This is a genomic window from Amycolatopsis sp. NPDC089917 (assembly GCF_040684635.1).
In the GTDB taxonomy this organism is placed as follows: domain Bacteria; phylum Actinomycetota; class Actinomycetes; order Mycobacteriales; family Pseudonocardiaceae; genus Amycolatopsis.
In genome coordinates, this window is the sequence record NZ_JBFBGL010000027.1 from 1 (window position 1) to 42,387 (window position 42,387).

At 68.6% G+C, this 42,387-nt stretch carries 34 protein-coding genes and 1 pseudogene; 19 read left to right on the forward strand and 16 right to left on the reverse strand.

Going from position 1 to position 42,387, the window contains the following annotated elements:
- Positions 1-209: 209 nt before the first annotated feature.
- Positions 210-836, forward strand: a complete 627-nt coding sequence (locus AB0N89_RS20460; RefSeq protein ID WP_364206633.1) for a hypothetical protein — start codon at positions 210-212, stop codon at positions 834-836.
- A gap of 1 nt (position 837) precedes the next feature.
- On the opposite strand, the gene AB0N89_RS20465 is transcribed toward AB0N89_RS20460, so the two are convergent.
- Positions 838-1,653 (reverse strand): LuxR C-terminal-related transcriptional regulator, encoded by an 816-nt coding sequence (locus tag AB0N89_RS20465; RefSeq protein ID WP_364206635.1) that lies wholly within the window; start codon positions 1,651-1,653, stop codon positions 838-840.
- Between the two features lie 107 nt (positions 1,654-1,760).
- Between AB0N89_RS20465 and AB0N89_RS20470 the strand changes: the two genes are divergently transcribed.
- Positions 1,761-3,374, forward strand: coding sequence for an AMP-binding protein (locus AB0N89_RS20470; protein ID WP_364206637.1), 1,614 nt, complete (start codon positions 1,761-1,763; stop codon positions 3,372-3,374).
- Positions 3,375-3,391: 17 nt separating this feature from the next.
- Here the strand turns inward: AB0N89_RS20470 and AB0N89_RS20475 are convergent, their stop codons facing one another.
- Positions 3,392-5,461 carry an AMP-binding protein gene (locus AB0N89_RS20475; RefSeq protein ID WP_364206639.1) on the reverse strand — a complete coding sequence of 690 codons (2,070 nt, stop codon included), beginning with the start codon at positions 5,459-5,461 and terminating at the stop codon, positions 3,392-3,394.
- Between the two features lie 196 nt (positions 5,462-5,657).
- On the opposite strand from AB0N89_RS20475, the gene AB0N89_RS20480 reads away from it, so the two are divergent.
- Positions 5,658-6,458, forward strand: a complete 801-nt coding sequence (locus tag AB0N89_RS20480) for a flavin reductase family protein (RefSeq protein WP_364206641.1) — start codon at positions 5,658-5,660, stop codon at positions 6,456-6,458.
- On the opposite strand, the gene AB0N89_RS20485 is transcribed toward AB0N89_RS20480, so the two are convergent.
- Positions 6,407-8,866 (reverse strand): P-loop NTPase fold protein, encoded by a 2,460-nt coding sequence (locus AB0N89_RS20485; RefSeq protein WP_364206643.1) that lies wholly within the window; start codon positions 8,864-8,866, stop codon positions 6,407-6,409. The genes AB0N89_RS20480 and AB0N89_RS20485 overlap by 52 nt on opposite strands.
- Before the next feature lie 146 nt (positions 8,867-9,012).
- Here AB0N89_RS20485 and AB0N89_RS20490 point away from each other — a divergent pair, with 146 nt between their 5' ends.
- Complete coding sequence (locus tag AB0N89_RS20490; RefSeq protein ID WP_364206645.1) at positions 9,013-10,263, forward strand: MFS transporter; 1,251 nt, start codon at positions 9,013-9,015, stop codon at positions 10,261-10,263.
- On the opposite strand, the gene folE is transcribed toward AB0N89_RS20490, so the two are convergent.
- The gene (folE, locus tag AB0N89_RS20495) at positions 10,253-10,849 is read right to left on the reverse strand and encodes a GTP cyclohydrolase I FolE (RefSeq protein ID WP_364206647.1); all 597 of its coding nucleotides are present in this window, start codon (positions 10,847-10,849) and stop codon (positions 10,253-10,255) included. The genes AB0N89_RS20490 and folE overlap by 11 nt on opposite strands.
- Positions 10,850-10,984: 135 nt before the next feature.
- On the opposite strand from folE, the gene AB0N89_RS20500 reads away from it, so the two are divergent.
- Entirely contained in the window at positions 10,985-11,716 is a 732-nt protein-coding gene (locus AB0N89_RS20500) for a transcriptional regulator (RefSeq protein WP_364206649.1), read from the forward strand.
- Here the strand turns inward: AB0N89_RS20500 and AB0N89_RS20505 are convergent.
- Together AB0N89_RS20505 and AB0N89_RS20510 are read right to left on the reverse strand one after the other, a co-directional pair.
- Complete coding sequence (locus AB0N89_RS20505) at positions 11,713-12,162, reverse strand: carboxymuconolactone decarboxylase family protein (RefSeq protein WP_364206650.1); 450 nt, start codon at positions 12,160-12,162, stop codon at positions 11,713-11,715. The genes AB0N89_RS20500 and AB0N89_RS20505 overlap by 4 nt on opposite strands.
- Positions 12,163-12,237: 75 nt before the next feature.
- Positions 12,238-12,933, reverse strand: a complete 696-nt coding sequence (locus AB0N89_RS20510; RefSeq protein WP_364206652.1) for an SDR family NAD(P)-dependent oxidoreductase — start codon at positions 12,931-12,933, stop codon at positions 12,238-12,240.
- Between the two features lie 110 nt (positions 12,934-13,043).
- On the opposite strand from AB0N89_RS20510, the gene AB0N89_RS20515 reads away from it, so the two are divergent.
- Positions 13,044-13,640, forward strand: coding sequence for a TetR/AcrR family transcriptional regulator (locus AB0N89_RS20515; RefSeq protein WP_364206654.1), 597 nt, complete (start codon positions 13,044-13,046; stop codon positions 13,638-13,640).
- On the opposite strand, the gene AB0N89_RS20520 is transcribed toward AB0N89_RS20515, so the two are convergent.
- Positions 13,637-15,019, reverse strand: a complete 1,383-nt coding sequence (locus AB0N89_RS20520) for a cytochrome P450 (RefSeq protein WP_364206656.1) — start codon at positions 15,017-15,019, stop codon at positions 13,637-13,639. The two genes, AB0N89_RS20515 and AB0N89_RS20520, sit on opposite strands and share 4 nt — an antisense overlap.
- A 93-nt stretch (positions 15,020-15,112) precedes the next feature.
- Here AB0N89_RS20520 and AB0N89_RS20525 point away from each other — a divergent pair, with 93 nt between their 5' ends.
- Together AB0N89_RS20525 and AB0N89_RS20530 are read left to right on the forward strand one after the other, a co-directional pair.
- Positions 15,113-15,727, forward strand: a complete 615-nt coding sequence (locus AB0N89_RS20525; protein ID WP_364206658.1) for a TetR/AcrR family transcriptional regulator — start codon at positions 15,113-15,115, stop codon at positions 15,725-15,727.
- Between the two features lie 18 nt (positions 15,728-15,745).
- On the forward strand, positions 15,746-16,657 hold the full coding sequence (locus AB0N89_RS20530; protein WP_364206819.1) for an NAD(P)-dependent oxidoreductase: 912 nt from the start codon (positions 15,746-15,748) through the stop codon (positions 16,655-16,657).
- On the opposite strand, the gene AB0N89_RS20535 is transcribed toward AB0N89_RS20530, so the two are convergent.
- Entirely contained in the window at positions 16,606-17,382 is a 777-nt protein-coding gene (locus AB0N89_RS20535; protein ID WP_364206660.1) for a glycosyltransferase, read from the reverse strand. The genes AB0N89_RS20530 and AB0N89_RS20535 overlap by 52 nt on opposite strands.
- A gap of 3 nt (positions 17,383-17,385) precedes the next feature.
- Positions 17,386-18,015: a methyltransferase domain-containing protein gene (locus AB0N89_RS20540; RefSeq protein WP_364206662.1), complete on the reverse strand. Its 630-nt coding sequence runs from the start codon at positions 18,013-18,015 to the stop codon at positions 17,386-17,388.
- 127 nt (positions 18,016-18,142) lie between these two features.
- On the opposite strand from AB0N89_RS20540, the gene AB0N89_RS20545 reads away from it, so the two are divergent.
- Positions 18,143-18,487 (forward strand): MmcQ/YjbR family DNA-binding protein, encoded by a 345-nt coding sequence (locus tag AB0N89_RS20545; protein WP_364206664.1) that lies wholly within the window; start codon positions 18,143-18,145, stop codon positions 18,485-18,487.
- Between the two features lie 881 nt (positions 18,488-19,368).
- Here the strand turns inward: AB0N89_RS20545 and AB0N89_RS20550 are convergent.
- The 3 genes and pseudogenes from AB0N89_RS20550 to AB0N89_RS20560 all read right to left on the reverse strand — a co-directional run bounded on the left by AB0N89_RS20550 (position 19,369) and on the right by AB0N89_RS20560 (position 23,046).
- Positions 19,369-20,615, reverse strand: a pseudogene (locus AB0N89_RS20550) (DUF222 domain-containing protein).
- A 145-nt stretch (positions 20,616-20,760) separates the two neighbouring features.
- Positions 20,761-22,380, reverse strand: a complete 1,620-nt coding sequence (abc-f, locus tag AB0N89_RS20555; protein ID WP_364206666.1) for a ribosomal protection-like ABC-F family protein — start codon at positions 22,378-22,380, stop codon at positions 20,761-20,763.
- Positions 22,381-22,617: 237 nt separating this feature from the next.
- Entirely contained in the window at positions 22,618-23,046 is a 429-nt protein-coding gene (locus AB0N89_RS20560) for a hypothetical protein (protein WP_364206668.1), read from the reverse strand.
- Between the two features lie 217 nt (positions 23,047-23,263).
- Between AB0N89_RS20560 and AB0N89_RS20565 the strand changes: the two genes are divergently transcribed.
- Positions 23,264-23,689, forward strand: a complete 426-nt coding sequence (locus AB0N89_RS20565) for a hypothetical protein (protein WP_364206670.1) — start codon at positions 23,264-23,266, stop codon at positions 23,687-23,689.
- Between the two features lie 3 nt (positions 23,690-23,692).
- On the opposite strand, the gene AB0N89_RS20570 is transcribed toward AB0N89_RS20565, so the two are convergent.
- From AB0N89_RS20570 to AB0N89_RS20585, 4 genes are read right to left on the reverse strand one after another with little or no spacing between them, the layout of a single operon-like run.
- Positions 23,693-25,096, reverse strand: coding sequence for a GH1 family beta-glucosidase (locus tag AB0N89_RS20570; RefSeq protein WP_364206672.1), 1,404 nt, complete (start codon positions 25,094-25,096; stop codon positions 23,693-23,695).
- Positions 25,097-25,098: 2 nt separating this feature from the next.
- Entirely contained in the window at positions 25,099-25,944 is an 846-nt protein-coding gene (locus AB0N89_RS20575) for a carbohydrate ABC transporter permease (RefSeq protein ID WP_364206674.1), read from the reverse strand.
- Positions 25,941-26,921 (reverse strand): sugar ABC transporter permease, encoded by a 981-nt coding sequence (locus AB0N89_RS20580; RefSeq protein ID WP_364206676.1) that lies wholly within the window; start codon positions 26,919-26,921, stop codon positions 25,941-25,943. Before AB0N89_RS20580 ends, AB0N89_RS20575 begins: the two co-directional genes overlap by 4 nt.
- Before the next feature lie 3 nt (positions 26,922-26,924).
- A complete protein-coding gene (locus tag AB0N89_RS20585; protein ID WP_364206678.1) occupies positions 26,925-28,223 on the reverse strand; it encodes an extracellular solute-binding protein in 1,299 nt (432 codons plus the stop codon).
- 197 nt (positions 28,224-28,420) lie between these two features.
- Between AB0N89_RS20585 and AB0N89_RS20590 the strand changes: the two genes are divergently transcribed.
- The 9 genes from AB0N89_RS20590 to AB0N89_RS20630 all read left to right on the forward strand — a co-directional run bounded on the left by AB0N89_RS20590 (position 28,421) and on the right by AB0N89_RS20630 (position 42,310).
- Entirely contained in the window at positions 28,421-29,467 is a 1,047-nt protein-coding gene (locus AB0N89_RS20590; RefSeq protein ID WP_364206680.1) for a LacI family DNA-binding transcriptional regulator, read from the forward strand.
- Between the two features lie 109 nt (positions 29,468-29,576).
- On the forward strand, positions 29,577-30,590 hold the full coding sequence (locus AB0N89_RS20595; protein WP_364206682.1) for a LacI family DNA-binding transcriptional regulator: 1,014 nt from the start codon (positions 29,577-29,579) through the stop codon (positions 30,588-30,590).
- A gap of 65 nt (positions 30,591-30,655) precedes the next feature.
- On the forward strand, positions 30,656-32,329 hold the full coding sequence (gene araB, locus AB0N89_RS20600) for a ribulokinase (RefSeq protein ID WP_364206684.1): 1,674 nt from the start codon (positions 30,656-30,658) through the stop codon (positions 32,327-32,329).
- Positions 32,326-33,009 carry an L-ribulose-5-phosphate 4-epimerase gene (locus AB0N89_RS20605; RefSeq protein WP_364206686.1) on the forward strand — a complete coding sequence of 228 codons (684 nt, stop codon included), beginning with the start codon at positions 32,326-32,328 and terminating at the stop codon, positions 33,007-33,009. The genes araB and AB0N89_RS20605 overlap by 4 nt, the downstream gene beginning before the upstream one ends.
- Positions 33,006-34,511 carry an L-arabinose isomerase gene (araA, locus tag AB0N89_RS20610; RefSeq protein ID WP_364206688.1) on the forward strand — a complete coding sequence of 502 codons (1,506 nt, stop codon included), beginning with the start codon at positions 33,006-33,008 and terminating at the stop codon, positions 34,509-34,511. Before AB0N89_RS20605 ends, araA begins: the two co-directional genes overlap by 4 nt.
- A 27-nt stretch (positions 34,512-34,538) precedes the next feature.
- Positions 34,539-35,657 carry a multiple monosaccharide ABC transporter substrate-binding protein gene (gene chvE / locus AB0N89_RS20615; RefSeq protein WP_364206689.1) on the forward strand — a complete coding sequence of 373 codons (1,119 nt, stop codon included), beginning with the start codon at positions 34,539-34,541 and terminating at the stop codon, positions 35,655-35,657.
- A gap of 5 nt (positions 35,658-35,662) precedes the next feature.
- Complete coding sequence (gene mmsA / locus AB0N89_RS20620) at positions 35,663-37,186, forward strand: multiple monosaccharide ABC transporter ATP-binding protein (protein WP_364206691.1); 1,524 nt, start codon at positions 35,663-35,665, stop codon at positions 37,184-37,186.
- A gap of 3 nt (positions 37,187-37,189) precedes the next feature.
- Positions 37,190-38,437 (forward strand): multiple monosaccharide ABC transporter permease, encoded by a 1,248-nt coding sequence (gene mmsB / locus AB0N89_RS20625; protein WP_364206693.1) that lies wholly within the window; start codon positions 37,190-37,192, stop codon positions 38,435-38,437.
- Positions 38,438-38,560: 123 nt separating this feature from the next.
- On the forward strand, positions 38,561-42,310 hold the full coding sequence (locus AB0N89_RS20630; protein ID WP_364206695.1) for a glycoside hydrolase family 2 TIM barrel-domain containing protein: 3,750 nt from the start codon (positions 38,561-38,563) through the stop codon (positions 42,308-42,310).
- The last annotated feature ends 77 nt before the right edge of the window (positions 42,311-42,387 follow it).

Consider the following 42,387-nt stretch of genomic DNA (forward strand, 5'->3'; position numbering starts at 1 on the left):
GGTGACAAATGGGGGGGGTGAGTCGTGAGTGGCGATTCGGGGTTAGAGGCTGTCCGTGAAGGCCTCCTTGAGGGACCCAGAGTCCCTCAAGGAGGCCTTCACGGACAGCCTCTCTCGACCTATCCGCTGGCACGGCGGAGCTGGTTTTCGACTGTCCGAAGGGGACGGTAGATTTCCGGCGCACGGGTTGCTCGGGGAAGGAAGCGTCGATGTCGTATCCACAGGGACCGCAAGGACCGCAGTGGGGCCAGGGTCATCCGCAGCAGGGCTACCCCCAGCAGCCGCCTCCCCAGCAGTACCCGCAGCAGCAGTATCCCCAGCAGGGCTACCCGCAGCCGGGTTACGGTGGGCCGCAGTTCCCGGGGCAGCAGCCGCCGAAGAAGGGCAACGGCCTCCTGATCGGGCTGATCGGCGGCGGGGTCGCGCTCGTGGTGGTCGTCTTCGTGATCCTCGCGTTCGTGGCGCCCGGTTTCCTGTTGAGCGACAACAAGTCCTCGAAGACGGCGAGTGCGTCGGAGACCCCGCTCAGCCTCGACTGGGGTCCGGTCCTGGCGGGCAAGTTCATGCTCGCGGTGTTCGGCGACGAACCCGACAAGGCCGCCGAGTCGGCCTGCGCGGACGCCAAGGACAAGGTCCGTCAGGCGGCGAAGGAGTACGGCGACCGCAACGCGTCGCTCACCGCGAAAGACCCGCGTGCGATGAGCCCGGACCTGATCCTGGTGACGATGACCGGCACCCTGGACCACAGCGAGAGCTACAACGGGACGATGGAGATCCGGCGGGAGGCGGGCGAAAAGTACTGCATCTCCTCGGTCTCGCCCGTCCCCGCGGGCTGAGTCAGGGGAGCAGGCCGGCTCGCCGCGCGTGTGTCACGGCCTGCAACCGGGAGCTCGCGTCGAGTTTGCGCATCGCGTCCCGCAGGTAGCTCTTGACCGTTTCCGCGGTCAGCCCCAGCCGGTGCGCGATCTCGGCGTTGGTCAGGCCGAGCGCGACGAGGGCGACGGTGTCCAGTTCCCTCGGCGCCAGGCCGACCACCGGGGGAGCGGCGTCGATGAGGCTTTCGCGGACGGCGTCGAGGCGGTCGCGGAGATCGCTGTCGGCGAGCTGGCCGGAAAGCACGCGGAGTTCGCCGTAGACCTCGCGTAGCCGTTCGCGCGGCGCGGACGTCTCACGGTGCTCGGTCAGTGACTTCATTTCGGCCAGCCGCCGCTCGATCTCGTCCTCGACGGCCAGCGTCTGTTCGAGGTCGCGCGCGGCGTGCAGCGCGGCGGTGATCGTCCGATCGGACAGGACGGCCTCGTCGCGCAGGCCGCCGTAGAGCACGGCGCGGACGCGCCGGCGCACCACGACCGGGATCGCGACCACCGAGTGGATGCCTTCGGCGCGGACCGGTTCGTCGTAGTCGTGACTGATCGTCGTCGCGCTGTGGTAGCCGTTGGCGACGACCGGCCGGGTCAGCGCGAGCGCCTTGCCGCCGAGGCCGAGACCCGCGCGGACGGACAGGCCGTGCAGGGAAGTGCCCCGGTTGCCGAGGAACGCGGTCAGCCGCATCCGGGGTGACGTACCGGCGATCCCGGCGAAGCCGACCGGCAGGCCGGTGTCCCGGCGCAGGTCCGAGACCGCGCCGAGGAGCTGGGCGTCGTCGACCGGCATCGGTTCACCTTCCTCGGTGATCCCCCTCGATCGGGGGTGGTGGGCGGATCGGGCCCGCCCGCACGATTCCCGGAACTGTACGCCTTCGCCAACGTCCGGGAGAAACGATGACCGAAGCTCACGTCCGGCGGTTGCTCGAGGTCTACGACGACGAGCACGCGAGTGCGGCGACGCTGTTGTGCGACCGGCATCCGGCGGAGGCGGTCGCGTTCACCGTGGTCGAAGCGGAGCTGACCAGCCACGATCTCACCTACGGCGAGCTGCGCGAGCAGTCGGAACGGTTCGCCGGGGCGCTGCTCGGCCTCGGTGTCGGACCCGGGGACCGGGTGGCGACCCTGATGGGCAAGTCGGCGGAGCTGGTCGTGGCGCTGCTCGCGATCTGGCGGCTGGGCGCGGTGCACGTCCCGCTGTTCACCGCGTTCGCGCCGCCCGCGATCGCGCTGCGCGTCACCGGCAACGGCACGAAGGTCGTCATCGCCGACGCCGGTCAGCGCGCGAAACTGACACGGTCCGAGGATCTGCCCGCCGACCCGGCGCGGCGGATCGTGGTCGTCGGCGACGGGGAGGACGGCGACCTGTCGTTCCAGGAGCTGCTGGCCGGCGCCGCGCCGCTGCCCGGTGCGGCGGTGACCGGTGGCTCCGGAGTCCTGGTCGAGCTGTTCACCTCCGGGACCACGGGAACGCCCAAGGCCGTCCCGATTCCCCTCCGCGCGCTCGCCGGTTTCCAGGCGTACCAGGACTTCGCGCTCGACGTCCAGGCCGACGACGTCTTCTGGAACGCCGCCGACCCGGGCTGGGCCTACGGTCTGTACTACGCGATCATGACGCCGATGGCGACCGGCAGGCGAAGCTTGTTGCTGCACGCGGGTTTCTCCGCCGAACTGACGTGGGCGGTGCTGGAACGGTTCGGCGTCACCAACTTCGCCGCCGCGCCCACGGTGTACCGCGCGCTGCGGAACTCGACGGCCCCGGTGCCGGACGGTCTCCGCCTGCGGCACTGCTCGTCGGCGGGCGAACCGCTGACCCCGGATGTCCTGGACTGGGCGTCGTCGAAGCTCGGCGTAGGCGTTTACGACCACTATGGACAGACGGAGCTCGGCATGGTGGTGGGCAACGCGTGGCATCCGGACCTCCGCTCGGAGGTCAAACCCGGTTCGATGGGACGCGTCCTGCCGGGCTTCGCCGTCGAGGTCCTCCGCGAGGACGCCGACGTGGTGGCCGAGCCGGGGGAACGCGGGCGCGTCGCCCTGGACCTCCCGGCGAGCCCGCTGGTGTGGTTCCGCGGCTACCGTGACGCACCCGAGCGCACCGCCGCGCGTTTCAGTCCGGATGGCCGTTGGTACTACACCGGCGACGTCGCCGCCAAGGACGAGTCCGGTTACCTGACCTTCGCCTCACGAGACGACGACGTCATCCTGATGGCGGGCTACCGGATCGGCCCGTTCGACGTGGAAAGCGTTCTGCAGCAGCATGATGCCGTGGCCGAGTCCGCCGTCATCGGTGTCCCGGACGAGCTGCGGGGCGAGGTGGTGGTGGCGTACGTGGTGGCGCGGAACGGATCCTCCGCCGATGCCGCGCTGGTGACCGAGTTGCAGCAGCTGGTGAAGACCCGGTTCGCCGCGCACGCCTATCCCCGCGAGATCCATTTCGTTCCGGAGCTGCCGAAGACGCCCAGCGGGAAGATCCAGCGTTTTCTCCTGCGGGAGCGGCACGGGTCGTGATCGGTCCACAAAGGACCTCACTGGTCGATCGGCCAGGTCTCGTCCTTGAGCAACCGCTTGAGCACCTTGCCGGTCGCGTTGCGCGGCAGCTCTTCGACGAAGTACACGTCCCGGGGCACGGCGAAGCGGGCCAGCCGCCGGTGGATGTAGGCGCGGACGTCGTCCGCGCTCATCCGGGCGCCGCGTTTCGGGACGATGTACGCCGCGAACCGTTGCCCGAACTCGCGATCCGGCACGCCGATCACGGCGGCTTCGTGAACGCCGGGCAGGGCTGCGATGGCCTCCTCGACCGGGCGAGGGGACACGTTCTCCCCACCGGACACGATCATCTCGTCCGCGCGGCCGGTGACGAAGAGCCGTCCCGAGGCGTCCTGGTAGCCGACGTCGCCGGTCGCCATGAGTTCTTCCGCGCGGGGCACGCTGGCGCCGTCGGTGTAGCCCTCGAACAACATGTCGTTGCCGACGAAGATCTGGCCTTCCCAGCCCGGCGGGACCCGGTTGTGGTCCTCGTCGAGGATGGCGACGCGGGTGCCGGGCGGGCAGCGGCCGGCGGTGGTCGGCGCGGCGCGGAGGTCCTCCGGCGTGGCGATGCTGGCCCACGAAACCTCCGTGGAGCCGTAGAAGTTGTAGAGCACGTCGCCGAAGGTGTCCATGAACTCGGTGACGATCGTCCCCGGCAACGCGGATCCGCTGCTGGCGACGATCCGCAGCGACGACAGGTCGTACCGCGCGCGGATCCGTTCGGGCAGATCGAGGATGCGCTGCAACATGATGGGGACGGCGAACAGCACGCCGCAGCGGTGTTCGGCGATGGTCCTGAGGATCTCTTCGGCGTCGAAGCGGCGGATCAGCGACAGCGACGCGCGGACGGCCATCCCGATCTGCATCCCGGCAAGGCCCCAGCTGTGGAACAGGGGCGCGGCGACCACGAAACGGTCTCCGCTGTGGAGCGGGATGCGGTCCAGCATGGCGGCCGACGTCGCGAGGCCCTTCGGCGTCGGACGGCGTGCGCCCTTGGGGGTTCCGGTGGTACCCGAGGTGAGGACGACGAGCCTGCCGATCCGGTCCACCGGTTTGAGTTTGGTGGCGGGCACCCCGGCGATGAACTGGTCGATCGTCGAGTAGCCGTTCTCGGTCTCCGGCCAGGTGGACAACCGCAGGAAGTCGCCCTGGATCCCGGCGATGACCTGTGAGAACTCGTCGTCGGCGAGTACCGCGACCGGCTTGTGCAGGCCGATGACGTCCGCGACGGCGCCGGCGGAAAGCCCGGTGTTGAGCAGGATCGCGTCCACGCCGAGTTTGCTGCACGCGATCAGCGACTCGACCATCGTGGCGTGGTTGCGGCACAACAAGGCGATCCGGTCACGGGAGCGGACCCCGCGGGCCGCGAGCGCGTTCGCGAGCTGGTTGCTGCGGTCCGCGGTCTGCTTGAACGTCCGGATGGTGCGTTCGTCGTGCAGCGCGACGTCGTCCGGCACACGGGCGGCGTTCGCGCCGTAGCCGCCTGCGACGGTGGCGCCCCATTGCGACAGCGAAGTCAGCTGTCGCGCGATCTTGTCCGGCCGCGCGGCCGCGATCACCCCGGCCTTGATCAGCGTGCTCGCCGTGTGCAGCGTGGTGGCCTTGGTGGGCGACGGTTCCTCTTGAGGTGGCGCCGCCCGCCCGGAGAGGTGCAGATCGATCCGCCGGGTCATCGCGCGGATGCCGCGTTTGAACGACGACGCGGACACCAGCTGCGCGTGCTTCGCCGGAAGCATCAGCTGCGCCACGAGTTCCGTGCCGCCCTCGGGAGCTTGCCGCAGCTCGATCGAGAGCCAGTTGCCGTCGTCCTCGACGCCGCACCAGACGACGTGCTCGCCGGGCCGCCAGACCCGGGCTTCGATCTCACCGACGACCAGCGTGCCCGGCCGCGGTTCCAGCCGGACAAGGCACTTCGGGCCGCGCCCGCGTTCGGCGGGCTGCTGGATCTCGCACCAGCTGACCTCCGCGACGAACCTCGAATAGGACTCGGGATCGCCGATGACTTCCCAAACCTGGCCGGGAGCATGCCCGAGAATCGAGCTCGCCTGGACCACATCGTCTCGCATGCGATTCGCCTCACCACGCGCGTTCGGGTGTTGACCGGGCAGCTGCCGGCGCCTCCTTCGTCGATCGAGTTCGGCGAACTTACCAGCAATCGGCCGAACGCAATACTCCGAACGACCGCGAGTTCGCGCTCGCCCAAGGGAACCGCCTTCGAAAGGGTAAGCGCTCGGACACCGGCTAGCCGTCTGAGGAAAGCGAATGATCGCGACGTCCGATTCACGCCAGCCTTCGGCGCGCGACACGGCGAAGCTGGCGAACGTGACAGTTACTACGTCGGCGGCCGAGACCGCGCACACCCGTATCGAGCCCGGAATTCTCTACTTCGGCACCCCCGTGGTGCTCCTCTCGACGGTCGATCAGGCGGGTACCCCGAACCTGGCGCCGATGTCGTCGGCGTTCTGGCTCGGGTGGCGCGGCATGCTCGGACTGGGCGCGAAATCCAAGACCGCCCAGAATCTCATGCGAAACCGTGAATGTGTTCTGAATCTCCCTTCCGACGCCATGGCGGCCGCCGTCGACAGGCTGGCGCTGACCACCGGCTCGGATCCCGTCCCCGGTCGCAAGCGAGAGCGCGGGTATCGGTACGAACCGGACAAGTTCGGCAAGGCGGGGCTCACCCCGGTCGCGTCGGAAACGGTCGCGCCGCCGCGGGTCGCGGAATGCCCGGTGACGATGGAGGCCGTCGTCGAAGCCTTCCATCCCCTCGCCGAGGACGACCCGGCGCAACGCGGCGGCATCCTGGTGTTCGAGGTCCGCGTGCAACGGGTCCACGTCCACGACGACGTGCGGATGCCGGGCACCGACGACCGGATCGACCCCGACCGGTGGCGGCCGCTGATCATGAGCTTCCAGAAGCTCTACGGCCTCGGCCCGCTGGTCCACCCGTCGACGCTGGCGAAGATCCCGGAGCGGCTCTACCGCGGGCCCGACATCGAGCGGTCGCGGAATCAGTCGTCGCGGGCGAACGAGAACCGGTTCACCAACGGCAGCCAGCGCTGATAGGACGCGGCCTGTTCCGGCCACGATCCGCCGGACAGGCCGCGTTCGAGCTTCGGCCGCAGTTCGTGGTCGTTCAGCCCGGACACGACGCCGAGCGCGCCGTCCTCGGGATCCGTCCCGGCGAGAGCGGCGAACCACGAGACGGTCTCCGGATACCCGACCTGGATCGCGAGCAGGACCAGCACCGCGCGGAACGGTGCTTCGCGGTTGCCGTCGAGGAACTCGGACAGGTCGTCTCCGGCGAAACGCGCCCGCAGCAGGCGATACAGGTTCAGGAGCCGTTTCGCCGCCCGCGGGGAGCGGATGAGCGGGGCCAGCGTCGGCAGGAAGTCCAGTTCCGCCGTCGAGATCACCAGTCGAGGAGGGCGAAGGTCTATTGTGGACTGTTCGGACGACGGTGGCGGTGCTTCCTCGCGACGAGGAGGCTCTTCCGCGACCGGGGCGGGGTCGCCGGTGGCCGGATCCGTTCGGGCGGGCGTGGGCTCCGGCGTGGCGTCCTGGCCCGCACCGGCCGCGAGCCCGCGCACGAGCCCCGCGAACCCTGGATCGTCCATGGGGGACAACGTGAACGGCACCTGGAAGATCTTCTCCAGGTAGTTCTCGGCGAAGGTTTCCGGGTCGTCGCCGAGCATCGCCTCGTAGTGCTGCTCGACGGCCTTCTTGAGCCATCGGGAGTCGACGCCCACCACGACGACGAACACCGGCAGCGCCAGCAGGAGATGGATGGCTTCGAGCACCTGGACGACGACCTTGGGCGGGCAGCGGTCGAGGTCGTCGATGTAGAGCACGGTCCGCTCGATCTTCCCGGAACCGTGCGGCACCTCGGCGAGCATGGTCGCGAACGTTTCGAGATCCTTGCGCAGCAGCGAGACCACGCCCAGATGCTCGACGTAGTCCGAGACCCTGGACTCGGCGAACGACACGAGGTCCAGTCCCGGCGCCAGCTCGGCGACCGCCTTTTCGAGCCTGTCGGACTCGGCGTCGAGTTCCGCCAGGCGCCGCTCGGTCTTTTCGTCCTCTTCGGACGGACCGCCGAGCTTGTCGAGCGCCTGGTGGATCCGGTCCGCGCTGGCGCGCATCCGCAGCACGACGGTCAGCGCGGAACTCACCACGGTGAGCCCGCCGAGCACACCGGACAACTGCGACCGGCCGACGAGCAGCGTGACGACCAGGACCGTCACCAGCCCGCCGATCAGGACCAGCAGGGGAACCGGATCCTGCCGCAGCCGTCGCCAGAATTCGGCGACGTCCGAACGCAGCCCGCCGGTCTCCTGCGCCAGCCGTTCGAGATCCTCGGCGGTCGGCCTGTCGACACCGAGCCTGGACGCGATCCACGCCTTGTCGGTCTCGGTGAGGCTTTCGAAGACCGCGCGGACGTACTCGCGCGGCTTTCGTCGCCTGCGTTTCGCTTGTTTCTGTTGCGCTGTCAGGGTTCTGCGTTCGAGGCGGACCGCGCTGAGCCTGCCGATGAGCGTCTTCTCGGTCTTGCGGCGTTCCGCGAGCGCGTCGGCCTGTCGCTGGAGGTCGTTCTCGGCGCCGCTCGCGGCGAGGTTGTCGAAGATGTGGGTGGCGAGACTGGCGAGCAGGTTCGCTTCGCTGTAGTGCCAGGCGTTGAAGCCGATCTGGCGGACGCTGGAGCAGTAGGACGACACGGATTTCCCGTGCCTGTCGGCCGCGATCTCGGCCTTGTGCGCGGAATCGGCGAGTTCGCGCACGCGCGACTGCATCTGACGCATGAAGAAGCTCTTGCCGGATCCCCAGCTGCCGAACAGGCCGATCGACAGGGGAGGGGTGATCATCCGCGAGATGACCAGGTCGGAAAGCATGCGTACGTCGGTGCCGATGCCGAGCCGGTCGATGCCGTCGTCGGTGTCGGGCCGGTAATCGGCGACGTGGGCGGCGAACGGGTTCGGGGCCCGGATCTCGTCGATCGTGCGGACAGGTTTCAAACCGGGGAACATCGCGTTGGCGAGGCCGCGTTCCCGATCCGAGAGTTCCGGGCCCATGCGGAGGACCGCCGGCCGAAGTTCGTCGATCGCCGCACGCAGGCCCGGATGCTCGTACTGGCTGTCTCCGACGAGGCCCAGAACTCGGCGCCCGGCGTCCCTCCGCAGCCATTCGGCCACCACGGCGGGGTCGCGTCCAAGGGTTTGAGACAGCTTCCTGTCGAGCCAGAGCACCGCCGGGCCGTCGCCCCGGTCCGCCAGGAGGTCGTCGATCCCCGGGTCGATGACCAGTTCAGTTCCGCCAAACGTGACGGTCAAGGCCTCCCAGGCCGATCGCCTGGCGCCCGAGTAGATCTCGTAGACGACGAGGGTGAACTGCGCGGTCTGGAGCGCCTCGACGAGCGGCTGGTCGATGTCCCGGGGCAGGTATGGGCCCGGATTCTCCCCTTGCGTCTTACCCACCAACAGAATCGATGGATCGACGTCGCGCACCAGCACCATTCGTGGTCCCCTCCCAAGGCCGAACGGAGGGGCAGTCTAGGGGGCGCCCACTCAGCTCTGGGTGAAACCCCGCATCCGCTCGGTCACGGATCGCTACGTTGGATCTCATGGCTGGGGAGAAGCTCGACGGTAGATACGCGAAGATCTGGGCGGCGAGTACGACTTCCGCGCTGGGCAGCGGTCTCGCGACGGTGGCGGCGCCGCTGCTGATCGCGTCCCGCACCGACGACCCGCTCGTGGTGTCCGGCGGGTTCGCGGTGGCATGGCTGCCCTGGCTGCTCTTCGCGCTGCCGGGCGGCGTGCTGGTCGACAGGGTCGACCGGCGGAAACTGATGGTCACCCTCGACTGGATCCGCGTGCCCGCCGTCGCGCTGCTGGCCGTCGCGATCACGACGGGCAACGTCAGCGTCGCCTTGCTGTACGCGGTCCTCTTCGTGATCAATTCGGGCGAGGTCGTGTTCCGGACCGCCGGCGGCGCGATGCTGCCGTCGATCGTCCCGAAGGCGTTGCTGGAGCGGGCGAACGGGCGGCTGTACGCGGGGACGACGCTGGCGCAAGGCATGCTTTCCGGGCCGCTGAGCGGATTCCTGTTCGGTGTCGCGGCGAGCATCCCGTTCTTCGTCAACGCCGGCACGTACGCCGTCAGCGCCCTGCTGCTCGGCCTGATCGGGGGCGTCTACCGGGCGCGACCCGGTGACGACTCGGGCGGGCCGGTGAAGCGTCGCTCGATCCGGTCGGAGGCGGCCGAAGGGTTCCGCTGGCTCGCGGGTCAGCGGTTGCTGCGGACCATGGTCGGGCTGATCGGCCTGCTGAACCTGACGCTCGTCGCGGCCACCTCGGTCCTGGTCCTGCTGGCGAAGGAGCGCCTTCAGCTGGGGGCGGTCGGGTACGGCCTGCTCTTCACCGCCATGGCGGTGGGCGGCCTGCTCGGCTCGATCACGGGGGACCGGCTGATCGCCTGGTGCACGCCGACCTGGACGTTGCGGATCGGCCTGGTGATCGAGGCGGGGACCCATCTGGTGCTGGCGACGAGCACGAGCGCGCCGGTGGTCGGCGCGACGTTGTTCCTGTTCGGGGTCCATGGCGCGCTGTGGGGCATCGTCGCCAGTTCCCTGCGCCAGCGGCTCACCCCGCCGGACATGCTCGGCCGCGTCGGCAGCACCAGCCTGTTCGTCGTCGCGGGCGGGAACTGTGTCGGCGCGCTGCTCGGCGGCGCCGTGGCGTCGAAGTTCGGGCTGACGACGCCGTACTGGGCGGGATTCGTGGTGGCGGTGATCGTTTCCGCGGTGACCTGGCGGGTGTTCGACCGCGCGGTGGTCTCCGCGGCCTATGCGCAGGAACCCGCCGTCAGCCGTTGATGCCGGTGAGGGCGAAGAACTCCTGACGCGAACGGGCGTCTTCGCGCAGCGTGCCGAGCAGGGTGGAGGTGACGGTGCTCGAACCGGCGGCCTGGACGCCGCGCAGGGTCATGCACGAGTGCTCCGCCTCGATCACCACGCCGACACCGCGCGGCTGGAGCTGCTCGTCGAGCCAGTCGGCGACCTGCTTCGTGAGGCGCTCCTGGACCTGCGGGCGGCAGGCGAAGTGCTCGACGATCCTGGCCAGCTTGGACAGGCCGAGGATCCGTTCGCCGGGCAGGTACCCGACGTGCGCGACCCCGACGAACGGCAGCAGGTGGTGCTCACAGACGGACCGCACCGGGATGCCCCTGGCGAGGACGAGCTCGTCGTATCCCTCGTCGTTGGGGAAGGTCGTGAGGTCGAACGACCGCGGCGTGAACAGCTCGGCGTACGCGCGCGCCATCCGGCCCGGGGTGCCGCGGAGGCTCTCGGAGTCGAGGGAGATGCCCAGCGCGGTGAGCAGGTTCGCGGCCGCGGCCTCGGCGGCCTCCAGGTCCGGTCCAGGCCCGGTTTCGTGCACGACACGCAAGGCGGGAGTGGACATGAGGCCTCCTAGGCTGACCGCGATCCCCAGAGCTGTTCGACTCAGTGCTATTCGACTAAGATTTATGGGCTTTTTATCGCCCGCCGGTTCAGCCTACATGGTAGATCCGCAGTTCAGAATGTTCCGCCGGTCGAGATGGGCGATATCGTGGTGTACGTGACAGTGTCCGATCCGGACGGCTTCGACGTCCCTTCCATCGCCGCGGTGGCGGCGCTCGACGACGACCTCCGGCGTGGCATGTACGCCTACGCCCGGCAGGCGCGGCGTCCGGTGACGAGGGACGAGGCGGCGGCCGCGGTCGGGATCTCCCGCAAGCTCGCCGCCTTCCATCTCGACAAGCTGGTCGCGGCCGGGCTGCTCAGATTCGGCTTCGCCGCGGGCCCGGTGGTGAAGGTGGGGCGGCGGCCGAAGGTCTACGAACCGGTCGACGACGCCATCCAGGTGCAGATTCCCGCCCGCCGCCACGAGGTCCTGGCCGGCATCCTCGCCGAGGCCGTGCTCGCCGAAGGGACCGGCGAGACCGCGCGGGACGCGGTGCGGCGGGTCGCGGGGGAGCGCGGGTTCGCGGCGGGCGAAGAGGAACGTGCGCGGACCCGGCCGGGCAGGCTCGGCGTGGAACGCGCGCTCACCGTCGCCGAAGGGGTGCTTCGCCGCTACGGTTTCGAGCCGAGCCGGGACACCGCGACCTGTGTCCGGCTGCGGAACTGCCCGTTCCATCCGCTGGCGGCCGAGTCGCCGGAGCTGGTCTGCGGGATCAACCAGGCCTTTCTGTCCGGTTTCCTGGCAGGCGTGCGCGCCGGGAACGTGGAAGCCGCCCTCGTTCCCGGCGCGGCCGAGTGCTGTGTGGAGCTACGGCAGGCCCGTTAGGCGCCGGCGACCTGTCGCGTGGCGACGTTGAGCCGGTTCCAGGTGTTGATGGCGGCGATCGAGAGGACCAGGCTCGAAAGCTGCCTCTCGTCGTAGTGACGAGAGGCCTCGCCCCAGACCTCGTCGTCGACCGGGTCGGGCCGGTCCGCGATCCGGGTGAGCGCCTCGGTCAGCGCGAGCGCCGCCCGTTCGGCGTCGGTGAAGTACGCCGTGTCGCGCCACGCGGCGACGGTGAAGATCCGCTCGTCGGGCTCGCCCGCCTTGCGCATTTCCTTGGTGTGCATGTCCAGGCAGCCGCCGCACCCGTTGATCTGGCTGGCGCGGACGTGCATGAGGTAGTGCGTGGTCTTCGGGACACCGGTGTCGCCGGTCGACTCCGCCAGCGCGATCAGGGCTTTCAGCGTGGCGGGGTTGGCCAGGGCGGGGTTCGGGATCCGGGTTTCCATGGTTCGTTCTCCTCCAGGGTTTTCGTCTTGCTCTCACCGCACTGACGGATCCCGGAGAGGAGATGTGACCGGCTTCTACCAGGGCACCACCTTGCCGTGGAGATCCAGGAACTGGAGACCCGGCGCACCGGCCTGAGCTTCGAGGACGTCGACGACGGCGGGCATGCTCTCCGCCGCGGTGAGCGGAGCGCCGGGACCGCCGAGCGGCGTCTGGTTGTGGCCGGGATGGATGAGGAGCTTGGTCTGGCCGTCCTCGGCGTACCGGGTGGCGTAGCTGCGCATCAACTGGTTGAGCGCGGCCTTGCTGGCCTTGTACAACTCGAAGCCGGGCCTGGTGTTCAGCTCGACGCTGCCCTGCCGGGAGGACATGATCGCGGCGGTGCCGCCGGGCACGATCAGGTCGCGGAGGGCCTCCAGGACGCGCATCGGGCTCAACGCGTTGGTGATCATCACCTCGGCGAACGTCTCGGTCGAGACGTCGGTGAGCGGCAGGTTCCCGCGATCGATCGCGGCGTTGACGAACAGCAGGTCGAGCTCGGTGCCGCCCAGGCGCTCGCGCAGCGCGGCCAGCTGGTCGTCACTGGTCATCTCCAGCGATTCGACCCGCAGGCGTCCGTTCGACGCGTCGGCCTTCGCCTGCAACTCGCCGCCGCTCGTGCGCGTCGTGGCGATGACCTGCCTGCCGCGCCGGACGAGTTCCTCGGCGAGGACAAGTCCCAGGCCGCGGGAGGCACCGATGACGAGCGCTTGACGATCAGGGGTATCGGACACGGAGAACTCCTTGGTGATCGGAAGATTTGTCTAGACGCGACGTTGCGTCTAGACAGTAGCACGACACCTGAGAACCGAGCGCGACCCGGCGGGCCGGTACTGTGGCCCGCATGCCCGCCGTGAATTCGCGGCCCCGCAGGGCGCGCTCCGGCAATCAGCGCGACGAAGCGGCCCGCCTCGCCGTGCTCCACGCCGCCGACGATCTGCTCGTCGAGCACGGTTTCGCCAAGCTGACCATCGAAGCGATCGCGCGCACGGCGGGCGTCGCCAAGCAGACGATCTACCGGTGGTGGCCCTCGAAGGTCGAGATCCTGCTCGACACGCTCATCGAGGACAGCGAAAAGCGGTTCGCCGTCCCGGAGAAGACCGGCGTGGACGTCGTCCTTGGCTATTTCCGCGGCTACGCGCGGTTCGTGACTCGCGACCCGGCGGGCAAGGTCCTGCTCGCGCTCATCGCCGAGGCGCAGCACAACCCCGAGACGGCCAAGAGCCTCCACGACCGCTATCTCGGCCCGCGCCGGGAGCTGGAGCGAGACCTGCTCGCCCGCGGCGTCGAGGCCGGCGAGGTTTCACCCCGGCTCGACCTCGACGCCGCGATCGACGCCGTCGTCGGCCCCATCGTCTATCGGGCGCTGACCGGCGCGAGCGTTTCCCGCGCCCTGGTGGACGCCCTCTTCGACGGGCAGCTCAAGCCTGTCGCAAGCTAGGCGGTCACGGCCATCGTGGCGCGGTCGCGGAGGGAGACGTCGAGCGTGAAGCCCTCCGGCTTCAGTGTCAGCAGCTCCTGCACCTTCAGCCGGTAGGACGGGTCTCCGCGCAGGTCGTACCGGCTCAGCAGCATGCCGAGCACCAGCGTCGCCTCGTGCAGCGCGAACTGCCGTCCGATGCAGGCGCGCTCGCCGGTGCCGAAAGGCTTGTAGACGTGCGCCGGGCGGGCACGGTTGCGATCCGGGGCGAAGCGGTCCGGATCGAACGACTCGGGGTCGTCTCCCCAGACCGGATCGCGGTGCAGCGCCGGGATGAGGACGAGCGCCCACTGTCCCTTCTTCATCGGGTACTCGCCGCCGACGACGGTGTCGACCTGGGCCTGGCGGGCGAACGCGGGAGCCGTCGGCCAGAGCCGCAGCGCCTCGTCGAGCACTCGCCGGACGTAGCGGAGCTTGGCGACCTCTTCGTAGGACGGATCCGGGTTCTCGCCCCACACCTTGTCCACTTCGGACTGCGCGCGGGCCAGGACGTCCGGGTTCCGGGCGAGGTAGTAGAGAGCGAACGACAGCGCGCCCGAGGTGGTTTCGTGCCCCGCCACCAGGAAGGTGATGATCTGGTTCCGGATGTTGACCTCGTCCAGCGCCTCGCCGGTACTCGGCTGCGTGGTGTTCAGCATGAGGCCGAGCAGGTCTTCGGTGCTCGTGTCGTGCCGGCGCGCCTCGATGACCTCCGCGACGACGGAGTGGAGGAAGGCGAGGTCGGCTTCGTTGCGCTGGTTGGCCTTCCGGCTGAGCAGCGGGCCGATGACCGGCGGCTGGATCGCCAGCCGTTGCGCGTGCCGCAGCGTGCGGACCATCGCCGCGACGAACGGATGCGGTTCGTCGCGTTCGAACGACGAGAAGCTGTAGCCGAACCCCGTCCGCCCGATGGTCTCCAGCGTCAGCTTCGTCATGTCGTCCGCGACGTCGACCTGGCCGCCCCTGTCCCAGGTGTCCAGCAGTTCGCGGGTGATCGCCAGCATCGTCGGGTGGTAGCGCTGCATGGCGTTGCGGCTGAACGCGGGCGCGAGGATCTCGTGCGCGCGCCGCCAGTTCGGCTCCTCGTTGCGCGCGGTGAACAGCCCGTCGCCGCCGAGCGGGCGCAGGTTCGAGATCGCGGGCGTGACGTGCTTCGCGAACCGCTTTTCGTCGGAGAGGTCGGCGACCATCTCGGCGCCGTTGACGAACACGATCCGGCGGCCGAACACCTTGCGCTCGAAGACTGGCCCCAGTTCCGCGGCGTGCCGCATCGAGTCCTGGACCGGGGTCTTCGGCGAAACGCCGAGCACGTCGCCGATCAGCGGGATCCGGCGTGGGGGATGGGGGAGTGCGGTGGCCATCGAGCCCCTCCAGGGGGTGAGCGCTGTTGAATCGACATCCAATAGCGAGCGTGGCCTGTTACTGAACCCGTGTCAAGTAAGTACGATGGCCGGATGGCGCCGAGCACTTCCGGGAAGTCCCGCAGCAGGCTGAGCACCGCCGAGCGGCGGGAACAGCTGCTGCGGATCGGCGCCCGCCTGTTCGCGGACCGGCCGTACGACGACGTGTGGATCGAGCAGGTCGCGGACATCGCCGAGGTGTCCCGAGGGCTGCTCTACCACTACTTCCCGACGAAGAAGGACTTCGTCACCGAGGTCATCAAGGCCGAGGGTGAACGTCTGCTCGACATGACCAGGACGGATCCGACGCTGCCGGTCGCCGAGCAGCTGATGGCGGGACTCGACGCGTACCTGCGCTACGTCGAAGCGAACGACGACGGCTACCGGGCGCTCCACGCGGGCACGGCGATCGCGGTCGAGGAGGTCCAGGCGATCCTCGACCGGAACTTCGCCGAGCAGGGCCGCCGGATCCTGGCCGTGCTGTGCCCGGACGGTCACCCGCCGGAGACCCTGCGGGTGACCGTCCGCGGCTGGCTGGCCTTCGTCGTCGCGGTGTGCCTCGACTGGCTCAAGCACCGGCGGCTGACCCGGGACCAGACCCGCGACCTGTGCGCGAAGGCGCTGCTCGACATCGTCGCCGCGTCACCGGACGTCCGTATCGACCTGTAGGGGGTCGCCTTGCGAGCCATGAAGGTCTTCGTCACCGGGGGAACCGGGGCGATCGGCGGGCACGCGGTCCCCGCGCTGGTGGCCGCCGGACACGAGGTCACCGCGCTCGCTCGCACTTCGGAGAAGGCCGGCGTCCTCCGCGAGCGGGGCGCGAAGCCGGTCACCGTCTCGCTCTTCGACCGGGACGCGCTCGCCGAGGTGTTCGCCGGACACGACGCCGTCGTCAACCTGGCTTCGTCCTTGCCGTCGATGTCCCGCTTCCTTTCCACCAAGGCGTGGGAGGCCGCCGAGCGAGTCCGCACCGAGGGGTCGGCGGCCGTGGCCGACGCGGCCCTCGAAGCGGGCGTGACGCGCATGATCCAGGAGTCGGTCTGCATGATCTACCCGGATCGCGGCGGCGAGTGGATCCGCGAGGACGTACCCGTCGAGCGCTACCCGGCGGCGCTGGGGAACCTGGCCGCGGAAGCGAGCACGAACCGGTTCACCGAGGCGGGCGGGACCGGGGTCGTCCTGCGGTTCGGCTGGTTCTACGGACCCGGCGCGGCCCACAGCGAGCAGTTGCTCGGCCAAGCCCGGCTCGGGATCGGCGCGGCGCTGGGCCGGCTCGACGGCTACGTGTCGTCCATCCACATGACCGACGCGGCGAGTGCCGTCGTCTCCGCGTTGAAGGCTCCGGCCGGGGTGTACAACGTCGTCGACGACGAGCCGCTGACCAAACGCGACTACACCGCCGCGCTGGCGGCCGCCGCCGGGAGACGGCAGTGGACCCGCGGCCCCGGCCGGGCGGCGTTGCTGCTGGGCGACAGGCTGACCTCGTTGACCCGGTCGATCCGGGTCAGCAACGCGGCGTACCGGGAGGCGACCGGCTGGTCTCCCCGCTATCCGAGCGCTCGCGAGGGCTGGCTCGCGACGGCGGAAGCGCTCGGCTGATCGGCCAGCATGAGCTCGGCCCGCTCCTCGATCAACTTCATCCGCGCGAGCCGTTCCGTGCCGTCGTTGTGTGCGGCGGAAGCGGTGACCTGGCCGTCCCATTTCCGGTAGAACATGCCGCAGGTGGCGAGAAAGTAGCCGTCCGAGGAGGCGTTCGCGGCGAGCACCAGCCCGGTGTCCTCCGAAGCGGGCAGCGCCATCCAGCCGCCCAGCTTCAGCAGCAGTTCGCGGCGGATGCACAGCGTCCCCGCCACGACCGAGGACACGTAGCCGTTGCGCTGCCAGTGCCGGAGGATCGCGCCGCGTTCGATGGGACCCTCCTCGGGGTCGCTGTCGACGCCAGCCGTGGTCCCGTCCGGCAAGAGGTCGAGGACCCGGCAGGTGGTCCACCCGATGGCCGGATCGGCGAGGGCCGCGATGTCGCGCGCGAGCGCGCCGGGCGCGAGGAGGTCGTCGGCGTCGAGCGCCTTGATCAGTTCCCCGGAAGCACGGGACATCGCCATCATCCGCGCGACCCCGGGACCGCCCCGGCGGCCCGAACCGGGCAGCACCCGCTCGTCGGGGGAGAGGGCGCCGTCGAGCAGCCCGGTCTCGCCGTCCTCCTGCACGACCCACTCCCAAGTCCAGCCGGGCGGGAGTTCCTGCGCCACCAGGGATCCGTACGCCTCGGCCAGATGCGGCAGGCTCGGCGGGTGGATCGGGGTGATCACACTGATGACGGGCACGGGTCAGCCCGGTCGGCGCGCGGTGATCAGCAGGTGTTCCTCCGGCGGCGTGCCGGGCTCGTCCGCGGTGAAGATCTCCGAATCCGTCCCGGTGACCTCCAGCCCGGCCGCTTCGACACGGCGGACGAGGTCGTCCGGGGCGAAGCTGGTTTCGAGGAAGGTGTGGCCGAAGAACTCCGCGGGCACGTCCTCGGCGTCCCGCGGCACAGTCACCAGTGAGAAGTGCCCGCCCGGCGCCAGCCACCGGGCGATGTCGGCGAGCACCTTTTCGGTGTCCGCGCGCGGCATCTGCAAGAACGGGAAGAAGGCGCAGACGGCCTCCCAGGACTCGGGCCGCGAGGTCCACCGGCGTACGTCGGCGTGGACGAAGGTGGCGGCGGGAACCTGCGCGCGTGCGAGGTCGATCATCACCGGCGAGACGTCGAGCCCGGTCACCCGGTGCCCGGCCGACGACAGGTCCTCGGCTACCGGCCTGCCGGTTCCGCTGCCGATGTCGAGCACCCTCGACGACGGCGGCAACGTGTCCAGCAGCTGCCGTACCGCCTTGTCGACCACCGGTGCCCGGCCGAAGACGTCGTCGTAGGCGGAACCGATGGCGTCGAACAGTTCCGCCGCCGTGACCGGTCGGTCCATTTCGCAGCTCCCCCGCGTCGAGTGGATCTCCTCACGCATCGTAGTGCGGCGGAGCCGGGACGGCGGGTTCCGCCGGACATCTAGACTGTGCCCGTTCAGGAAGACGGGGATCCCGGGGGTTTTCACGATGAGTGTGGCGAGTGCCGAGTTCCACCTGATGCTGAAGGCGCTCGCCGACGTCGAACGCTCCGACGCGAAGGAGTGGGAGTCGTACAGCGTCCGGGGGAAGCGGTTCGGCTATTACTGGCCGCGAACCCAGACCGTCGGTCTCAAGCAGACACTGTCCGAACAGGAAGCTCTGGTGGCGGAGCGCCCGGACGTGTTCGAGGTGCAATTCACCGCCGGGGGATTCGGCTGGGTGGTCGTGCACCTGGACGGGATAGAGGCGGACGAGCTGACCGAACTGGTTTACGAGGCGTGGCGGCTTTCCGCGCCGGAGGAACTGATCGAGCTGGTTCCGCCGCCCTGTTGAGCGTCGGCACGTTGATCTGTTGACGTGCGTCACTGTTTCGGCGCGGAACATTTCGCGCGGTGATGCGTTGTAGAGGGTGTCGGTACGGATGGTGCCCCCGGGCCTCAACCTTCGCCTTCATGGAATACCGGTTCGGCCGGAGCCATGGAGCGCCTTTCGCCGAGAGGCGGCCAACCGTATCGACCTTTGCTCCCGCTTCCGCTCGCAGGTAACCCCCAGACCTTCGCTGAGCGGGAGCGGGTCTTTTTTGTTCGGCTTGACACACGTCACTGTTCCGTAAGGGTTTCACCGGGAACATTTATGGGGGTTGGCGCGTTATGCAAAGTGTTGGCTCCCGTTCCCGCTCGCAGGTAACCCCCAGACCTTCGCTGGGCGGGGACGGGTCTTTTTGGTCCATTCGTGTGTAGACGCGCGTCACGTCTATTCGGGCTCGGCGCCGGGGAACATTTTCCGGAGTGGTGCGTTGTAGAGAGTGTCGGTACGGATGGTGCCCCCGGGCCTCAACCCTCGCCTTCACGGAATACCGGTTCGGCCGGAGCCGTGTCGAGCCACTCGCCGAGAGGCGGCCCCCGTACCGGCCACAAACTCCCGCTTCCTGCTCGCAGGAACCCCCAGCCTTCGCTGAGCGGAAGCGGGACCTTTTCTTTTTCCGGCCCCGGGAAAGGCGTGGACTGGCGGTTTGCGGTCGAACTGGGGTGTGACCTGAGGACACGCTGTGCCGATCGCCCTGAAGGCCACCCTTGAGGCGATGAACGTCCTGAAGGTGGCCTTCAGGACACCTCTGCCGGAACCGGAGTCGCCACTCGCGACCCATCCGACCCGCTACCGTCCACAGGCATGCCGAGGGGCCCGTCGCCGGTGTGGTCGGCGGGCTCCTCGGATCATGCGTGGGTGTTGCGTCGGGTTCTTCGGAGCGGGTCCAAGTATTGGGGTGGGATGAACTCCGGTAGCCCGTCTGGCGCCATGTGGACTTGCCAGTCGCCGTGGTGGATGAGGCGGTGATGGAAGCCGCAGAGCAGGACCAGGTTCCGGAGGTCGGTGGGGCCGCCGTCTGCCCAGTGCTCGATGTGGTGGGCGTGGCAGTTCTTGGGCTGCCGATGACATCCCGGGAAGGCGCAGCCGCGGTCGCGGATGTTGAGCGCTCGTCTCTGGCCGGGTGTGACGAAGCGTCGTAGCCGTCCCACGTCGAGGGGTTCCCCGGCGGCGTTCATCACCACCGGCAGCATCAAGCAGTCGCACGCGGCCATCCGCGCCTCGCGGGCGGTCATGGTGCCGACGAAGTCCAGACACGCCTTCCCGATCCCGGTCTTGAGTTCCTCCAGCCCGATGGTGACATGCACCAACGTCCGTACCCGCTGGTGCCCGGCTGATCCGGGCAGGCGATCGCCAGGTCAAGGAGTTCGGCCCAGGCGTCACCTTGGCGTTCGCATTTCATGCGCAGGTCGGCTTGCCCGAACTCGTCCACCGGACGCGGCTTCGCATACGCCTCCAACGCGGCCGCCGTCCGCGCACCCAGCTCATCATCCAGCAAACCGGTCAGCTTCCAGAACCCGTCTTTGCGGCGCTCCAGCGTGACTTCCCGGCGCGGCTGCTTCGGTTCGGGCTCTTTCGGTTCGTTCCCGTCGGGGTCGAGCCAGGCCACGATGTTCTGCTCGGCCTCCACCAACTGCCGAGGACCCGCGTTACGGGCGAGATCGGCGAGGATCTTCTCCGCGCTCTCCCGATCCTCCACAGCGGCGTCGGCCGGGATCTTCTTCATGATCTCCAAGATCTGATCGATCCGATGCTCACCGATCACCCCCTCCGCAGCCACCACCGCCGTCGCAGGCGCCACAGCGGGAACCTCGGTGCCGTCCAGATTCCGAGTGGAGTTCAACGCGATCGCCCGACTCACCATCGGGCTGGCCTCACCCCGCGACAATCCCGCCACATCAGCAAACCACGCCGCCGTCGACCCATACCCGAACAACTCCTTCACACCCCGAGACTCCACCTCCGCCAAAAACTGCCCCAACCCCGCAGAAGCCACCCGCATCACCCGCAAGAACTGCTGCACACCATGCGCAAGCTCCACCTTGCCGGCACGCCACAACTCCTGCGGCAACTCAGGAAGGAAAGTCTCGGACACCCCTCCACAATACATCCATTCATCGAACACGTGTTCGTAATTTTACGTCACCAAGAAAACCGCGCATTTCCCGCTAAAGGGTGACAAGGTCGAGATGTGTGAAGGTCCTTTCCTGGTGGCAAAGCAAGGAAAGGACCTTCACGGATCAGGACTCCACGAGAGCCCCATCGGTCAACCGAATCCGCCGATCCACCTTGATCTCCGCCAAAAACCGCTCATCATGGCTCACCACCACGAAAGCTCCCTGGTAAGCGCCCAAAGCACTCTCCAGCTGCCCGACACTCACCAGGTCGAGGTTGTTCGTCGGTTCGTCCAGCAACAGCAACTGCGGTGCCGGTTCCGCGAACAGCACGCAGGCCAGGGTTGCCCGCAGTCGCTCGCCTCCGGAGAGCACGCCGACGGGAAGCTGGCTTCGCGCGCCTCGGAACAGGAAGCGGGCGAGCAGCGTCATCCGTTGCGACTCCGGAAGGCTCGGAGCGAACGTCGCGAAGTTCTCGGCGATGGTCCGGTCGAGATCCAGCAGGTCGAGTCGTTGCGACAGGTACGCGATCCGGCCTTCGGCGCGTTTGATCACGCCGCCGTCGGCGGAAAGGTCGCCGTTGAGCACTCGCAGGAGCGTCGACTTGCCGCTGCCGTTGCCGCCGATCAGCGCGATCCGCTCGGGGCCGCGGATCGTGAGGTCGATGCCGTCGCCCGCGAAGACGTTCCGGTCGCCGTAGCGCACCTGGAGGTGCTCGCCGTGGAACATCGTGCGTCCGGCCGGGGCGTTGGTGCCCGGCAGGATCAGCGCGATCTTCTGATCGTCGCGAAGGGAGCGTTCGGCCTCGTCGAGGCGGTTCTTCGCGTCGCTCACCCGCGCGGCGTGCGTTTCGTTCGCCTTGCCCGCGGATTCCTGGGCGTTGCGTTTCATGGTGCCGGCGAAGATCTTCGGCAGTCCCGCGTTGCCGAGGTTGCGGGCCGCGTTGCCCGCTCGTCGCGCGGCACGCTCGCGGGCCTGCTGCATCTCCCGTTTCTCGCGTTTGACCTCTTGCTCCGCGCTGCGGACGTTGCGCTCGGCCACCTCTCGCTCGGCCTTGACCGCCGCTTCGTACTGGGTGAAGTTGCCACCGTGATACCGGAGATCGCCGCGGTCGAGTTCGGCGATCCGGTCCATCCGGTCGAGCAGCTCCCGGTCGTGACTCACCAGCAGGAGACAGCCCGACCAGTCTTCGAGCACCCCGTAAAGCTTGCGGCGGGCGTCGAGGTCGAGGTTGTTCGTCGGCTCGTCCAGCAGCAGGATGTCGGGTCGTTTCAGCAGCTGCGCGGCCAGGCCGAGCGAGATGATCTGCCCGCCGCTCAACGTGCGCAGGCTCCGGTCCAGCGAGATGCCGTCGAGACCGAGCCGGTCGAGCTGGGCGCGGGTGCGTTCCTCGATGTCCCAGTCGTTGCCGATGGTGGTGAAGTGCCCCTCGCTCGCGTCGCCGGACTCGATGGCGCTCAGGGCCGAGAGCTGCGGCGCGATACCGAGAACCTCGGCCACGTTCAGCTCGGCGGTGAGCGGCAGGGATTGCGGCAGGTAGCCGAGCACTCCCTGGGCGGAGACGGTCCCGGAGGTCGGCCGCAGCTCACCGGCGATCAGCTTGAGAAGTGTGCTCTTGCCCGCCCCGTTGGGAGCGACCAGCCCGGTGCGGCCACCGGGCACGGTGAAGGACAGGTCGTCGAAGACCTGGGTGTCATCCGGCCAGGCGAAGGACAAGGCGGACACGACGACGAAGGCGTCTGACATGGAAATGACCTCGTAAAGACAGCGGGCGCAACGAAGCAGCACCGCGATGGACGTGGCTTGAGGGGACGACAAAAGAGGCCACCTCGGCGTCAGCGCCGGTGACCTGGCAACTCCGGCTCACCCGGAGATGTCGTCTTCACCTGCCACGTCTGGTCTCCATGTTCGTTGATCGGCTGCGAGTCCACCATAACAAGACCGGGTGGGGCGGGGCCACCGCAATCCCTCGGCTTGGCTCCGTTAAGGCGAAAACACGGAGTCTTCGGATACGAATTCCAGCCCGAATTCGATTGCTCGCGACGATTCCCGATGATCGGCAATGGTGACGTGGATCATAGTCATTGAGGGATGTGGGTGGCACTTCTGATGTTCGTCAGGTGACGGTTTCCGCGACTGGGAGATCACGCGACCCGTCATCGCCCATTTCCTTGACCTGAAAGGTTTTTCGATGACGCCCGGATCCCCCGCGGTGACCGCGATGGGGACGTTCGCCCTGGTCGCTCCGCCGGCGCAAGTCGCTGAATCGCAGTTCCCTGTGACGCCGGAGCGCTGATCCAAGCGGTCGCCGACGCCGACGCCGGACACACTTTCGCCGGCGGCGAATTGTTCCGGATCATTTCCAACTGGGGTGATCTGACACTCGACAAGGTCACGATCACCGGCGGCCACGCTCCCGACGGTGGCGGCATCGGGAACCGGGGCCGTTGACCATCAGCGACAACGTCATCACCGGCAACATCGCCGGCTCGGGCGCTCCCGGTGCCGATACCTCCGCCGCCGCCAGTGCCGGTGCGGGCAACAGCGCCGGTGCCGGCGGGCCTGGCGGCGCGGTAAGGCCGAACGCGGTAAGGCCGGAGGCGGCGGTCACGGTGGTACGGGCGCCGGCGTGTTCCTGGCGGCCAGGCTGGGCGTGCCACTGAATCCGGTCATCGCCGGCACCTCGGTCATCGGTAACGTCGCGGGTCGCGGTGGTGTCGGCGGCGTCGCCGGGCTGAGCGTGTTCGCCGACATCCTCACGCTCGACGGCGGGAAGATCGGCGACAACGCCGCGGGCGAGCCCGAGGCCGGCTCCCACCCGTTTCCCGAAGCCAGCGCCGGTGGAGGCAGCTACACCCTCGGCGGGCATGCCACGCTGGCGAACGGGGCCGTCGTGAGTGGTAACCGGCCCGACAACTGCTCCTCCGTCGCGGATGTACAGGGTTGCGTGAACGACTTCCGCGCCGCCCGCGCTGCCGGGGACGACGGTCAGGACCGGAAGACCGCTGGCCTCGCGACTGCCGAGGCCAAGTCCGCTGCGAGCTCGCGCCGGTAGTCGTCAGCTCAGCCCGTTCAGGCTGATCGCCCTCGCGTACCACAGCGCGCTCTGCTTCGGCGTCCGTCGCTGAGTCGCGTAGTCGACGTGCACGAGGCCGAACCGCTTCGCGTATCCCTCGGCCCACTCGAAGTTGTCGAGCAGCGACCAGTAGAAGTACCCGCGCAGGTCGACGCCGGCCTCTATCGCCTCGTACGCGGCACGCAGATGCGAGTCGAGGAAAGTGATCCGGTCCGTGTCCGCGATGTCCCCGCCGACGACGACGTCCGGGTAGGACGCGCCGTTCTCGGTGATGTACAACGGGATCGGCCGATACTCGCGGTGGACGCGCAGGAGGCATTCGGTGAGCCGCGAAGGCTGGACCTCCCAGCCCGAGTCGGTGCGCGGCGCCGCCTCGTCGGGCACGAAATGGACGTCGGGGACACCGAGCCAGTCGGCGCCCGCCGGTTCGCTGCCGGGCAGGGGAGTGCCCGCGACCTGGTAGCCGCGGTAGTAGTTGATGCCCAGCCAGTCGATCGGGGCGGCGATGATCGCGAGATCGCCGTCCCTGACGAGCTCGTCGAACCCCAACGGTGCCAGGTCGGGGTGCAGATCCGCGGGATAAGAGCCGCGGAGGACGGGGTCGAGGAAGAGCCGGTTCTGCAGCCCGTCGACCCGGCACGCGGCCTCGGCGTCCACAGTGGACGACGGATCCACGGCCGACACCGGGTACAGGTTCAAGGTCACCCCTGACGACGACGTCGGCGCGTGCCGCCGCAGGACGTCCATCGCCAGCCCGTGTCCCAGCAGGAGGTGGTGCGCGGCCGCGAGGGCTGCCCGGGGTTCCTGCCTGCCGGGAGCGTGGATCCCGCGCGCGTAGCCGAGCATCGCGGCACACCACGGCTCGTTCAGGGTCGACCAGCGCGTGACCCGGTCGCCCAGTCGCGTCACGATCGTTTCGGCGTACTCGGCGAACCGGAAGGCGGTCTCGCGCGTGGCCCAGCCGCCCTCGTCCTCCAGCGTCTGGGGGAGATCCCAGTGATACAGCGTCGCCCAGGGTTCGACACCGGCTTCGAGCAGCCTGTCGACCAGCCGGTCGTAGAACGCGAGCCCAGCGGGATTCGGCTCGCCGCCGTCGGGCCGGATCCGCGGCCACGAGAGGGAGAACCGGTACGCCCCGAGCCCGAGCCGCCGCATCAGGTCGACGTCTTCGGCGTAGCGCCGGTAATGGTCGGCGCCCGGTTCGCCGGTGTCCCCGCCGACGACGGCGCCGGGGCGGCGGGCGAAGACGTCCCAGATCGAGTCGGTGCGGCCGTCGGCGGCCGTGGCGCCTTCGACCTGGAAGGCCGCGGTGGCGGCGCCCCACACGAATCCGGGCGGGAACAGCGGCGCGGTCTTCGCCCGGACACTGTCGGGATGAGCGGACATGATCACCCTTTCACGGCACCTTGCATGATCCCGGCCACGATCTGGCGGCCGAGCAGGAGGAAGACGATGAGGATCGGGATGGTCGCCAGGGTGGTCCCGGCCAGCACGAGCGAATAGTCGACGTAATAGCCGCTCTGGAGCTTCTCCAGGGCCAGCTGGACGGTGGGGTTGCCGGCGTCCAGCACGACGAGCGGCCAGAGGAAGTCGTTCCAGGACGTCATGAACGTGAACATCGCCAGGATCGCCGCGGCCGGGCGCACCGCGGGCAGGCAGACGTTCCAGAAGATCCGGATCATGCTGCACCCGTCGACCCGCGCCGCCTCGATCAGTTCGTACGGCACGGCGTCCACTGTGTACTGACGCATCCAGAAGACACCGAACGCGGTCACCAGGTTGGGCACGATCACCGACTGCAGCCCACCCGCCCAGCCGAACTCCGACATCGCCATGAACAGCGGGATGATGCCGAGCTGGGTCGGCACGGCGAGGGTGACGACGATGAACACGAACAGACCGTTCCGGCCGCGGAACCGTAGTTTGGCGAACGCGAACCCGGCCAGCGCCGAGAACAGTACCGTGGTGATCGTGACCGTGCCGGACACGATCAGGCTGTTCCCGAGCGCCTTCCAGAACGGCACCGTGTCGAACACGCGCGCCGCGTTGGCGAAGAAGTTCCCGCCCGGCAGGAACGGCGGGACCCGCTCGGTGAGCATCCCGCTGTCCCGGCTCGCCACCAGGAACGACCAGTAGAACGGGAAAAGCGAGCCCAGCACGAAGATCGCGAGCACGATGTAGGTCGCTCGACGCGGTTTGCCCAGCGCCGAGACCTTCGGTTTGAGTGTGGTCATTTCCTCTTCACCGCCGCGAGCCTGCCGGTGAGGAAGAAGTTGACCAGCGCGATCACCACGATGATCAGGAACAGCACCCAGGCGATCGCCGAGGCGTAGCCGAGTTCGTAGTTTTCGAACGCGGTTTGGTACAGGTACAGCGTCACGGTCTGGAACTGGTTGGACGAGCCGCCGTTGTTCGACCCCGGCATGGCGTCGAACAGTTTGGGCTCGGTGAAGATCTGCAGGCCGCCGATCGTCGAGGTGATCGTGACGAAGATCAGCGTCGGCTTCAGCAACGGCAGGGTGATGTGGAAGAACCGGCGAGCTGTGCCCGCGCCGTCGATGAGGGCGGCCTCGTGCAGTTCCTTCGGGATGGCCTGCATCGCCGCCAGGACGATCAGCGCGTTGTAGCCCGTCCAGCGCCAGTTCACCATGATCGCGATCGCGACATGGCTGCTGAACCGGCCCGCCTGCCAGTCGACCGGATCCAGCCCGATGGTCTGCAGCAGGCCGTTGACCAGGCCGTACTTCGGCCCGAACAGGTTCGCGAAGATGATCCCGAGTGCCACCAGGCTGGCGGCGTAGGGGAGCAGGACCCCGACTCGCCAGCCGGTCGCCCCGCGCAGCCTCGCGCTGAGCAGCGCCGCCAGGAGCACCGCGATGATCAGCTGGGGAACGCTGGAGAGCAGGAAGATGCTGACGGTGTTCTCGAGCGCGTTCCAGAACTGCGTGTCGGCGAACAGTTCCTTGAAGTTGTCCAGCCCGATGAAGTCCGGATCGTCGTCACCCGCTTCCCAGCTGAACAGCGACACGTACGCCGTGTACAGCAGCGGGAACAGCCCGACGATCCCGAAGACGACGAAGAACGGGGCGATGTAGAGGTACGGCGAGACCTTGACGTCCCAGCGGCTGAGCCGATGGCGGAGGGTGGGCCGGAGCGACGTGCGCGCCCCGGCCGTTCCCGCGTCCGGCGTGATCTTGTCGACGACTGTCATCGGTCAGCGCGTGATCTTCTTCGCGGCGTCGAGCAGTTGCGTCCAGCCCTCGTCCGCCGCCTTGCCCTGTTCGACGGCCTGGAGCGCCGGGCTCGACGCGTTCTCCTGGATCTGGCCGTCGCCGGGGCCCTTGTACTGCGGCATGGTGACCTTCTTGGCCTGCTCGGCGAACAACTGGCCGATCTTCGCCCCGCCGAAGTAGGCGTCGGTCTCGCTCAGCAACACCGGGTCCTCCAGCGCCTTGACCTGGCTCGGGAAGGTGCCCTTCGCCTGGAACGCCTTGATCTGCTGCTCGGGCGCGGTCAGCCAGGCGGCGAGTTCGGCCGCCTCTTTCGGGTGCTTCGACTGCGTGGGCACGGTCAGGTATGAACCGCCCCAGTTCCCGCCGCCACCGGGGAAGGCCGCGGTGACCGCCCACTTGCCGGCGTTCTCCGGACCGGAGTGCTCCTCGATCACGCCGAGCATCCAGGCGGGGCACACCTTCGTGGCGAAGGCGCCCTGCTTGAACCCGGAGTTCCATTCGTTGCTGAACGCGGTCAGCTTGGCCGACTGTCCCTTCGCGACAGCGCCGGTCACCTTGGTCCAGGCGTCCTTGATGCCCTGGTTCGACTCCAGCGTCGGCTTGTCGTCGGATCCGATGTACCCGGTGGGAAGCTGGTTGACCATGGCGTTGAAGTTCTGCGCCGCCGAGTCGAACCACGCCTTCGCGCCGGTCTTGGCGACGTACTGGTCGCCCGCGGCGAAGTAGCTGTCCCAGGTCGCGAACAGCGGTTTGACGGCTTCGGGATCGGTCGGCAGACCCGCCGCCTCCAGCATGTCCTTGCGGTAGCACATGGCCAGCGGGCCGATGTCCGTGCCGTAGCCGATGACCTTGCCGTCCTTGGTCTTCGCCGCGTCGTACTTCCAGCCGAGCCAGCGGTCGGGGGAGGCGTCCGCCGGGCCGATCTTGGGCAGATCGTTGAACTTCGAGCCCTTGTCGAGGACGTTCGACAGATGCCCTTCCTCGACCGCGGTGACGTCGGCGAGGCCGGAGCCCGCCGCCAGTTTCGTGATCAGGTCCTGGTGGTACGGCCCGCCCTGGCCGGTCTTCCGGTGGGTGATCTTGATGTTCGGGTGCAGCCGCTCGTATTCGGGGATGAGTTCCTCATAGCCGAACTCGGTGAACGTCGCCAGCGACAGTTCGACCTTCGCGTTCGGGTCCGACGCGGCGGGTGTCCCGCCGTCGTCACCGCCGCACGCCGCCAGGCCGAACGTCATCGTGATACCCAGTGCCAGCACCAGGCCGTTCCGGATGCTCTTCACGTCAAAACCCCTTGCCGATGGGAGGGAACGTCGCCGCGTGACCAAAAACTGGGAGCGCTCCCAGGAATGCGCAGAGTTTGTCGCCAAGGCCGAGGTCATGTCAAGGGCTTGTAATGAGAGTGTTTCCGACACGGGAGCGCTCTCAGTGCGAACGGCCGCCGGACACTAGGCTGTCGGTGTCCGGATGACGCTGAAGGGTGAAGGTGACGCGGGTGGGGGCTCGACCAGAGGAAGACGGCAGGCCGACGCTGGAAGACGTCGCCGCGTCCGCCGGGGTCAGCCGGTCGACGGCGTCCCGGGCGCTGAACGACGACGGCTACGTCAGCGCGCGTTCGCGGGAGAAGGTCCAGGTCGCCGCGCGCGAACTCGGCTACTCCCCGAACCAGGCGGCCCGGTCCCTGGTGACCAGGCGGACCGGCGCGGTCGCGGTCGTGCTGTCGGAGCCGGAGGCGCGGCTGCTCGACGACCCGTACCGCACCGCGGTCATGCGCGCGGGCTATCGCGAACTCGCCGACATCGGCTGCCAGATGGTCTTGATCTTCAGCGACACCCGCGAGGACCTCGACCGCACGGTCCGGTTCCTGGACGGCGGGCACGTCGACGGCGTGCTGGTGTTCGCGCCGCACCGGACCGATCCGCTGCCGAAAGCGTTGCGGCAGTTGAGGATCCCGGTCGTGTACGGCGGGCAGGCGGCTGGGCTCAAACGCGGTGTCCACGTCGTCGACTTCGACAACGAGGGCGGCGCGAAGCTGGCTGTCGCGCATCTGGTCGAGTCGGGACACCGCCGAATCGCCACGATCGCCGGCCCGCAGGACCAGAGCGCGGCGATCGACCGGCTTTCCGGCTGGCGCAAGACCCTGCTCGACGCCGGCCTCGACCCGGCGGACCTGGCCGAAGAGGGCGACTTCACCCTGACCGGCGGGGCGAAGGCGATGTCGAACCTGCTCGCGCGACGACCCGATCTCGACGCCGTCTTCGTGGCCAGCGACATGATGGCCCTCGGCGCGCTTCGCACCCTGCATTCCGCCGGACGGCGGATCCCTTCGGACGTCGCCGTCGTCAGCTTCGACGACAACGCGACACTGGCGCCGGAGATGGACCCGCCGCTGACGTCGGTGCACCAGGATCCTCGGGAACAGGTCCACGCGATGGTCGAGACGCTGCTCGCGGTGATGGATGACCGGGATCTCAAGCCTCGCCAGCGGATCTTGCCGGTCTCGCTCACGCATCGCGCCTCCAGCTGAGCCGGGTGGCCGTGACCCGACTGTGACTCGGGGAGCGCTTGACCCCGGGTCGTGTTATCGCTAACACTTGCGGCACTCGTCAGACGGTACCGGCACTGGGAGACAAGCGATGGCGCGCGAAACCGCCGAGGGGAAGCAGGCCAGTCTCACCGACGTGGCCGCGCTCGCGGGCGTTTCGCATATGACGGTCTCGCGGGTCATCAACGGCACCGGACCGGTCCGCGCCGAGACGCGGGTCCGCGTCAACACCGCCATCGAGCAACTGGACTACCGGCCGAACTCGGTCGCCCGCGCGCTGGTCACCGGCCGTTCGGGCACGCTCGGCGTGGTCGCGCTGGAGGTCAACCTCTACGGTCCGGCCAGCACTCTGAGCGGGATCGAGCACGCCGCCCGCGAGGCCGGCTACGCGACGACGATAACGAGCATCAGCCGTCCGGGCCGGTCGTCCATCGCCGACGCGGTGGAGCGCCTGCGGCGCCAGGCCGTCGAGGGGATCGTCGTGATCGCGCCGCACGTCACCGCGGGACGCGCGCTGGAGGCCGCGCCCGGCGACATGCCGCTCGTCGCGGTCGGTGGTGGGGAAGAGGCGCCGGTGCCGGTGATCTCCGTGGACCAGTACGACGGCGCGCGGCGCGCGACCGAGCACCTTCTCGGGCTCGGGCACAAGACCGTCTGGCATGTGGCCGGACCCGAAGACTGGCTCGAAGGGCTCGACCGTGAGCGTGGCTGGCGGGAGACCCTGGAGCGGCACGGCGCCCGGGTCCCGCCCGTGATCCGGGGCGACTGGAGCGCGCGGTCCGGGTACGCGGCGGGGCGATCCCTCGTCGGGGAAAAGGGACTGGACGCGGTTTTCGTGGCCAACGATCAGATGGCCCTCGGCTTTCTCCGCGCCTGCACCGAGGCCGGGGTGAACGTGCCGGGGGAGATGCGCGTCGTCGGATTCGACGACGTGCCCGAGGCGGCCTATTACACACCGCCGCTGACGACGGTGCGCCAGGACTTCGTCGAAGTCGGCAGGCGTACGTTCGACCTGCTCCGCCGCCGGATGAACGGTGGCGAAGAACGAGCCCGTGACCTGGTGGTCCCCGAGTTGATCGTGCGGGAGAGCACGGGCATTTCGTAAGCCCGCCGCCTGCCCGGACGGGCGTTTCACCGCAGAATGTTAACGCTAACATCTCAGGAGAAGAAGTGAGTTCAGGGGAACCGCTCGTCGTCGGCGTCGACTTCGGGACGTTGTCCGGCCGCGCCGTCGTCGTCCGGGTGCGCGACGGTGCCGAGCTGGGCGGCGCGGTCTCGGAGTACCGCCACGGCGTGATCGACCGGATCCTGCCGGAGACCGGCCGGGGACTGCCGCCGGACTGGGCGCTGCAGATGCCGTCGGACTACATCGACGTCCTTCGCACGGCCGTGCCGGAAGCGCTCCGCGCGGCCGATGCCGATCCCGCCGACGTGATCGGCATAGGGACCGATTTCACCGCGTGCACCATGGTGCCGACCACCGCGGACGGGGTCCCGCTGTGCGAACTGCCCGAGTTCGCCGGCGAACCGCACGCCTACGTCAAGCTGTGGCGGCATCATGCCGCGCAGCCGCAGGCGGACCGGATCACCGCACTGGCGAGGAAGCGCGAGGAGTCGTGGCTGCCGCGCTACGGCGGCTTGATCTCGTCGGAATGGGAGTTCGCCAAGGCTCTGGAGGTCTTCGAGGAAGCACCCGAGGTCTACGCGCGGATGCGGCACTGGGTCGAACTCGCCGACTGGATCGTCTGGCAGCTCACCGGAACCTATGTCCGCAACGCCTGCACCGCAGGATACAAGGGGATCCTCCAGGACAGCCGCTACCCGGACACGAGTTTCCTGGAGGAACTGGCTCCCGGCTTCGAGTCCTTTGTGGACGAAAAACTGGCGCATCCGCTGGGCGCACTCGGGGACAAGGCGGGAACCCTGAGCGCGCAGGCCGCCGGGTGGACAGGGTTGCCCGAAGGGATCGCGGTCGCGGTCGGGAACGTCGACGCGCACGTCACCGCCCCGGCGGTCCAGGCCGTCGCGCCGGGGCGGATGGTCGCGATCATGGGCACCTCCACCTGTCACGTGATGAACGGCGCCGAACTACGCGAGGTCCCCGGGATGTGCGGTGTCGTCGACGGCGGGATCGTCTCCGGGCAGTGGGGGTACGAGGCAGGGCAGAGCGGCGTCGGCGACATCTTCGCCTGGTTCGTCGAGCACGCCGTCCCGGCGTCCTATGTGGACGACGCGCGCGAGGCGGGGATCTCCGTGCACGAGCTGCTCACCAGGCTGGCGGCCGTGCAGGAGATCGGGGAACACGGTCTCGTCGCCCTGGACTGGCACAGCGGCAATCGTTCGGTGCTCGTCGACCACGACCTGTCCGGTGCCGTCGTCGGGCAGACGCTCGCGACCCGCGCGGAGGACACCTACCGGGCCCTTCTGGAAGCGACGGCCTTCGGCACCAGGACGATCATCGAGACCTTCGAACGGTCGGGTGTCCCGGTGACGGAACTGATCGTCGCCGGCGGCCTGGTCAAGAACCCCCTGCTGATGCAGATCTACGCCGACGTCACGAACCTGCCGCTCTCGGTGGCGGGATCCGCGCAGAGTCCCGCGCTCGGCTCGGCGATCCATGCCGCCGTCGCCGCGGGCGCGTATCCGGATGTCCCGGCCGCCGCGGCCACGATGGGTTCGGTGCGCCGCGCCGTTTACCGGCCGATCGCCGAGAACGTCAAGGCCTACGACGACCTCTACACCGAGTACGCCGCGCTGCACGACTACTTCGGCCGCGGCGCCAACGACGTCATGCACCGCCTCGCCGCCCGGCGGCGTTCGGTCCGGAAAGGACTGCACCGATGAGCCTCGCCGTGGAGATCACGGACACCTTCGAAGAGCTGCGGGACACCGTCGCCCGGCTGCACGGCGAGCTGACGAGGTACGAGCTGGTCATCTGGACCGCGGGCAACGTGTCGGCCCGTGTCCCCGGCCGCGACCTGATGGTGATCAAGCCGTCCGGGGTGTCCTACGACGCGCTGAACGCCGAAACGATGGTCGTCACCGACCTGTACGGCGAGGTCGTCCACGGAGAGCTCTCGCCTTCGTCGGACACCGCCGCGCACGCCTACGTGTACCGGCACATGCCCGAGGTCGGCGGCGTCGTCCACACGCATTCGACCTACGCGACCGCGTGGGCGGCGCGCGGGGAAGCGATCCCGTGCGTGCTCACGATGATCGCCGACGAGTTCGGCGGGGAGATCCCGGTCGGGCCGTTCGCGCTGATCGGCGACGACTCGATCGGCCGCGGGATCGTCGAGACCCTCCGATCCAGCCGGTCGCCCGCCGTCCTGATGCGCAATCACGGCCCGTTCACCGTCGGCCGGACCGCCAGGGACGCGGTCAAGGCCGCGGTGATGGTCGAGGACGTCGCCAAGACCGTCCACATCGCCTCCGCGCTCGGGAGACCGGAGCCACTGTCCGAAAAGGACATCGACCGGCTCTACGTGCGCTACCAGAACGTCTACGGGCAGGGAGAGAAGTGAGCGCACAGCGGAAGACCGAGATCTGGTTCCTTACCGGGAGCCAGGCGCTCTACGGCGAAGAGACCTTGGAACAGGTCGCGGGCCAGTCCCTGCAGATCCAGCGGATGCTGGCCGACACCGGCCGGATCTCGGCCGAGCTCGTCGCGAAGCCGGTGCTCACCGAACCGTCGGCGATCCGGCGCGTGATGCTCGAAGCGAACGCGGACGACGCCTGCGTCGGCGTGATCGCGTGGATGCACACCTTCTCGCCCGCCAAGATGTGGATCACCGGGCTGGACGCGCTGCGGAAGCCGTTGCTGCATCTGCACACGCAGCTGAACGAGGCGCTGCCGTGGCGGTCCATCGACATGGACTTCATGAACCTGAACCAGGCCGCGCACGGAGACCGCGAGTTCGGCTACATCCAGACGCGGCTCGGCGTGGCACGCAAGACCATCGCCGGGCACGCGGCGGATCCGGCGGTCGCGACCCGGATCGACGCTTGGGTGCGCGCCGCCGTCGGACGGCAGACGCTCGGCACGCTCAAGCTCGCGCGTTTCGGCGACAACATGCGCGACGTCGCCGTCACCGACGGGGACAAGGTCGAAGCGGAGCTGAAGCTCGGCGTCTCGGTGAACACCTACGGCGTCAACGAACTCGTCTCCCTCGTCGACGCGGCACCGGACGACGAGGTCGGCAGGCTGGTCGACGAGTACGCCGACGCGTACACGCTCGCGCCGGAACTGGCCAAGGGCGGCGAACGGCACGAGTCGCTCAGGTACGCGGCGAGGATCGAACACGGTCTCCGCGCTTTCCTCCACCAGGGCGGATTCTGCGCGTTCACCACGAACTTCGAGGACCTCGGCGGCCTGCGGCAGCTGCCGGGGCTCGCCGTCCAGCGCCTGATGGCCGACGGCTACGGCTTCGGCGGCGAGGGGGACTGGAAGACCTCCGCGCTGCTGACCGCGGTGAAGGCGATGGGCCGCGATTCCGAACGCGGAACGTCCTTCATGGAGGACTACACCTACCACTTCGGCCCCGGCGAGCCGAAGATCCTCGGCGCGCACATGCTCGAAGTCTGCCCGAGCATCGCCGCCGCGCGCCCGTCCTGCGAGATCCACCCGCTCGGCATCGGCGGCCGCGAGGACCCGGTCCGGCTGGTCTTCGACGCTGCTCCCGGCGACGCCGTGGTGATCGGCATGGCCGACCTCGGCGACCGGTTCCGCCTGGTGGCCAACGAGGTCGAGGTCGTCGGGCCGTACGAGCCGCTGCCGAACCTGCCGGTCGCGCGCGCGGTGTGGAAGCCGTCGCCGTCGCTGGCGACCTCCGCCGAGGCCTGGATCACCGCGGGCGGTCCGCACCACACGGTGCTCACCCAGGCCGTCGGCGCGGAGGCGATCCGCGATCTCGCCACGATGCTCGACGTCGAGCTGCTGATGATCGACCACGCGACGACGCCGGAGTCGATCTCGGACCGGCTGCGCTGGAACCAGGCGTACCACCGGCTCGCACAGGGTTTCTAGATCGGTCCCCACCGGAGAGAAGGAACAATGAAGTTCACCAAACTGGCCGCGCTGGCCATCACCGCCGGCCTGGCGCTCACGGCCTGCGGCTCGAGTGAGAAGACCGGCGAACAACAGGCGGCGAGCGGGGCCGCCGGTGGTCTCGTCGGTGTCACCATGCCGACCAAGTCGTCCGAGCGCTGGATCCACGACGGCGACAACATCAAGGCGGCGCTGGAGAAGCTGGGCTACAAGGTCGACCTGCAGTACGCCGAGGACGACATCCCCACCCAGGTCAACCAGATCGAGAACCAGATCACCAAGGGCGCGAAGCTGCTGGTGATCGCCTCGATCGACGGCACCGCGATCACCACCCAGCTGCAGGAGGCCGCGGACAAGAAGATCCCGGTCATCGCCTACGACCGGCTGATCCGCAACACGCCCAACGTCGACTACTACGCGACCTTCGACAACTTCAAGGTCGGCGTGCAGCAGGCGATGTCACTGCTCGTCGGACTGAAGGTGCTCAAGGCCGACGGCTCGCCGGGCGAGGCCAAGGGACCGCTGAACGTCGAGCTGTTCGCGGGTTCGCCGGACGACAACAACGCGACCTTCTTCTTCAACGGCGCCATGTCGGTGCTGAAGCCGTACCTGGACAACGGGACGCTGGTCGTCAAGAGCGGCCAGACCGCGTTCAACGTCGCGGCGATCCTGCGCTGGCAGGCCGCGACCGCGCAGCGGCGCATGGAAGACCTGCTGACCAAGACCTACAGCTCCGGCGCCAAGGTGCAGGGCGTGCTTTCGCCGTACGACGGGCTTTCGATCGGGATCCTCTCGGCGCTCAAGAGCAACGGGTACGGCACCCCGGGGCAGCCGTACCCGGTCGTGACCGGGCAGGACGCCGAGGTCGCGTCGGTGAAGTCCATCATCGCCGACGAGCAGTACTCGACCATCTTCAAGGACACCCGCAAGCTCGCCGACACCACGGTCAAGATGGCCGACGCGGTACTCAAGGGCGGCAAGGCGGAGACGAACAACACGACCGATTACGACAACGGTCAGAAGGTCGTCCCGGCGTTCCTGCTGGAGTCGGTGATCCTCAACAAGGGGAACTACCAGAAGGAACTCGTCGACTCCGGTTACTACAAAGCGGAACAGCTGAGGTAACCGACGTGACCGACGAAATCCTTCGGATGCGGGGGATCACCAAAACCTTCCCCGGCGTCAAGGCGCTGCAGGACGTCGACCTGTCGGTGCGCCGGGGCGAGATCCACGCGATCTGCGGCGAGAACGGCGCGGGCAAGTCCACGCTGATGAAGGTGCTCTCGGGCGTCTACGCGCACGGCACGTACGACGGCGAGATCGTCTTCGACGGCGAGCCGTGCGCGTTCTCCGCGATCCGGGACAGCGAACGCCGCGGCATCGTGATCATCCATCAGGAACTCGCGCTGTGCCGGCAGCTGTCCATCGCGGAGAACATCTTCCTCGGCAACGAGAAGGCGCGCGGGGGCCTGATCGACTGGAACCGGACCAACCAGCGGGCGGGTGAGCTGATGCGGCGTGTCGGCCTGCGGGAGAACCCGGTGACGCCGATGCTCGACATCGGCGTCGGCAAACAGCAGCTGGTCGAGATCGCCAAGGCACTGTCCAAAGAGGTCAAGCTGCTGATCCTCGACGAGCCGACCGCCGCGCTCAACGACGACGATTCGGCGCATCTGCTCGAACTGCTGCGCGGCCTCCGTGACGACGGTGTCACCTGCGTCCTGATCTCGCACAAGCTGAACGAGATCGCCGCGATCGCCGACTCGATCACCATCCTGCGTGACGGGAGGACGATCGAGACGCTGGACGCCGCCACGGTCACCGAGGACCGGATCATCGCCGGGATGGTCGGGCGGAAGCTCGAGAACCTTTTCCCGCCGAGGGAACCGCGGATCGGCGACGAGGTGCTCCGGATCGAGGACTGGACTGTGCACAGCCCCACCCAGCATGGCCGGGTGGTCGTCGACGGCGCGAGTCTCACCTTGCGGCGCGGCGAGATCGTCGGACTGGCGGGACTGATGGGCGCCGGACGGACCGAACTCGCGATGAGCGTGTTCGGCCGTTCGTACGGCAGGGACATCTCCGGCCGTCTGGTCAAGGACGGCGAGGAGATCGAGGCTCGGACAGTGAGCGAGGCGGTGGCGCACGGTCTCGCGTACGCCACCGAGGACCGCAAGCGGTACGGGCTCAACCTCATCGAGGACATCCAGCGCAACGTCTCCGGCGCCGCGCTCGGCAAACTCGCCCGGCGGGGCTGGGTGGACGAGAACGAGGAACACCGCGTCGCCGAGGAATTCCGCAAGAGCATGAACATCAAGGCGCCGGATGTGAAGAGCGTGACGGGCACGCTGTCCGGCGGCAACCAGCAAAAGGTCGTGCTGTCCAAGTGGATCTTGACCGATCCGGACGTGCTGATCCTCGACGAGCCGACCCGCGGCATCGACGTCGGCGCGAAATACGAGATCTACACGATCATCAACCGGCTCGCCGACGAGGGGAAGGCCGTGCTGGTCATCTCGTCGGAGCTGCCGGAGCTCATCGGCCTGTGCGACCGGATCTACGCGTTGTCGGCGGGCCGGATCACCGGCGAGGTCGGCCGGGCCGAGGCGACGCAGGAGGTCCTCATGCGCGCGATGACCAGGGAACAGGAGTAAGTCATGAGTACCGCCTCCGCGGACGCGATCACCGTCGCCCCGGATCCGAAGGACGCCGCTCCGCCCCGCGCGCCGCGGCGTATCTCGTTCAACCCGCGCCAGAGCGGGATCTACGTCGCCTTCGCGCTGATCGTCGTGCTGTTCTCGATCCTCACCGGCGGCGCGCTGCTGGAACCGCAGAACATCTCGAACCTGATCGTGCAGAACTCGTACGTGCTGATCCTCGCGATCGGCATGATCCTGATCATCATCGCCGGTCACATCGACCTGTCGGCGGGTTCGGTGGTGGCGCTGACCGGCGCGATCTCGGCCGTGCTGATGGTGAACGCCGGGATGGCGTGGCCGCTCGCGCTGCTCATCACCCTCGCCGTCGGGGCGGTGATCGGCGCGTGGCAGGGATATTGGGTCGCCTACTTCGGGATCCCCGCGTTCATCGTGACGCTCGCCGGGATGCTGATCTTCCGGGCGCTCACCCTCACCGTGCTGGGCAACCAGGGGATCGGCCCGTTCCCGGACGCCGTGCGGACGCTGGCGAACGGGTTCACCGGCGGATACCTCGGCAACATCGGACTCGGCCCGCTCGGCGGCGCGGACCTGGTCAGCCTGCTGGTCGGCGTCCTGGCGATCGGCGGCGCGATCCTCTCCCAGTGGCGCAAGCGGACGGCCCGCCTGAACTACCTGCAGGAAGTCGACCCGTTCCCGATGTTCCTGCTGAAGATCGCCGCGGCGGCCGCCGTCGTGCTGTTCGTGGTGGTCCAGCTGGCGCGGTACAAGAACCTGCCGTGGGTGCTGATCCTGCTGTCCGTGCTGGTGATCGGGTATTCGCTGGTGACGACGCGAGCGGTGTTCGGCCGTCACATCTACGCCATCGGCGGGAACCTCCAGGCGGCCACGCTGTCCGGGGTGAAGGTCAAGGCGGTGACGTTCTGGATCTTCGTCAACATGGGCGTGCTGTCCGCGATCGCCGGCGTCATCGTCGCCGGACGGCTCAACCAGGCGGGGCCGACCGCGGGCACCATGTTCGAGCTCGACGCGATCGCCGCGGCCTTCATCGGCGGCGCCGCCGTCCAGGGCGGGGTCGGCAAGGTGGTCGGCGCGATCACCGGCGGCCTGATCATGGGCGTCATCAACAACGGCATGTCCCTCATCGGCGCGCCGACCGAGAGCGTGAACCTCGTCAAGGGGTTCGTGCTGCTGGCCGCCGTCGCCTACGACATCTGGACCAAGCGGCGCGCCCGGGCCGCCGCCTGACTCCGCCACCTGTTCGGCCTACGACCTTGGAAGGACCTTGGTCTTCCGTCCCGGGGTCGTGGTGCGAGATCGTCAACGTTGTCAGCTTCCTGCTCAGCTGAACTCCCTGGGAGGTCGAACGCAGTGCTGCGCTTACGCCCCATGGTCCTGGTCCTGGCGGTTCTCGCCGGTTCCCTGGTCGCGGCCGGATCACCCGCCGCGGCCGGGGGACCGCCCGGTGACGTCCAGTCCTACCTCGACGATCCACGGAAGGTTTCGGAAGGACAGGAACCACCGCACGCCTTCCTGCGCCCGTACGCCGACGTCTCCGCCGCCGCTCGCGGAGACGAGCGGAGTCCGTATACCCGGTCGCTGGACGGCAAATGGCGGATCGCGATGGCGGACAACCCGTCGCAGGTCCCGGCGGGATTCCACGACGACGGGTACGACGCGTCGAGCTGGCGTGAGGTGTCCGTGCCGCACACCTGGCAGACGGACGGCCTGGACCACCCGATCTTCCGCAACATCGCCACGGAGATCCAGCCCGACGACCCGCCGCGCGTCCCGCGTGACGTGAACCCGACCGGCGCCTACGTCCGCGACTTCGACCTGCCGGGGGACTGGACGAAGCGCCGGACGTTCCTCCGGTTCGACGGGGTGACGTCGGCCTACTTCGTCTGGGTCAACGGGCAGTACGTCGGCTACGACCAGGGCGGCTACACCCCGGCGGAGTTCGATCTGTCGTCCGTGCTGCGACCGGGCCCGAACCGGATCGCCGTGCAGGTGCACCGCTGGAGCGCGGGCGCGTACCTGGAGGACGTCGACCAGTGGCGGTACTCGGGCATCTTCCGCTCGGTGACCCTGCACTCCGCGCCGGGGACGTTCATCCAGGACGTCGGGCTGACGACCGACCTCGACACGACCTACACCGACGCCACCCTCAAGGCGGCCGTCGAGGTCGCCGCCAAACCCGGAGGGACGACGGGCAGGCACCGGGTCGGGCTGAGCCTGCGCGACAAAGCGGGCAAGGAGGTCGGGACCACGAGCGGGGAGGTCGACGCCGGCGGTAAGACGTCGTTGAGCCTGCCGGTCCGCGACCCGGCGAAGTGGACCGACGAGACACCGAACCTCTACACGGCCGTCCTCACGTTGACCGCGCCCGACGGCCGCGTCACGCACATCACCAGCGAGACGGTCGGGTTCCGCGAGATCGAGATCCGCGACAAACAGCTGCTGGTCAACGGGAAGCGCGTGCTGTTCAAGGGCGTCAACCGCGCGGAGACCGACCCCGACCACGGCAGGCACGTGCCTCGCGCCGCGCAGGAACGCGACGTCGCGCTGATGAAGCAGCTCAACGTCAACGCCGTCCGCACGTCGCATTACCCGTCGGACCCGTACTTCTACGAGCTGGCCGACCGGAACGGGCTCTGGATCGACGACGAGATCGACATCGAGACCCACAACCACGAGAACTGCGCGAGCTACTGCCAAGCGAACGATCCGGCCTGGCGGGACGCCTTCTTCGACCGCATGATCGGCATGGTCGAACGGGACAAGAACCATCCGAGCGTCTTCCTCTGGGACACCGGCAACGAAGCCGGTCTCGGCGCGCATCACTTCGCTCTGGCGGAATGGCTGAAGGCGAACGAGCCGACCCGGCCGATCTACCACCAGTCCAACAGCCCCGACGGCGACGCGCCCTTCGCCGACGTCTGGGGCCCGCGGTACCCGTCTCCCGAGAAGTTCGCCGAACAGGCGAAGAGCACGACGAAACCGCTGATCTTCGGCGAGTACGCCCACGCGATGGGCAACAGTCTCGGGAACTTCCGGGAGTTCTGGGACACCATCCGGGCGAACCCGCAGACCCAGGGCGGGTTCATCTGGGACTGGGCGGAACAGAACATCCGCCAACGGATCCGGACCACCCCGGACTCGTCCGGCAACGACATCTCGGCGCACGTGACCGGCAAGCCGGACCTGGTCGACGGTCATCGCGGCAAAGCGCTGGAACTGTCCGGATTGGACGACTTCGTCGAGGTCTACCGCGACCGGAAACTCGACATCACCGGCAAGGCGCTGACCCTCGACGCCTGGGTGAAGCCGGGGAAATGGACCGGGGATTTCCGCATCCTCGGCAAGGGCGACCACCAGTACGCGCTCAAGATGAAGACGCAGGACACCCTGGAGTTCTTCATCCACAGTGGAACGTGGCAGGCGGTCCAGGCCAAGGTGCCGTCCGACTTCTACGGCAACTGGCACCGCGTGAGCGGTACGTACGATGGCACGGCCCTGCGGCTCTACCTCGACGGCAAGGAGATCGGGAGCAAGCCGTTCACCGGCGCGATCGACTCTTCCTCGGCGGAGGTCAACATCGGCCGCGACTTCGAGACGTCGTGGAACGACCCGTCGAGCATCGGCTGGATGGGACGCGGCGCCGTCGACGACGTCCGCATCTACGACAAGCCGCTGTCCGCCGCGGACCTGTCCGGTGCCACCCCGGTGAGTGGCGCGGTCCTGGCGCTGGACTTCGACAGCGTCGCCGACCGGGGGAGTCACCTGTCCTACGGTTCCAGTCTGTCCGGAGTGGACGGTCTGATCGGCTCGGACCGCTCGGCGCAGCCGGAGACCGCGCAGATGGCGTGGGCGCACCAGCCCTTGCGGTTCGCCTACTCGGGCGGAGCGTTGTCGGTGACCAACGAGCGGCAGTTCAAGGGCACCGACGAGCTGAACCTGCGGTGGCGGATCCAGGAAGGCTCACGGATCGTCGCCCGCGGCGAACAACCGCTGCGGGTCGCCGCCGGATCGACCGGGCGGATCTCCTTGCCTGCGCCGTCGAACCCGGCTGACCGCGAACGATTCCTGACCGTCGAGGCCGTGACGACCCAGGGAGAGCCCATGCTCGCGAAGGGGCATGTCCTGGCGCACGACCAGTTCTCCTTGGGCGGCAGGAGGATTCCGGGCCTGGACCGGACGCCGCTCGGCGGGAAGTCCGTCGACGTCGTCGAGGACGCGGCCGCGGTGACCGCCTCGGCGGCCGGAGTCACGTACAAGGTGGACAAGGCCACCGGTGCGCTGACCTCGATCCGGCACCAGGGCAAGGAACTGCTCAGCGGCGGGCCCAAGCTCGACGCGTGGCGGGCGCCGATCAGCAACGAGACGTTCGCCTGGGGCCGGGCCGAAGGTGAGGACTGGCGCAAGGCGGGTCTGGACCGGTTGAAGACCGCGGTCACGGGTGTCCGGGTCGAGAAGGACGGCTCGCGCGGGGTGAAGGTGATCGTGGACAGCCGGGTCGCTGCGCCGGACGTCACCGGGGCGTGGTTCGACCAGACGATGACCTACGCCGTCGACCGGACGGGGACGCTGAGCCTCGGGAACCGCGTGGTGCCGCAGGGGAGTGTGCGCACCCTGCCGTACCTGCCCCGGATCGGCGTCTCGCTGGCCGTGCCGGATCGGTACGACCGCTTCGCCTGGTACGGGCGGAAGGCCGAGAGCTACGTCGACCGCAAGGACGGCACGCCGATCGGCGTCCAGTCCAGCACGGTGGACGAGCAGTACGTCGAGTACCACCGGCCGCAGGACCACGGCAACCACACCGACAGCCGATGGGCGCTGCTCACCGACGGCCGGACCGGTGGGCTGCTGGTCGGGGGAGCGAACGACGTCAGCGTGACCCCGTTCGACGATCTCGACCGGGCGGCCTACCCGTTCCAGTTGCAGCGCAACAAGGGCTGGTTCACGCTGCACGCGAGCCACGCGGTGACCGGGGTCGGGGACACACCCAATCCGGTGCGGGAACGCAGTCAGGTCCAGCAGGACCGGACGTACGAGTACACGCTGTCGCTACGGCCGCTGACCTCGCAGGAAGCGCGGGCGGGGCTGCCGGCCGGCGGCTGACCCCTGGGTGTCGCGAAAGCCACTTTGTAGGAAACCAAATTGCCCGAACAAGGGTTGTGGACGCTAGGGTGTGGTTG

What these genes read in the sequence shown, in the direction of transcription:
- AB0N89_RS20460 (WP_364206633.1), top strand. Translation starts at nt 210, where the DNA reads ATGTCGTATCCACAGGGACCGCAAGGACCGCAGTGGGGCCAGGGTCAT.
- AB0N89_RS20465 (WP_364206635.1), bottom strand. Translation starts at nt 1,653, where the DNA reads ATGCCGGTCGACGACGCCCAGCTCCTCGGCGCGGTCTCGGACCTGCGC.
- AB0N89_RS20470 (WP_364206637.1), top strand. Translation starts at nt 1,761, where the DNA reads ATGACCGAAGCTCACGTCCGGCGGTTGCTCGAGGTCTACGACGACGAG.
- AB0N89_RS20475 (WP_364206639.1), bottom strand. Translation starts at nt 5,461, where the DNA reads ATGCGAGACGATGTGGTCCAGGCGAGCTCGATTCTCGGGCATGCTCCC.
- AB0N89_RS20480 (WP_364206641.1), top strand. Translation starts at nt 5,658, where the DNA reads ATGATCGCGACGTCCGATTCACGCCAGCCTTCGGCGCGCGACACGGCG.
- AB0N89_RS20490 (WP_364206645.1), top strand. Translation starts at nt 9,013, where the DNA reads ATGGCTGGGGAGAAGCTCGACGGTAGATACGCGAAGATCTGGGCGGCG.
- folE (WP_364206647.1), bottom strand. Translation starts at nt 10,849, where the DNA reads ATGTCCACTCCCGCCTTGCGTGTCGTGCACGAAACCGGGCCTGGACCG.
- AB0N89_RS20500 (WP_364206649.1), top strand. Translation starts at nt 10,985, where the DNA reads ATGGGCGATATCGTGGTGTACGTGACAGTGTCCGATCCGGACGGCTTC.
- AB0N89_RS20505 (WP_364206650.1), bottom strand. Translation starts at nt 12,162, where the DNA reads ATGGAAACCCGGATCCCGAACCCCGCCCTGGCCAACCCCGCCACGCTG.
- AB0N89_RS20515 (WP_364206654.1), top strand. Translation starts at nt 13,044, where the DNA reads ATGCCCGCCGTGAATTCGCGGCCCCGCAGGGCGCGCTCCGGCAATCAG.
- AB0N89_RS20520 (WP_364206656.1), bottom strand. Translation starts at nt 15,019, where the DNA reads ATGGCCACCGCACTCCCCCATCCCCCACGCCGGATCCCGCTGATCGGC.
- AB0N89_RS20525 (WP_364206658.1), top strand. Translation starts at nt 15,113, where the DNA reads ATGGCGCCGAGCACTTCCGGGAAGTCCCGCAGCAGGCTGAGCACCGCC.
- AB0N89_RS20530 (WP_364206819.1), top strand. Translation starts at nt 15,746, where the DNA reads ATGAAGGTCTTCGTCACCGGGGGAACCGGGGCGATCGGCGGGCACGCG.
- AB0N89_RS20540 (WP_364206662.1), bottom strand. Translation starts at nt 18,015, where the DNA reads ATGGACCGACCGGTCACGGCGGCGGAACTGTTCGACGCCATCGGTTCC.
- AB0N89_RS20545 (WP_364206664.1), top strand. Translation starts at nt 18,143, where the DNA reads ATGAGTGTGGCGAGTGCCGAGTTCCACCTGATGCTGAAGGCGCTCGCC.
- abc-f (WP_364206666.1), bottom strand. Translation starts at nt 22,380, where the DNA reads ATGTCAGACGCCTTCGTCGTCGTGTCCGCCTTGTCCTTCGCCTGGCCG.
- AB0N89_RS20570 (WP_364206672.1), bottom strand. Translation starts at nt 25,096, where the DNA reads ATGTCCGCTCATCCCGACAGTGTCCGGGCGAAGACCGCGCCGCTGTTC.
- AB0N89_RS20575 (WP_364206674.1), bottom strand. Translation starts at nt 25,944, where the DNA reads ATGACCACACTCAAACCGAAGGTCTCGGCGCTGGGCAAACCGCGTCGA.
- AB0N89_RS20580 (WP_364206676.1), bottom strand. Translation starts at nt 26,921, where the DNA reads ATGACAGTCGTCGACAAGATCACGCCGGACGCGGGAACGGCCGGGGCG.
- AB0N89_RS20595 (WP_364206682.1), top strand. Translation starts at nt 29,577, where the DNA reads ATGGCGCGCGAAACCGCCGAGGGGAAGCAGGCCAGTCTCACCGACGTG.
- AB0N89_RS20605 (WP_364206686.1), top strand. Translation starts at nt 32,326, where the DNA reads ATGAGCCTCGCCGTGGAGATCACGGACACCTTCGAAGAGCTGCGGGAC.
- chvE (WP_364206689.1), top strand. Translation starts at nt 34,539, where the DNA reads ATGAAGTTCACCAAACTGGCCGCGCTGGCCATCACCGCCGGCCTGGCG.
- mmsB (WP_364206693.1), top strand. Translation starts at nt 37,190, where the DNA reads ATGAGTACCGCCTCCGCGGACGCGATCACCGTCGCCCCGGATCCGAAG.